We start from the raw sequence: 54838 nt of genomic DNA, 5'->3' as shown, positions 1-54838 counted from the left end.
GCTCCCCGTTCACCGAGATCGCTTCGGCTCCGAGTGCCCAGAGCGCGTTTACCACGCCCTGCAGGTCGGTGTCCTGCACCCGCCACAGCGTCGGCGCGCCAGGCGTCGGGTTCTTCGGTGTCGGGCCGTCGGCGACGCTGACGATCACGCCCGGCCCCGTCGCGGCGGCCAGGCCGGTCGTCAACTCGAGCTGTTTGAGCCGCGCGGCCACCGCGGCGCCCGTGTTGTCGGTGGACAGCCGGGAGCTGCGGTCCGCGCTGACCTGCTGGCGCAACGCCTGGGCCTGCCGGTCGAGCTGCTGGGTGGAGGCGGTGCCCTGGCGGATGTCGCTGAGCAGGCCCTGTCGCGTACGAGTCGTCTGCGGCGCGTTCGCCACCGTCTCGTTGTACGCGGTGACCAGCACCAACCCGACGACGATCGCGGCCAGCACGCTGGCCGCCCGGCGCCGGTTGAGCTGCGCACCAGTCGGTGGGCCTACCTCGGCGCGACGCCTCGCGGCCGCCGAATAGCCGCCGTCGAGGTGGTTGTTGAGCAGGTCGGTGAGCATCGCGGCGCCCGGCGAGAAACGCTCCCGCGTCCACGGCCACTTCCGCCGCGGGTTCCCGGTCGGCCCCGCCATCACCCGTGCACCCTCCTGGCCTGCCGGACCACCGTCACCGTCTGCACCACGTAGAGGCCGAAAGCCCAGTAGTAGAGGCACGCCCCCCAGATCGTGAACGCCCACGCTATCGGGCCGGCCACCGCGCCGGCGGCACCAGGCTGGGCGGACAACAGCAGCAGCGGGAAGCCGTACATCAGCACGAAGGTGGCGGCCTTGCCGAGGAAGTGCACCGGCAGCACGCCGTACCCATGGTGGCGCAGCACCGGCAGCAGCGGGAAGAGCAGTCCCTCCCGGGCCACCAGCAGGATCGCCAGCCAGAGCGGGATGATCTCCCGGTAGGTGAGCGCGAACACCGTGGAGATGATGTAGAGCGCGTCCGCCAGCGGATCGAGGAGCTGCCCGATCCGGCTGACCTGGTTCCACTTCCTGGCCAGATAGCCGTCCAGATAGTCCGAGATCCCGCTCGCCACCAGGACGCCAATAGCAATCAGGTCCGTCACCTGATGCTCGCTGGGAACCAGCACCAGATAGAGGAAAACGGGGATGCCGAGCAGCCGGATGAAACTAAGCAGGTTGGGCACGGTGAAGACCGAGTTGCCGACCACGTGCCCAGCCTACCGCCGGCACCGGCGCGGTCCCCGCCGCAGGGCGCCTACGGTGGGCGAATGCGCCTGACCGCCGCCGAGTCCCGGCACCGCTTCACCGCCGCGAGGGTCGCCAGGCTGGCCACTGTCGACGCCGGCGGGCGGCCGTTGGTCGTACCAGTGACGTTCGCGGTCTCCCCCACTGACCTCATTTATGTGACGGTCGATCACAAGCCCAAGTCGACTCGTTCGCTGCGCCGGCTGGCCAACATCGCCGCCAATGATCAGGTGTCTTTCCTGGTGGACGTGTACGAGGACGACTGGACTCGACTGTGGTGGGCGCGGGCCGACTGTCGTGCGGTCGTACGGGATGAGGTCGCCGCCGACGTCCTGGCGCTCCTGCAGGCGAAGTACGAGCAGTACGTGGAGCACCCGCCGGCCGGACCGCTGATCGCCGCTCAGGTGCGGACCTGGAGCGGTTGGTCGTACGCCCCGGCGTGAGGTGCGTAACCCTGCCGAAACGACCTGGTGATAGGACTGTTCAGTGCATTTGAGCCCGCAGGAGCGCGACAAGCTGCTCATTCACCTGGCCGCGGACGTGGCCAGGAAGCGGTACGAGCGTGGGCTGACGCTGAACTACCCGGAAGCCGTGGCGCTCATCACCGATCACGTGCTGGAGGGCGCCCGGGATGGCCGTACGGTCGTCGAGCTGGTGGAGTCCGGCCGGACCGTGCTGAGTAGGCGCGAGGTCATGGACGGGGTTCCGGAGATGATCGACGCGGTGCAGGTGGAGGCGACGTTCGTGGACGGGACGAAGCTGGTGACCGTGCACAACCCGATCCCGTGATCCCCGGCGAGGTCCTGACCGGCGAGGCGCCGGTCGAGCTGAACCCGGGCCGGCAGCGGGTGACGCTCGAGGTGGTGAACCGCGGCGACCGGCCGGTGCAGGTCGGGTCGCACTTTCACTTCGCGGTGACCAACAGCGCGCTGGATTTCGACCGTGAAGCGGCCTGGGGGCATCGGCTGGATGTGCCGGCCGGCACGTCCGTACGGTTCGAGCCGGGCATCGAACGTGAGGTACGGCTCGTACCGTTCACCGGTGCGCGTCAGGTGCCCGGGCTGCAAGTAAACGCGATAGCCGACCTGGACGAGGGCCGATGACGATCAGCCGGGACCGCTATGCCGAGCTGTTCGGGCCGACCACCGGAGACCGCATCCGGCTGGCCGACACGAACCTGCTGATCGAGGTCACCCGGGACGCGAGCCAGGGCCTGGCCGGGTCCGGCGACGAGGTGCTGTTCGGAGGCGGCAAGGTGATCCGCGAGTCGATGGGCCAGGGCCTGGCGACCCGCGCCGAGGGCGCGCCTGACCTGGTGATCACTGGTGCGGTCATCCTCGATCATTGGGGCGTGGTGAAGGCCGACATCGGGGTAAGGGACGGCCGGATCGTCGGGATCGGGAAGGCCGGGAACCCGGACATCATGGACGGCGTCGATCCGGCGTTGGTGATCGGTCCGAGCACCGAAGTGCTGGCTGGCAACGGAAAGATCCTCACCGCCGGCGGCATCGACTGCCACGTGCACTTCATTTGTCCGCAGCTGACCGACACCGCGCTGGCCGCCGGCCTGACGACGCTGATCGGCGGCGGCACCGGGCCGGCGGAGGGTACGAAGGCGACCACTGTCACGCCGGGCGCGTGGAACTTGCGCCGGATGCTGGCCGCGATGGACGACCAGCCGGTCAATGTCCTGTTGCTGGGCAAGGGAAACACCGTCCGCAAGGACGCTTTGCGGGAGCAGTTGCGGGCCGGTGCCGGCGGTTTCAAGCTGCACGAGGACTGGGGCACCACGCCGGCCGCGATCGACGCCTGTCTGACGGTGGCGGACGAGTCGGGCGTACAGGTCGCCATCCACACCGACACCTTGAACGAGGCCGGTTTCGTCGAGTCCACTGTGGACGCGATCGGCGGCCGGTCCATCAACGCGTACCACACCGAAGGCGCCGGCGGCGGGCACGCGCCGGACATCATTTCGGTGGTGTCACTGCCAAATATCCTGCCGTCGTCGACGAACCCGACCCGGCCGCACACGGTGAACACGATCGACGAACATCTGGACATGCTGATCGTCTGCCACCATCTGAACCCGTCGGTTCCAGAGGACCTGGCCTTCGCCGAGAGCCGGATCCGGCCGACCACCATCGCGGCCGAGGACATCCTGCACGACCTCGGCGCGATCTCCATGATCAGTTCGGATTCACAGGCGATGGGCCGGATCGGTGAGGTGATCATTCGTACGTGGCAGACCGCGCACGCGATGAAACGCCGTCGCGGGTCGTTGCCGGGCGATGGCGCGGCCGACAATCTGCGGGCTCGTCGCTATGTCGCCAAATACACCATCAACCCGGCGATCGCGCACGGCATCGACGCCGAGATCGGGTCCGTTGAGGTCGGCAAGCTCGCCGACCTCGTCCTGTGGGAGCCGAAGTTCTTTGGCATCCGGCCGCACGTGGTCCTCAAAGGCGGCTTCATCGCGTACGCGGCCATGGGCGACGCGAACGCCTCCATTCCGACTCCGCAGCCGGTCTTCGCTCGCCCGATGTACGGTGCTGCACCAAAAGTCGCGGCCGCGAGCAGCCTGCACTTCGTCGCGCCGGAGGCGGTCGAGGCGAAGGTGGCCGAGCGGTACGAACTCGCCAGCCCGGTGGTCGCGGTGGCGAACACCAGGGCCTGCGGCAAGGCGGACATGGTGCTCAACGACGCCCGCCCGGACGTACGCGTGGACCCGGACAGTTTCGCCGTCCACATCGACGGCGAGCTGGTGGAGCCGATGCCGGCCGACGAGCTGCCGATGGCGCAGCGCTACTTCCTGTTCTGAGTGTCCACAATGGACGTGACCGCGCTTGTGCTGGCCGACTCCCGCTTTCCGGGTGGCGGACACGTCCATTCCGGCGGCCTGGAAGAAGCGGCCGCCCGAGGATTGGTTCGTACGGTCGAAGACCTTGCCGGATTTCTGACCGGCCGGCTGGCCACCGCGGGTGCGCTGGCTGCGACTTTCGCCGCGGTGGCAACATCCGACGCCTTGTCCACAGTGGACAGATGGCTGGAACTCGACGGCGAGTACGATGCGCGTACGCCATCACCGGCCCAGCGGGCCGCTTCCAGAGCGCAGGGCCGTGCGACCGTACGCGCCGGCCGGGCCGGTTGGCCGTCGCCGATCCTGGAGGCACTGTTGGCCGCGACCCCCGAACCACATCACCCGATCGTGCTGGGCGCGCTGGCTGGGATCGCCGGCGCCGAGCCACAAGACGCCGCCCTCGCGGCCGCTTACCTGGCGGTCAGCGGGCCGGCCAGCGCGGCCGTACGACTGCTTGGCCTGGATCCGTTCGCGGTCAACGCGACGGTGGTCGCGCTTTCCCCACGCATCCAGGAAATCGCGGTGACTGCGGCCAAAAACCGGACCATGGCGCCCGGCGACCTGCCGGCTCCGGGCGGGCCCGGCCTCGACCTGCTGGCCGAGGCCCAGCACCGGCATCACCGCGCGGAGGTGCGTCTTTTTGCCAGCTGACCACACCCATCCGATCAACTTCGACCCCACGGTGGCCGATCACGACCATCACGACGCCAGCCCGACGGGAGGCCGCGCCTACCGGATCGGCATCGGCGGCCCGGTAGGCAGCGGCAAGACCGCGCTGGTGGCGGCGCTCTGCCGGGCGCTCGGCGACTCGGTGGAACTCGCCGTGGTGACGAACGACATCTACACGACTGAGGACGCGGATTTTCTGCGCCGGGCCGGCGTTCTGGAGGTGGACCGGATCGAGGCCGTGCAGACCGGCTGCTGTCCGCACACGGCGATCAGGGACGACATCACCGCGAACCTGGACGCGGTGGACCGGCTCGAGCGACATTTCCCGGGCCTGCGGCTGATCCTGATCGAGAGCGGCGGCGACAACCTGACGGCGGTGTTCAGCCGGGGGCTGGTGGACAGCCAGATCTTCGTCGTCGACGTGGCCGGCGGTGACAAGGTGCCACGCAAGGGTGGCCCGGGCGTGACCACCGCGGATCTGTTGGTCATCAACAAAACCGACCTCGCGCCGCTGGTCGGAGCGGACCTGGACGTGATGACTTCGGACGCCCATCGGATGCGCGGCGAGCTCCCGGTGATCGCGCAGTCGCTCGTACGCACCCCTGGGGCCGACGACGTGTATGCATGGGTCAGCGGGCAACTGGCGGTCCGAAGAGGGTGAAGGCCGAGGCGTACGTGCACGCGGAGCTGGATGCTTCCGGTCGTACGATCCTGCGCACCCTGCGGTCGGCCGCCCCGATCACGCTGCTCCCCCGCCGCCGGCCGGAATCTGGAGCGGCCGTCGTCCATCTGGTCGGTTCCGGCGCCGCACCGCTGGGCGGCGACGACCTGACCGTGACTGTGCGGGTCGGGCCCGGCGCCCGGCTACGGATACGTGGGGTGGCGGCAAGCGTCGCGTTGCCTGGGCAGCACGCAGGGTGCAGCCGTACGAGGCTCCGCCTGCAGGTCGAAGCCGGCGGCGAGCTCGACTATCAGCCGGAACCGACCGTGGTGACGGCTCGGGCGCACCACCAGGCCGAGGTTGTCGCCGACCTGGCCGGGGACGCCCGGCTGCGGCTCGCGGACACGGTGGTGCTGGGCCGCGCCGGCGAGGCCTCCGGCCGCCTCGACACCAGCCTCCGGGTCCGTCGGGACGGCCAGCCGATGCTGCATCAGGAGATCGCGCTCGGCGATCCGGTCTTGGACGCGAGCGTGGCCGTCGTCGCCGGCCGCCGGGTGCTGGTCACCGAGTTTCGCTGTGGAGAAAACGATCCGGTCGAGGCGGTGTCTGGCGACTGGTGGTCGCTGGTACCCCTGGCGGCCGGCGGTTCGCTGCTCACTGTCCTCGCGCCGGACGCCATCACCGCCGCGCGCTGCGCGAATGAGGCTCGTCAGTCGACCTGAAAGACCTCGTACCCGGGCCGAAGGTGGGAAGGCCAGCTGACGACCACAGGTCATCGACGAGCGCGGCTCGCAGGTTGTCCGCCGCATCGGTGTCCATCACTCTGAGTTTAGGTGACGGGGTCGGTCCGGATGGCGGCTCATCCGTTGACAACGGCACTCGGGTTTCCATACGCTTAACACGTTGGTTAAGTGAAGGGGCTTGCGATGGCTGGCACCGATCAGCTCAGTGCGGTGTTCTCGGCGCTGTCCGACCCGACTCGACGGGCGATCATCGCCGAGTTGGCCGCACGCGACGCCACGGTCACCGAGCTCACCGCTCCTCTGTCGATCTCGATGCCGGCGGTGTCACGGCACCTGAAAGTGCTCGAGCGCGCCGCGCTCATCTCGCGTTCGCGGTCGGGCAAGTGGCGCGCGAGCCGCCTCGAGGCTGCCCCGCTACGCGAGGCGGCCGACTGGATCGAGCGCTACCGGCGGTTCTGGGACTCGTCCCTCACCCGCCTCGATGCCCACCTCGCTGCGGTGCAGGCCGCCGCACGGGCAACGGACCGGCTGGTCGACGACCCCAGGGAGCACGAATGAAACGGAAACTCCGCAGCTCGTCATCTCGCGTGTGTTCGACGCGCCGCGGGAACTCGTCTACCGAGCCTTCACCGACCCCGACCACTTGGCGGCGTGGTGGGGCCCGATCGGCAACTCACTGCCGCGCGACGAGATCGAGTTCGACGTACGCCCCGGTGGCTTCCAACGGTGGACGGAGGTCAACGCGGCCCAACCCGAGCTTCGCGTGCACATCCACGTCGACCTCACCGACGTCGCCGACGGCGAACTACTCGAAGGCGTCATGCACGTCAAGGGCCGGCTCCAGGAGGGCGTCGAGCCGTTCGAGACGAGACTGCGGGTCGAGTTCCACGACGAGGCAGACGGACGGACGCGACTGGAGATCCGCCAGTGGCTCCCCGAACATCTGGCGCGCCCCAGCGAGGAGGGCTGGCGCCAGGCGTTCACCAAGCTGGACGCCAGGCTGTTACTGCTAATCATCGAGAGGTAGAGGCATGGCAAAGCTGATTTACGCGACGAATGTGTCGCTTGACGGCTACATCGAGGACGAACGCGGCGCGTTCGACTGGTTCCCCATGGACGACGAGGTATTCGCGTTCCACACCGACCTCCTGCGGTCCGTGGGCACGTTTCTCTACGGGCGGCGCCTGTACGAGGCAATGGCCGTCTGGGAGACCGACGCCGCGCTGGCCGCGCAGTCCGACCTCATGGCCGACTTCTCGAGTGCCTGGCAGGCGGCGAGCAAGGTCGTGTTCTCCACGAGGCTCGCCGAGGTGTCAACAGCCGACACCCGAATCGAACGCCGTTTCGACCCCGCCGCGGTGGCTGAGCTGAAGGCCACGGCCAGCAGCGATCTCACCATCGGAGGTGCCGACCTCGCGACGCAGGCTTTCAAGGCCGGGCTGGTCGACGAGTGCCAGCTGTTCGTTTTGCCTGTTGTCGTCGGCGGCGGCAAGCCAGGGCTGCCGACCGGCATGCGCACCGACTTTGAGCTCCTCGATGAGCGCCGATTCCGAAACGGTGTCGTACACCTGCGCTACCGCACTCTCGGGCAGTGAACGACAGCCTCGTCCGATCGCCGGCGCTTGCATGACAGGCGGAGCGCTGAGGTCAGTGCGAATGGATCCGCGCATGAGCCTCTTCGAGAGAAGATCCCGCGAGGAGCGCCGCGACTCCGCCGGCGAAGTTGGCGCACTCGAGGACGTCCGTGTGCGGGCAGGCCAACCCGTGGGCGATCGCCGTACGGGCCACCTGAGCCTGGGCGATCCGTTGATCCAGCTCGCCGAGCTTGCGCTCGTACAGCTCCCGCCAACCCTCGCCGACCAGTGAGCGAGACGCGATGAACCCCTCGATTTCCCGCAAGGTGAAGCCGACATTGCGGAGCGCCAAAACCACCCTGACCAGCCCCACCGCCGATGACGGATAACGGCGTTGGCCCGAGACCCGGGCCGGCGCCGGCAACAGGCCCAGCTCCTCCCAATAGCGCAGAGCGGACGTGGCGACGCCGGTACGGCGCGCCAGCTCACCGATCGTCAGCTGGTCACTCATTGACTTCAAGCGTACTTGAAGTCCTTGACTGGCGATCATGCCAACCACAAGGACAGCTCTGAAGCAACGCGCGATCAGATATTTGGTACGCCAGGCCCATCATCCCCGGGGCATCGTCGGGTGGGCGAACGGCTGGATGTTCGCTCTTCGCCCCTCCAACCGGCGACGCAACCTCTGGGCGGTGTCGTTGCTGGACGTACGGCCGACCGACCGGGTCCTTGAAATCGGCTTCGGTCCCGGCATCGCCATCGCCGCGTTCGCCGGCCGCGCCACCGAAGGTCACGTTTTCGGCATCGACCACTCGCAAGCCATGGTTCGGCACGCCGGCCGGCGCAACTCCGCCGCCCTACGCGCCAACCGCGTACACCTCACGCAAGCCTCCGTGGAGCAGGTGCCGGCCTTCAGCGATCCGCTCGATGTCATCCTCGCCGTCAACTCCGTCGGATTCTGGCCCGACCCGGTGGAGCGACTTCGCGAGCTGCGCCGGCTGCTCCGACCGGGCGGACGGATCGCGCTCGTCAGCCAGCCTCGCTGTCCCGGCGCCACCCGCGACGCCACAGTCCGAGCCAGCCAGGAGCTTCAGAACCTGCTCACCCAGGCTGGTTTCACCCACCTCCGGGTCGAAACGCTTGACCTCAACCCGCCGGTCGCGTGCGTACTCGCCACCAACCCGGCTCCTTAAGATCATCGACGACGTTGCCGGACAGCCGAGTCGGCCTCCTCGAACGACAGGAGCAGTCGGCGAAGCATGTCGGCGAAGGCCGTCTGTTCGTCGTCCGTGAGCGCGGCAAGCATCCGCTTCTCGTTGGCCACATGCCTCGGCGCGACCTCATCCACCAGCGCTTTTCCGGCCGGGCTCAGTCGTACGAGCAGGCTGCGCAGGTCGGTCTCGCTGGCCACCCGCTCGATCAGCCCGTCGTACTCGAGCCGCTGCAGCGTGTGCGTCACCGCTCCGGACGTACGCATCAGGGCGGCGCTCAGTTCCGAGGGCGTCAGCTCGTACGGGCTGCCGGCCCGGCGGACGCAGGCCAGCACGTCCCATGCCTGTCGGGTGAGGCCGTGCTGGGCAAACAGCTCTTCCATGCCGCGGTCGAAAAACTCCCGCACCCGTCCGACTCGGGCGATCACCGCCACCGGGCTGGTGTCCAGCTCCGGCCACTGCCGCGCCCACTGGGCCAGCACCCGGTCGACGTGATCGCTCTGGGCGAACGCGTTTTCTTCGCCAAACTGATTTGCCTGCACGTTAAAGTACTTTACGGTGCGACGAAGCCAAGAAAGCGCAGGAGTGTCAGATGCCAGAGAAGTTGTCGATCGACATCGCGCGGGCCGCCCTCAGCCTGCTGCAATATCTTGAGAAACATCCCATCGAGGCCATTCCGGACGCGCCGGAGCGGCTCCGGACCCGGGTGATTCGTCCGCTGGGGGAAACCGATGCCACTGACGAAGTGACCTACACCAGTCCAGAGGCGGGCATGTGGGAACTCGCGCAGGCCGCTACCGCGGCGGCGGCTGAGCCGGGAGCGCCGACCGCGATCGTCGAGGCGGCCGCGGCCCTGCAGGCGATGGTGCCGCCAGAGCGGCTGCCGGAGCTCGCGGCCGCGCAGTCCGCTCGGCCAGCCGGCATCCAACTCGTCCACAAGGGACCATATTTGGTCAGTGCGGCCGAGAAAGTGGTGAACCATCTCGGCGAGCCGCTCCCGGTCCGCCCGCTGATGGCGCTGTGCCGGTGCGGCCAGTCGGCGGACAAGCCGTACTGCGACGGTACGCACGCCACCGTCGACTTCCAGGACACCAAGGATCCCAAGCGGGTGCCGAACCAGCGCGACACGTACGTCGGGCAGCAGGTCACGGTCTTCGACAATCGAGGAATCTGCGCGCATTCCGGGCTCTGCACCGATCGGCTTGCCGGAGTTTTTCATGCCGGCGGCGAACCTTTCGTGACCCCGAGCGGCGGCCGAATGGACGAGATCGTTCGGGCCGTACGAGACTGCCCGTCCGGCGCATTGAGCTTCGCCATCGACGGCCGGGAAGCTCGGGAACAGGTGGATCAGCCCCGAAAACCGGCGATCACGGTGACCGAGGACGGCCCGTACCGGATCGTCGGCGGCACACCCCTGGTCGACGACGAGGGCGTCGACGTACCGCGCAACACCGGAGTGTCCCGGGAGCACTACAGCCTCTGCCGTTGCGGCCATTCGCAGAACAAACCGTTCTGCTCGGGAATGCATTATTACGTCGGATTCCACGATCCGGTCATCGATCCAGCCGCCGAGGTCTCCCTTTTCCAGTGGGCCGGCGGATATCCGGCATTGCTGCGGATGACCCGGATCTTCTACGAGAAGTACGTGCCGTCCGATCCACTGGTGGGACCGATTTTCGCCAATATGGCGGCCGATCATCCGGAACGGGTCGCCGAATGGCTCGGTGAGGTCTTCGGCGGACCCAAGTTCTACAGCACCGAACACGGCGGCTATTCCCGGATGATTTCGCAGCATGTGGGGAAAAACCTGACCGCACCACAACGCGCCCGGTGGGTCCAGCTCATTTCGCAAAGCGCCGAGGATGCCGGCCTGCCGGCGGACGCGGAGTTCCGGGCCGCCTTCGTGGCGTACTTGGAATGGGGTTCCCGGATCGCTTTCGAGAACTCCCAGTCCGAGGCGCATCCACCACCCAACATGCCGATGCCGCGCTGGTGGTGGGTGTGCAACGCGGAGCCGCGGTTCCGTGCCTCAGCGCTCGCGCCCATCGAGGAGACTCCTGAGGTCGTACTGCCCGGCGATGACGAGACGGTCAGCTTCCAGACCCACATCAAACCGCTCTTCCGGTCCCGCGACCGGGAGTCGATGAGGTTCGCTTTCGACCTTTGGTCGTACGACGACGTCAAGGAGCACGGAGTGGCGATCCTGGATCAGTTGGGCCGTGGATCGATGCCCTGCGACGGAGCCTGGAGCAAGGAACAGGTGCAGGTCCTACGCCGCTGGACAGAGTCAGGCATGTCCGCCTGACGGCGACCACCCCGCGAATGTAACGAAACCGAGGCGTTTCGTTACATTCGCGGGGGCGCGAGGCCCTGGCGGGTGCCCGTACAGGCAGGCAGTTAGATGGGTCGGGTGGATCTGACCAAGGTTTTCCCCGCTGAAGTGCTCGCCCGTGCTCTGGAAGCATGGGCCTGGGTCGGAATAGGTGATCGCGAGCCGCTGTTCACGTCGCTGTTCGGGGACGTGTTCTTCCGGGCCGACGACGGCATCTGGGTGCTGGACATCCTCGAAGGCACGTTCTCCCTGGGGTGGGACAGCGCGGCCGCGCTCAAGGCCGAGGTGGACACTCCCGAAGGCGCCGACCGTTACCTGCTCGCGGGTCTCGCGATGGCCGCGTACGAGGCCGGCATTGTGCTGGGACACGACGAGGTCTACGGGTTCCGGGTCTCGCCGGTGCTGGGCGGCGGGTTCGACGTCGACAACCTGGAGGCGGTCTCCCTGGAGGTCCTGCTGGACTTCCTCGGCCAGATCCACGAGCAGTTGCACGACCTGCCGCCCGGCACCCGGATCTCCGGCATCACCATCAAGCCGTGACGGTCAGCCAGTCAACCTGATGCCGAGCAGAGCGTCGACGGCGGTGGCGACCGCGGCTGGCGCGGCCGGGTCATCGCCGGCGGCGGTCAGCGACTCGTCCGCCCAGCGGTCGAGGGCGGCCAGGGCGGCCGGGGTGTCGAGGTCGTCGGACAGCCGCTCGCGGAGCCGCTCGATCACCGGTCCGGCGGGCGCGCCGGCGTCCCGCGCCACCGCCGTACGCCAGCGAGCCAGCCGGCGTTCGGCCTGCTGGAGGGTGTCCGCGGTCCACGAGCGGTCCGTCCGGTAGTGATCGGAGATCAGGCCCAGCCGGATGGCCATCGGGTCGACCCCATCGCCCCGCAGCCGTGACACGAAGACCAGGTTGCCCTTCGACTTGGACATCTTCTCGCCGTCCAGGCCGATCATCCCGGCGTGCACGTAGTGCCGCGCGAAAGGCCATTGGCCGGTCAACACCTCGGCGTGCGCGGCGGACATCTCGTGGTGCGGGAACCGCAGATCCGAGCCGCCGCCCTGTACGTCGATCGCGGGACCGCCCAGGTAGCGCAGTGCGATGGCGGCGCATTCGATGTGCCAACCGGGCCGGCCGTCACCCAGCTGGGACGGCCAGTGTGGCTCATTGTCCCGGGCGCCCCGCCAGAGCAGCGGGTCGAGCTCGTTGCGCTTGCCAACCCGGCCCGGGTCTCCCCCGCGCTCGCCGAAATATCGCAGCATGGTGGCCCGGTCATAGCGGGACTCCGACCCGAACCGGGGCGCCCTGGTGACGTCGAAATACACGTCGCCGGTGCCGTCGGTCAGCGTGTACGCGGCACCGTCGGCCAGCAGTTTCTCCACCGACTCAGCGATCTCCGGGATCGCCTCGACGGCCCCGACGAAATGGTCCGGCGGCAGCACCCGGAGCATCTCCATGTCCTCGCGGAACAGCGCGGTCTGCGCCATCGCGAGCACCACCCAGTCGGTGCCGTCCCGCTGCGCCCGCTCCAGCAGCGGGTCGTCGACGTCGGTGACGTTCTGCACGTACGCGACCGGGTGGCCGGCGTCCCGCCAGAGCCGGTTGACGAGGTCGAAGGTCAGGTAGGTCGCCGCGTGCCCGAGGTGGGTCGCGTCGTACGGCGTGATGCCGCAGACATACATCCGGGCGGCCCCATTCGGGGCGGTGGGGCGCACCCCGTCGCTCGCCGTGTCATAGAGCCGCAGCGGCCGCCCAGATCCGGGCACGGTGGGAACGGCGATCGCCGACCAAGAATCCATGCACTGAGGTTAACTTGTCGCCGCGGCGCATCCACGAGCCTCGTCGTACCGTTTCCAGACCAGCCGGGCCACTGCCGGATGCGCGCCCAGGGGTGCTGAGCAGGGCAAACCCTCGCTGGCCGCGATCACCTGGTCCGCGAAGAACCCGGGCGCGAGCAGATACGTGGCGACCGCCACTGGCCGGCGGCCGTACCCGCGCACCGCCTCGGTGATGGTGGGCTCCGCGGCCGAGACAAAGCTGGTCGTCACGTCCGTGCCCAGCGCATCGGACACGAGTTGGCCCATCGCGACGCTGTCTGCGACCGCTCGCTGGTCTCTGGAGCCCGCGGCCGCCAGCACCACCGCGTCGCCCGGCCGCCAGCCGGCTTCGGCGAGCCGGTCCACCAGTGCCTCCACGAGCAGCTGATCCGGCCCGAGCGCGGTGCCCAATCGGTGCTCGCGAGCAGTGGCGGGGAGATCGACATGCACGTGGTAGCCGCCGGAGAGCAACAGCGGGACCACCACCGCCGGCTCGGTCAGGTGGCTGAGGACTTCGCCGAGCAACGGCTCGGCCAGCTCCAGGAACGCGTGCCGTACGTCGGCGGCCGGACGCTGCGCTCGTACCTCCCGGATCAGCGCCGCGGTGCTTTCGGCGGCCCGCGGATCGCGGCTGCCATGCGCGACCGCGACCAGTGTCACGCGAAGTGCTCTTCGAGGGTGCGTACGAGAGCACCGAGACGACCGCGCTCTGGCTGCACAGTCGGCACTCCCAGCGCCGTCAACGGAGCCGCGGTGATCGGTCCCACGCAGGCCGCCACCACCCGTTCGTGGAAGGCCTTCACCAGGTCGTCCCGCCGCTCGCCGGCCGCTTCCAGCAAGTAGGCCGCGGCCGGTGCGCTGGTGAACGTCACGACGTCCACCTCACCGGCGACGATCCGGTCCACCAGGCCATCGACCGCCGCGAGGTCGGTCGGCGGATGCCACTGGTACACCGGCACCTCGACGATCGAGGCGCCCGCTTCGGCCAGTCTCGCGGTAAAGGTGGGCATCCGGTCGCCATGGAGCTGGACGCCGATCCGGCGGTCGTCCAGTGGCTCCGCCAGCAGGTGCGTGAGCAGCTCCTCGGAGGCTTCCGAGGAGGCCGCGTACGTCTCATGCAGGCCAGCGCCGCGAATGGCGCCCTTCGCCTTCGGGCCGCGGGCGAGGATGCGCACCGACCCGAGCGCCGCGATCAGCCGCTCTCGCAGGTCCCAGCCAGCCGCCGCGTCCAGCCAGCCACGAAACCCGATGCCGGTCATCACCACCAGATCGTCCAGCTCACCGGCCACGCAGCGCTCGGTGGCCGCCCGCAGCTCACCATCATCGGCCAAGCTCGTGGTGTGGATCGTTGGGGTGACGGACACGATGGCACCGCGCCGCTCCAGCAGCCCGGCGAGTTCCTCGCGGCGCCGCTCAGCGGTCACCACCACGCGCCGGCCGGTCAGAGACATGACCCCATTCTGCCGGGCCGCTGTCGCCGGCCGCGGTTCAGGCACTGGCGTCGTAGATGACCTCGCCCCCGACGACGGTCGCGCCGACGCCGAGGTCCCGGATCCGGGTGGCCGGCACCGCCAGCAGGTCGTCGGACAGGACGACGAAGTCGGCCAACTTACCGCGGCTCAACGTGCCCTTGACCCGCTCCTCATGGACCGCGTACGCCGAGCCGTGTGTGTAAGCGCGCAGGGCCTGTTCGGCGGTCAGCGCCTCCGCTGGTACGAACGGGACGCCGCTGTCGGTCCGCCGGTTCACCATGTCGTGGATGCCGCGCAGCGGCGAACCGTCCACGACCGGGCTGTCGGAGCTACCCGGCAACGTGATGCCGGCGTCCAGGAACGACCGCAGCCGGTAGCAGTGCCGGGCGCGGGCCGGCCCGAGAGCCGCGAGCATGCCGTCGCCAATCTCGCCCACGAACCGGCCTTGCGGGACCGGGATCACCCCGAGCGCGACCATCCGGGCCAGGTCCTCGTCGGTGGTGACGCCGGCGTGCTCGATCCGGTGCCGGGCGTCCGGGCGCGGCAGCAGCGCCTGGGCTTGCTCGTACGTGTCCAGGACGAACCCGACCGCCCGGTCGCCGATCGCGTGGGTAGCGACCTGCCAGCCGTACGAGTGCGCTGCGAGAATGAATTCCCGCAGGTCGTCCTGTGCATCCTGGAAGAATCCAACATTGCCGGGTTCGCTCTCGAACGGCTCGTGCATCGCGGCCGTACGGCCAAGCAGCGAGCCGTCCGAGAACACCTTCACCGGTCCCAGCCGGAGCCACTCGTCGCCGAAGCCGGACCGCAGACCGAGATCGAGGCCGAACCAGTCGTGGCCTGGCTCGAAGGCGCCGGCCGGGTGCAGCGCACCGGAGACCGGCATCAGGGTGGCGCGCTGGCGCAGCAGCCCCCGCTGGCGGGCCACCTGGAAGGCTGCCACGTCGGCCGTACCGTTGCCGGCCACCCGGCCCAAACCGACGCCGGGCTCGGTGAAGCTGGTGACGCCCTCCGCGGCGGCTACCCTGCTGCCGGCGCCGATCGCCGCCACGAAATCCTCGAAGGGAGCTGGCCGGAGCACCGCGTAGACCAGCCCCTGGGCCTGCTCGGTCAGGAGTCCAGTGGAAAGCCCCTGGTCATCGCGTACGACAGTGCCGCCAGCGACATCGGGCACCGATCCCGGCTCGAAGCCCATCGCGGCCAAACCGGCGGTGTTCACCACGCCCATGTGCGCGGAGGTGTGCGCCAGCCAGACCGGATGCCCGGCGGCCACCGCGTCCAGGGCGGACCGGGTCGGGTGCGCGCCGATCTTGTTCTGGTCGTAGCCGGAGCCGCGGATCCAGGCGCCGGCGGGCAGCGTGGCGGCCCGCTCGGCCACCTTCGCGTAGAGCGCGTCCAGACTGCCGGTCACGGTGTCCCGAAGGTCCAGCTCGGTGAGCCGCGCGCCGCGCATCGACAGGTGCTGATGGGCGTCGTTGAAGCCGGGCACCACCGGCGCGCCGGCCAAGTCGACGACGGTGGCCGGTACGACGCCGTCCAGCTCTTCGTCGAACCCGAGGACCCGGCCCGCGACCACCCCCAGCCTGGTCGCCGTCGGGCGGGACGGGTCGAGCGTACGGAATCTGCCGTTCGTGAAGAGCGTGTCGATGCGCACCCTGTCTCCTTACACGGTGAGCGCGCACCCGGCCAGACCGCGTCGCATCAGCCCTGCTAGGAGGCACTTGGGCCAGTCCGGCTTGCTCGCCCCTGTCGAGCATCCGGCTGGGGACGGGAGACCGGAGGTTGGCAGCGGCGAACGTGAAGCCCACAATGGGCAACGCGGTGCATACCGGGGTGTCTGTCACCGCCGCAAAGGTGCCAAACATGGGATGTTTGGCGGGAGAGGATGCGACTGTGCCTTTGGCCACTACCCGCCGGACCGGCTTGGTGGACCAGGTCATCGAGCAGATGCGGCAGGCGATCGTCTCCGGCGGCTGGCCGGTGGACGAGCGGATCCCGCCGGAGCCGGAGCTGGTCGCCGCGCTCGGAGTCGGCCGCAACACCATCCGGGAGGCCGTCCGCGCGCTCTCCCATGCCGGCCTGCTGGACGTGCGCCAGGGCAACGGCACGTTCGTACGCGCCACCAGCGAGATCTCCGGGGCGCTGCGCCGCCTCTACGGCACGCAACTGCGAGAGGTCGTCCAGGTCCGTCGGATCCTGGAGGTGGAGGGCGCTCGACTGGCCGCGACGCAGCGTACTGACGCCGAGGCGACCGAGCTGGCGACCCTGCTGGACAGCCGGGACGCGGCGATGAGCGATCGACGCTGGGAGGACGCCACCGAGTCGGACACCCAGTTCCACCTCGCGGTCGTCCGCTGCTCGCACAACTCGCTGCTCTCCGAGCTGCACCTAGGCCTCACCGACGTCATCCGCGCGAGCGTGGCGACCGCCCTGGAGTCGAATCTCGACATCGAGTATGTGCACCATGCGGCGCTCGTCGCCGCCATCAAGGACAGCGACCCCGACCTCGCGGTGCTGGAGTCCAACGAGATTCTCGACGACATGCTGCACCGCGTTCAGCTGGATCCTGACGACGCTGAGACCTCGGCCGGCGCCGGGAGATAGCTGCGCGCGTACGCCAGCAGGGCGCGGGCAGCTGGACTGGTCGGACCGTCGGCCGTCCACGCCAGCACGATCCGGCCGCGCATCGTCGGCCGCGTCACTTTCAGGGTGTGCAACTCGTCCGGCCGGGAAACGGCCGCGGACGCCGGCAGCAGGGCCACCCCGAGCCCGTGCGCGGCCAACTGCGCAAGCACCGGCGGAATGCTGGCCTCGAAGGCGACATGTGGGCGGAACCCGGCGGTCGCGCACGCCTCCTCGATGATCGTACGTACGCCCGTGCCGCGCGGAAGGCAGATCAGCGCCCGGTCCCGCAGACCGGCCAGCGGCACGCTGGCCCGGCCGGCCAGCGGGTCGCCGTGCCGGACCGCCGCGACAATCTCCTCGTCCACCACGTCGTGGGCCGCGAGTCCGGGCGGAGTCGCGTCGCCCATCGCGATGAAGGCCAGGTCGATCTGCCCGGTTCGCAGCTCATCGATCAGCTGGACCGCGTTCGCTTCGGACAGGCTGATCTCCACGTCCGGATGCTGCCGATAAAACCCGGCCAGCAGCCCTGGCAGATCCAGCACCGGCGCCACCAGCGGCGCGACCGTGCCGACGGTCACCCGGCCGCGTACCAGCCCGGTCAGCTCATCGACGGCCAGCCGTACGCCGGCGACCGCGGCCAGGGCGGCACGTGCGTACGGCAGCACCGCGGCGCCGACCGCGGTCGGTCGCACCTGGCGACCGGACCGGTCCAGCAGCGGCTCGCCGAGTTCTCGTTCGAGCTGCTTGATCTGTGCGCTCACCCCCGGTTGGGCCACATGCAGGCGGGCCGCCGCTCGGGTGAAGTTCGCCTCCTCGACCACTGCCACGAGATATTCCAGCTGCCGGAGTTCCATAACCAAACATGATAGTTGGCAGACGAACTAGCTCTTGGACGTATGACTGGAGTGGCGCCAGGCTGGAACACGTAACCGATCCGAAAGGACAGTCTCGTGAATACCTTGTCAGTGCTGGTCGAAGGCCCGGTCTTCGTCCCCGGCGACGCCGGCTACGACACCGAGCGTTCCGGTTTCCAGCTCGCCGGCCAGCACCGGCCGGCCGTGATCGTGGGAGCGACCAGCGCCTCGGACGTACGCACCGCCATTCGTTTCGCCGCCGCGAGAGACCTGCCGATCGCCGTCCAAGCGACCGGGCACGGCCTGACCGCCCCCGCCCAGGACGCGCTTCTCATCACCACCCACCGGATGTCCGGCTTCCGGATCGACCCGGCGGCCGGGACCGCGTGGATCGAGGCCGGGGTGCGGTGGAAGGCCGTGGTGGACGCGGCCGCCGAGCACGGGCTGGCCCCGCTGTCCGGCAGTTCGCCGAGCGTCGGTGCGGTGTCGTACACGCTGGGCGGCGGCATTGGCGTGCTGGTCCGCTCGTACGGTCTCGCCGCCGATCACGTACGCACCCTCGAGGTGGTCACGGCCGATGGCGAGATGCGTCAGGTCAGCGCCGGGAGCGACCTCTTCTGGGCGCTGCTCGGTGGCGGCAACAATTTCGGTGTGGTGACGGGGATGGAGATCGAGCTGGTGCCGGTCAGTCACCTTTTCGGTGGCACGCTCTCGTTCGACGCCAGCATCGCGACCGAGGTCTTCCAGGCGTACGACCAATGGACGAGCACCGTCCCCAACGAGATCACGTCGTCGGCCGCAGTGGTGCCTTTTCCTGACCTGCCGATGATTCCCGAGCCGGTCCGTGGTCGCGAGGTGGCCCAGATCCGGATTGCCTCGATCGCGGACAAGGCCACCACCGAGCGGCTGGTCGCTCCGCTGCGGGAGATCGGGCCGATGCTGATGGACACCCTCGACGCCCTGCCCTTTACCCAGGCCAGCAGCATTTTCACCGACCCGCCACAACCTCACGAATATTACGGCACCGGGATTTTCCTCAATGGCCTGAACAAGTCAGCGATGCAGGCACTCCTGGAGCTGGCTGGCAAGGCGTCGGCCGTCGTGCAGCTGAACCATCTCGGTGGCGCGATCGCCGGCTCCGCGCCCAACGCCATTGGTCACCGCGACGCCAGGTACGTCCTGCGGCTCGTGTCCGATCCCGGCAGCCGCGCCCTGCTCGACGGTGTTTTCGCTGCTCTGGCACCGTTTGCCAGCGGTCATGCGATGAACTTCATGTTCGGCCCGACCGGCGCGGACCAGGTGCGGTCCGCTTTCGCGGCCGACACGTACAAAAGATTGAGCGCACTCAAGGCAACTTACGACCCAGCCAATCTCTTCCGGTTCAACAACAACATTATCCCGTAAAACACAGTGTGATTTTCCCGCTACCGCGGCCATCTGGCCTCACCTGGCCTTTAGTTTTAGCCGGATTTCGGCCGATTCGGTCCGTGCGGTAGCCGCAGTCTGCCCGTACGGCCGATGGGCGGCGGCCGGATTTCTGGCGATTTTCAACCGACAGAACACCTCATCCGAGAAAAATGAGGACATGCATGTCGGGCGAGAATCCCGTGGACTCCTCCGCTGGCCGGCGCGGCCGGCTGACCCGTCGCCAGTTCGGCGCCTTGAGCGCCGGGCTGGGCGGGGTGGCCCTGAGTGCCGGCCTGGCCGGCCCGGCCGCCGCCGCCGAGCCGACGGTCGGCGCCTGCCAACCGTCGGTAGGAGCACCGAAATACCAGCTGCGTGGACTGTGGATCGCCAGCGTGGTGAACATCGACTGGCCGTCCACACCGGGTTTGTCAGCTGACCAACAAAAGGCCGAGCTGTTGGCCTGGTACGACCTGGCCGTCCATCGTGGACTGAACGCGGTGATGCTGCAGATCCGGCCAACCGCGGACGCTTTCTGGCCATCGCCTTTGGAGCCCTGGTCGCAATACCTCACCGGCCAGCAGGGCGGTGACCCCGGCTACGATCCACTGGCCTTCGCGGTTTCCGAGGCGCACAAACGCAATCTCGAGCTGCACGGCTGGTTCAACCCGTACCGGGTGAGCATGCAGACCGACCCGAACCAACTGCTGCCGACCCACCCGGCCCGGCAGCACCCCGACTGGGTTTTCCCGTACGGGCCCAAGCTTTACTACAACCCGGGAATCCCGGCAGTCCGTGCGTTCGTGCAGGACGCGATCATGGACGCGGTCACCCGCTACGACCTCGACGGCGTGCATTTCGACGACTATTTCTACCCGTACCCGATCGCCGGCCAGACCGTGCCGGACGCACAGACTTTCGCCACGTACGGAAAAGGCTTCGCCAGCATTGACGACTGGCGGCGGGACAACATCAACCGACTGGTCCAGGAAATGGGCGATCGCATCCACCGGGTCAAACCGTGGGTGAAGTTCGGTATCAGCCCGTTCGGGATCTGGCGCAATGCCAGCACCGATCCGCGCGGCTCGGACACCAACGGCCTGCAGTCGTACGACGCGATCGGCGCGGACACCCGACTGTGGGTGAAAAACGAGTGGCTGGACTACATCAACCCGCAGATCTACTGGAATCAGGGACTCGCGGTCGCCGACTACAGCAAGCTCGTTCCGTGGTGGGCAAGCGTGGCGGCCGGCACCACCTGTCAGCTCTACATCGGTGAGGCCACGTACAAAGTCGGCACCTCGGGAGCCTGGTTGGACCCGGCCGAGCTGTCCCGGCACCTGACCTTCGACCAGGGATACCCGCAGGTGCAGGGAAATGTCTATTTCTCCGCCGTCGACGTACGGGCTGACAAACTGGGTGCCACCAGCATGCTGACCGCCGACCACTACAGCCATCCGGCACTTACCCCGCCGATGCCCCACCTTCGACGCGGCCGACCAGCACCGGTTCCGCCGATCGTGTCCGCACATCGCGCAAACGGTGGCGCCACACTCGTACTTCGGGCCCCTGGCTGGGATGCCGGCCTGCGGCCACGGTCGTACGCGATCTACCGGTTCGACGGCATCGCCGGCCACAGCCGCTGCGATTTCGCCGACGCCACCCATCTGGTCGCGGTCGTACCGGTCGCCGGCCGCACCCAGTCCTATGTAGACACAAGTGCGGCCGTCGGCCGTACCTACACGTATTTCGCGAGTGCGGTCGACCGTCTCTCCGCCGAAAGCCAACCGATCCCAGCGATCCTGCTCTAACCCGGCGGATTAGAAGGGTGGCCAGGGAATGGCGCGGCTGTCGCGTTTGGGAGACGGGAAGCGGCCGGTACGCAGCAGTCGGCCGGCCCGGCGGCGGGCGGCCAGCACCTCTTCGACGGTGACGTACTCGCAGAGCTGTTCGCCGAGGTCGCCGTCCAACTCGCGTTCGAGCCGTTCGAGCACCTCGTGTGCCTCTTCCGGGATCCGATCGCCGGCCCAGCCCCACAGGACGGTGCGGAGTTTGTTGTCGGTGTGCCAGCAAATGCCGTGGTCGACGCCGTACAGTCGATCGTCCGCGGAAATGAGCAGATGCCCGCCCTTGCGGTCGGCGTTGTTGGAGACCACGTCCAGCACCGCCAGCCGGCGCAGCCGTTCGTCATCGGCGTGGGCAACGACAACTTCGTCGCCATCGGGGGAATAACCTTCGAAAACTCGTCGCCAACCTGTTGGCACGGCATTAGCCGGCACGATGTCCAGTAGTGACGAAACGTCGGCGGAGTCGATCCAGAGCTGGCACATTCCCGGGCCGAACGGTCCGTCCCGGAACACCGTCGGCGGCACCAGCGACCAGCCCGAAGCCTCGGACAGCAGGTACGTGGCGACCTCGCGGCCGGCGAGCGTGCCGTCTGGGAAGTCCCACAGTGGCCGCTCCCCGCGGATCGGCTTGTAGACGCAGTCCGAGCTCACCCCGTCGAGGCTGACCTTTCCGAACAGGGTGGCGTTGCTCGCCTCCATCAACCGGCCGGAGATCTCGATCCCACCAGTGGTCAGCAGCACCTCGGCGTCAGCGTTCATCGCTAGCAAGTATTCATCGCGCCGCGGCAGGAGGCGAGGTGCTTTCGGTGCGTCAGCGCCGGTATCCGTTGTGTCGCGGGCAGATGTGCCCCTCTGGGTCCAACGGCAGCCCACACAGCGGGCACGCCGGGCGGCCGGCGGCCACCACTCGCTCCGCGCGGCTGATGAACGCGCGGGCCGCGGCCGGTGAGATCCGTACGCGCAACACGTCCCGGGTGTCGTCGATGTCCTTGTCGGGGTCGTTCACGTCGTCCTCAGGGTCGACCTCGACCAGCTCCTCCTCGGCCTCGGCCTCGGTCTCTGGTAGGTCACCCTCGGCGGTCGCCTCGATCACCACCGTCGACGAGTCGCCCTCCCAGGCCAGCCCCAATGTGCCGACCCGGAACTCCTCCTCGATCGGAGTGTCCAGCGGCGCCGAGTCTTCCAGCTCCGGGGCGCCGTCGGGCACCTGCGCGCCGAGCCGCCGGCGGGCTTCGTCGAGCAGCTCGGCGAGCCGCTCCGCCAACAGCGCCACCTGGACTTTTTCCAGCGCCACACTGACAGTGCGGCCACCGCCGCTGGCCTGGAGGTAGAACGTACGATCCCCCGGCTCGCCGACGGTTCCGGCAATGAACCGCTCCGGCGGCTCGAAGGAATAGACCTGACGGGGCATGCGCAAACCCTACTGTCCGGCCGGCCGCGGTGTCGCCTCAGCACCGGCGCCGCCGCCGACCACCGCGTCCGACTCGTGGGCGCGCGTCTTGCGCCGACGCTTTTTGGGCGGCAACAAGGCGCTGACATCGCCGCCGGTGTCGTTCATCCGTACCACGAAAGGCCTGGTCTCGGTGTAGCGTACGACGCTCACCGAACACGGGTCGACGACGATCCGCTGGAACAGGTCCAGGTGCTGGCCAAGGGCGTCGGCCAGCACGGACTTGATCACGTCACCGTGGCTGCACGCCATCCACACCGCGTCCGGCCCATGCTCCTCGCGCACCCGCACGTCCCACTCGCGGATGGCGGCCACCGCCCTGGCCTGCGTCGCGGCCAGCGCTTCGCCTTCCAGGCCGGGAAAAACCACCGCCGATGGGTGCTGCTGGACGACCTTCCAAAGCGGGTCTTTGGCTAGCTCCTTGATTGGCCGACCGGTCCAGTCGCCGTACCGGCACTCACCCAACCGGTCGTCGGTGTGAATCTTCAGCTCGCCAGCCTGGTCGCCGACCACGGCCTGCGCGGTCTGCTGGCACCGCTCCAGCGGGCTCGCCACCACCGCGGACAACGGCACCACCGACAGCCGCTCGGCCAGCTTGGCGGCCTGCGCCTGGCCGGTCTCGTCCAGCGTCACGCCGGGAGTCCAGCCGGCCAGCACGGCGGTCGCGTTGGCGATCGTACGACCATGTCGGACCAGCAGCACCGTTGTCATCGCAGCCCAGCCTACGTCGGGAAAAGGTGCCGGTCAGACGGCCGCGACGAGGCCGGTGGCGACCAGCAGGATGACCGCGACGCCGACCACGATCCGGTACGGCACGAAGACGCTGATCGGGTGCTTGGCGACCAGTCGCAGCAGCCAGGCGATCGAGGCGTACCCGACGATGAAGGACACCACGATCCCGACGATCGTCGGTCCCCAGCCGACGGTCACGGAGATGTCCTTGCGGGCTTGCACGGCCTCCAGCAGGCCGGCCGCGCTGAGCGCCGGGATGGCCAGGAAGAACGACAGGCGGGTGGCCGCGACCCGGTCCAGGTGCCGGAACAGGCCGATCGAGATCGTCGCACCGGACCGGGACACTCCCGGCACCAGTGCGATGCACTGCGCGAGGCCGATGAGCAGCGCGTCCATGATGGTGACCTGGTCCTCATGGCGGACACCGCTGTCGTCCGGCCCGTGCCGACCCAGCGGTTCCGCGGTCAATCGGTTGTGATACCACTCGGCCGCGACCATCACCGCGGACCACAGGATCAGGCCGGCGGCCACGAACCAGAGACTGCGCAGGGCACCGGTGACGATGTCCTTCGCGAGCAGGCCGACGACGGCGATCGGAATCGATCCGACGATGATCGCCCAGCCGAACCGCCACTCCAACTGCTGGCGGGCGTCGGCGGAGAAGATGCCTTTGACGAAGCCAACGACGATCCGGACGATGTCCTTGATGAAGTAGAGGACCGCCGCGAGGATCGCACCGACCTGGATGATCGCGGTGAACGCGGTGACACCCTTGTTGTCGATGGTCAGGCCCATGATCTTCTCGACCACCGTGAGGTGGCCGGTGGAAGAAACCGGAAGGAACTCGGTGACCCCCTCGACGATGCCGAGGATGACCGCCTGGATGTAGTTCAGCTGGTTGGCCGGGTCGCCGGTCACCGCATCCGCGAGAATCATCATTCGCCCACTCCCGCCAGGTCCAGTGCCTCAACCGCGGTCCGCAGCGCGGCGATCCGCTGGTCCATGTCCGCGCCCGAGGGCGAGATGCTGAGCGTTGTGACGCCCAGCTCGGCGTACGCCTGCATCTTCTCGGCTATCCGTTCTTTCGGGCCGATCAACGACGTCGAGTCGACGAACTCGGCCGGCACTGCGGCGGCCGCCTCACGATATTTGCGGTCCAGGAACAGGTTCTGCACCTTGGCGGCGGCGTCCGCGTAGCCCATTCGTACGGCGAGTTGGTTGTAGAAGTTCTTCTCCCGGCTGCCCATGCCGCCGATGTAGAGCGCTGCGTTGGGCCGGAGCGGCTCGGCGCAGGCGGCCAGGTCGTCGCCCACCACCAGGCCCATCGACGGCACCACGTCGAAGCCCTCCATGGTCTTTCCGACCTTTTCCCGGCCGGCCTTCACATAGGCCAGCGACTCGGGCGCGTAGTCCGGCGCGAAGAAGATCGCCAGCCAGCCGTCCGCGATCTCGCCGGTCAACTCCAGGTTCTTCGGGCCGACCGACGCGATGTATACCGGCAGGTCCTGGCGGGCGCCGTGCACGGTGAGCTGCAGCGCCTTGCCGGGGCCGTCGGGTAAGGGCAGCTGGTAGTGCTTGCCGTCGTATCGGACCTTCTTGCGGCTCAACGCCATCCGGACGATGTCGACATACTCCCGCGTACGGCCGAGCGGGTGGTCGAAGCGGACGCCGTGCCAGCCCTCGGAAACCTGCGGGCCGGACACGCCGAGGCCGAGTCGGAACCGGCCGCCCGACAGCGTGTCGAGGGTGGCCGCGGTCATCGCGGTGGCCGCTGGCGTACGAGCCGGGATCTGCATGACGGCGGCGCCGATGTCGATCTGGTTGGTCTGCGCGGCGATCCAGGAGAGCACGGTGGGCACATCCGACCCGTACGCCTCGGCCGCCCAGACCACCGAATAGCCGAGTTTGTCGGCTTCCCGAGCGAGGGCCAGGTTGCCCGCGTCGTTCCCGGCTCCCCAGTAACCGAGGTTCACCGCCAGCCGCACGCTTGTCTCCTTCATGCCGATCTTCGGCCGCGAAACCCGTCCCCGGAACAGGACGCGGGGTAACGCCGTGCAGCCTATGGCGGGTCGGTGCACAGTGATCCACCAGGGCGGCGGTAGCGTCCGCGAGCATGGAACTGCGCAGCCTCGGCCGCACCGGCCTGATGGTGTCCCGGTTGGCGCTGGGCACGATGACCTGGGGTTCCGACACCGGGGCCGATGACGCGGGGGCTCAGCTCAAGGTCTTCACCGAGGCCGGTGGGACCTTGATCGACACCGCGAACGTCTACGGCGGTGGTGCGGCCGAGCGGATTCTCGGCCAGCTGCTGACCGAGTCGATCGATCGCGCCGAGCTGGTGCTGGCCAGCAAGGCGGTGGCGCGCCCGGACCATCCGCGTCGGTTCGACGCCTCCCGCGGGCACCTGTTGTCGGCGTTGGACGCCTCGCTGGCCCGGCTGGGCACGGACTATCTCGATCTCTGGCAGTTGCACGCCTGGGATGACCGTACGCCGTTGGAGGAGACCCTCGCGGCCGTCGATATCGCGGTCTCCTCCGGACGCGTCCGCTATGTCGGAGTGTCGAACTACAGCGGCTGGCAGACCGCCAAGGCGGCCACTTGGCAGGCCGCCTGGCCGGGCCGTACGCCGCTGGCCTCGGCCCAGGTCGAGTACTCGCTGCTGGCTCGCGGGGCCGAGACCGAGGTGCTGCCGGCCTGCGGGGACGCCGGCATCGGGGTGCTGCCGTGGTCACCGCTCGGCCGTGGCGTCCTCACCGGCAAATACCGCGGCGGCGTACCAGCCGACTCCCGGGCTGCCTCATCCCGTTTCGACCGTTTCGTCGGCCGCTTCCTGGACGACCATTCGGCCGGCATCGTGGAAGCGGTCGCGACCGCGTCGGACGGATTGGGTGTGTCGCCGCTCGCGGTCTCGCTGGCCTGGGTAAGGGACCGGCCTGGGGTGGTGGCGCCGGTGGTCGGCGCTCGTACGGCTGGACAGCTCGTGGTGTCCCTCGACACCGAGGAACTCACGTTGCCGGCCGAGATCACGGCGGCCCTCGACGACGTTTCCTCACCCGTACGCGCTGGTTGACGGTTGGGCGCCGAAAATGCCGCCCCCGAATTCGAGTCTTCGCGGCCGGTGGGACATTTTCGCGCCGCTCCCCTGGAGCGATGAAATGTCCGATTCCGCGGCGACGGCGGATCGCTGGATGGGCTCTCTTGACCGAAAAACTGCCGGTGTCGGGGAGACGATCGGGCGGTTAACAGGCAGGATGGAAGCGTGCCTCCACCCGACTACGAGTACGCCCCGCTGCGGATTCCGCCTCATACGGACACCGCGACGGCGCAGACCCAGTTGGCGATCCAGGCCGAGTTCTCCGGCTGGGAGCTGGCGCGGTTGCGGTTGTTCGCGGACGGGACCCGCCAGGTCCTGCTCCGGCGGCGGCGTACGAGCCCGTTGCAACCCGGACTGTCCACCTGACAGCCTGAGGTTGAGGTCGCTGCCCACGCCGACAGCGGCCGGTCTTTTGATGTCCACGCGAGCGGTCACGCGCCGTCGTCGTCGAACGGGTCCCGCTGTTCCGGATCGGCCGGCTGGACCTGCTCGTCGATGCGCATGAGTACGGCCGTACGGCGGCCCAGCAGGAACGGAAGGTCCTCCTGGTCGTCGTCTTCTGTCAGGTCCAATGGCCGCGGCACCGCGTTGACCATGATCAGGCCGGCGCCGGCCCACAGCTCTGGGATGTCCAGCCCGGCCAGCGAGCCGTCGGCGGCCTGCAGCAGCTCGTAAATCGCCTCGCCCACGTCCGAGATGTCCGCGTCCAGGTCGGACCAGTGCACGTCCGCACCGCCGGCCGAGAAGGTGTCGTTGCGAATGTCGGTGGCGGCGGCGAGCAGGTCATCCACGTTCGGGACCGTGTAGTCGCGGCGCTTGCGAACCGAGACGGTCATGCCGTCGTGCACCAGCGTCGCCGGGTCGGGCTTGCGCCGGGAGGCGCGTACGGGCCGCCAGGGAGTCACCTCGCCGGTGGCGGACCGCAGCCGGGCGCCGTAGACCTCCGACGCGGCGGCGAGCTCGCTGAAAGCCTCCGCGATCGCCGGCTCGTGGCCGGACCGCACAGCGTCCAGGTGCACCTTCGACGCGTGGATGACGCGCTCCAGTGCCACATCGAGATCATCGCTGAATTCGCTCACTCCGAGGCCCTTCCTGCCGGGTTGCGGGGGAACCTGCGACCCTATCGCGATGGAACGGATTGTCGTGGTCGACGGAGCGAACGTGGTGGGGTCGCGGCCGGACGGCTGGTGGAAGGACCGGGTGGGCGCGGCCCGCCGCCTGCGCGATCACCTGGAGGACTGGATCGCCGACCAACCCGAGGGAGTCAGCGGTGTGATCTTGGTCGTCGAAGGCGCCGCCCGCCCGGTCGCCGAGGACGACCGCGGCGACGTGTACGTGCTCGCCGCGCCCGGTTCTGGCGACGACACCATCGTCGAGCGCGCGGAAGCGTCCGCCAGCGTCGGCCCGACCGTGGTCGTCACCGCCGACCGGGCACTGCGAGAGCGGGTCCACGCGGTGGGCGCCGAGACCGAGTCCCCCAGCTGGCTGTGGTCGCAGCTGGACGCTGTGTAAAGGATTACTTGCCCATCTCAACAAATGCTTCAACGTTCCGTTTACAACGTGAGAACGTGCGCAGGTGACCACTGTCCTCACCCGGCCGCGCATGCGCGATGTCCTGGGCAATAGAGAATTCCGCGCGCTCTGGCTGGCAGAGTCGCAGTCCACCGCCGGCGACCAGCTCGCCAAGGTCGCCCTGATGGTGCTCGTCTACTCGCGGACCGGCTCGGCCCTGTGGGCGGCCGGGGTCTTCGCACTGACCTTCCTACCAGCGCTCGCCGGCGGCCTCGGACTGTCCCAGATCGCCGACCGGTTCCCCCGCCGTACGGTCCTCGTGGTCAGCTCGTGCGGCCAAGCCGTCTGCGTGGGGCTGATGGCGGTCCCGGGCATGCCGCTGGTGGTGCTGTGTGTCCTGGTCGTGTTGACCCAGTTCCTGCTGGCGCCGGCCAACGCCGCCCAGAACGCGCTGGCCCGGGAGGTCATCGAGGGCGACGAGACGTACGTCCGATCGCAGGATCTCCGGCAGATCAGCAACAACACGATCCAGCTCGTCGGACTGGCCGGCGGCGGTCTGCTGATCGCCGCCATCGGTACGTCCCCCGCGCTCGCGATCGATGCGGCGACCTGCGTACTCGCCGCCCTGACGGTGTGGTTCCTGCTCTCCCCGCGACCTTCGCCAGGCGGCCAGTTCACCAGCTGGTTCGCCTCCAGCGGCTGGGTCTTCAAGCAGCCGCGGATGCGGGTGATGTTCATCCTGTCGTGGCTGGTGGGGCTGGCGGTGATCGCCGAGGGCCTGGCCGCGCCACTGGCCGACGAACTGCACGCCGGCAGGGCCGCGGTCGGCTGGCTGCTCGCCGCCGACCCGCTCGGGTTCATTCTCGGTGCGTACGTGCTGTCCAGGTTCTTTCACGCTCAGACGCGGCTGCGGATGGTCGGGATCCTGTGTACGGCGTCGCTCACGACCCTGGTGCTCTTCTTCATCAGGCCAAGCCTGCCGGTCGCACTGATCCTGCTCGTGGTGGCCGGCGCCACCGGCGCGTACCACATCTCGGTGATCTCCGCGGTCAGCACGTGGACGCCACCGGAGTTCCGGGGCGGCACCAACGGCGTTTTCCGTACCGGCCTGCGGGTGTCGCAGGGCCTGGGCATCGCGGCCGGCGGTGCCGTCGCTCAGCTGATCGGCTCCAGCGCGATCACGATCGCCGCGCTGGCCTTCGCGGGGCTCTTCATCTCGGTCCCCGCCACCCTCGCCTGGGCGCGCCTGAAGCCGACCATCGAGGCCACCTGAGCAGTCCTCAGGAGTTCTCGACCAGCCGGCGCAGAACCCGTACGCCGAACTTCAGCGCCTCGGTGGGTACGCGCTCATCGACGGCGTGGAACAGTGACGCGAAGTCCAGGTCCGCGGGCAGTTTCAGCGGCGCGAAGCCGTACGAGCGAATGCCGAGGCGGTGCAGCGCCTTGCCGTCGGTGCCACCGGAGAGCATGTACGGGACGGGCCGCGCGCCAGGGTCCTCGGCGATCAGCGCCGCGCCCATCGCGTCGACCAGCGCGCCCTCGAACGGGAACTCCAGCGCCTGCTGGCAGCTGATCCACTCGCGGGTCACGTCCGGGCCGGCGAGTTCGTCGATGATCCGCTCGAACTCCTCCTGCGTGCCGGGCAGGAAGCGGCCGTCGACGACCGCTTCGGCCTTGCCGGGGATGACGTTTGCCTTGTAACCGGCCGAAAGCATCGTCGGGTTCGCGGTGTTGCGCAGGGTGGCGCCGACGATCCTGCTGATGGGGCCGAGCTTGTCCACGGTCAGCTCGGGATTGTCCAGGTCCACCTCGATGCCCAGCTCCGCCGCGGCGGCCCGGAGAAATGCCTCGACGGTGTCCGTTATCTGCAGCGGGAACCGGTGCCGGCCGATCCGGGCCACCGCTTCGGCGAGCGTGGTGACCGCGTTGTCCTCGTGCAGGAACGAGCCGTGCCCGGCCCGGCCGGTGGCCGTCAGCTTCATCCAGCCGATGCCTTTTTCGGCGCCCTGGATGGGATAGAGCCGCCGGTCGGAGTCCAGGCTGACGCTGAAACCGCCGACCTCGCTGATCGCTTCGGTGACTCCGTCGAAGAGTTCGGGCCGCGTGTCGACCAAGTGGTGGGCGCCGTACGTGCTGCCAGCCTCCTCGTCGGCGAAGAAAGCGATCACGATGTCCCGCGGCGGGGTCCAGCCGTCCCGGCGCCACTGGCGTACCAGCGCCAGGATCATCGCGTCCATGTCCTTCATGTCCACCGCGCCACGGCCCCACAGGTAGCCGTCGTCGGTGATCTCGCCGGCGAACGGCGGCTGCCGCCAGTCGGCGGCCTGCGCTGGTACAACGTCGAGGTGGCCGTGCAGCAACAGCGCTGGTCTCGAGGAATCCGCGCCGGTCAGCCGGGTCACCACGCTCGCCCGAGTCGGTTCACTTTCGCTGAGGGTGACCTCCAGGCCCACCTCGGAGAGCTTCTCCGCCACGTACTCGGCGGCGACCCGCTCCCCCGCGCTGGTGGCGGTGTCCCCGGTGTTGCTGGTGTCTATCCGGATCAGGTCGCGACACAGGTCGACAACCTCGTCCTCGGCGGTGACGGTGTTCGGCATGCCCTCGATCCTGGCATGCCGGACCTGCGACCATGTCGGCATGTCGATCACCCTGGACGTGTCCCGCTCCACGGCCGCCTCGCTGGTCAGGGTGGGCGGCCGTTTCATGACCGGCGATCAGCTGGCAACCGCGGCGCGGGCGCAGCTGATTCCGACCACCGGGCTCTACTTCCGCGGCCGGATCGGGGCGGTCGGGGAGGTGCCCTCGCCGGTGGCGACCAGCCTGCTCGGGATTTTCCCGCACTGGCTGGTCGAGCGGATCTGGGCGGAGACCGCGGCCTTTCCGGCGGCTGCCGCGGTGTCCGCGTACGCCGGTGCTTGTACGTCCTGGGGTGCCGAGGCGCTGAGCGGGCTGGAGCGCGCCGACCAGGTGGTGGAGGTGGCCGAGAAGGTCATCGACCGGGCCGAGAGCACCGCGCTGCCGCTGTTCGCCGGCTGGCGGGCCGCCCACCGGCCGGCGGCCGGCCCAGGACGCGCCGGATACGCGTTGATGCTGCTCAGGGAGCTGCGCGGCGGCCTGCACTTCGCGGCGCTGCGGGCCGCGGGTCTGGACATACCGATCGCCGTTATCGGTGACCCGACCGGCGGGCTGCCGCGGCTGCGGCAAACGGACTGGCGGCCGGAAGAAATCGAGCAGCTGCAGCGCCGGGCCAGCACCGTACCGGACTTCCAGCGACGCTGGAACGCGGCTGAGGAGACCACCAGCGTCGCGTTCGCCGGCTGCCTGGCCGTCCTCACCGAAACCGAGCTCACCGAGCTGGCAGAGCTGATCATCGAGGCGGACCGCATCTCGGTGAACACGTAGCTCAGCTAGACTTTCTCATCTTTCACTCTAGCCACAGAAGGCTTATATCGGACATACTCCCCCAAGTCACTCTGAGAGTTCTGGGGGATCAGATGAAACGACGGAGCGTCTTATCGATGGCGGCGCTGGCGCCGTTCGCGGTGGCCGGCGCCGCCCGCCCGGCCGCGGCCAGCCCGCCGCCCACGCCCGCGACCAGCGCTCACGAGGTCGAGTTCGGCCACCTGGACCGGCCGGCAGCCGGCCTGACGGCCAGCACCGGAGTGCCCGCCGGCGTACCGACGGCCGGCGAGGCGCCGAAGATGCGGCTCATGCGGTCCGCCGCCGAGGTCCGGTCGGTACGGTACCGCTCCCAGGACATCCCGCCTTTCGCGTTGTTGGGGCTCACTTGGGCGGCGGAGAAGCCCACCGAGCTCTACGCCGGCGAGGTCTCCGTCGCCGCTCGTACGATCGACGCCGCCGGTCGCTGGTCCGGCTGGCAGGCCATCGGTGTCGACGACGCCTTCGACACCGCCGCCCGCGAGCGGACCGGCACCGAGCCGCTGTGGACCGGCAACGCCCGCGGCATCGAGGTCGTCGTCTCCGGCTCTGGCGCCCGCTCGCCGCGGGATATCCGGCTGGCCCTGGTCAACCCGGCCCGGCTGGCCTCCGATCACCAGGTCAGCCAGCGACCGCACCTGATGGACAAGGCCACTCGCCCGGACGTACTCAGCCGGGCGACCTGGAAGGCCGACGAGACGCAGATGCACTGGAAACCGGAGTATTCGGACACCCTCCAGGCCACCTGCCTGCACCACACCGAGACGTCCAACGACTACACGGCCGACGACGTACCAGCCATCCTGCGGTCCATTTATCACTTCCACTCGATCACCAGAGGGTGGGGCGATATCGGCTACAACGCCCTCGTCGACAAGTTCGGCCGGCTCTGGGAGGGCCGCTACGGCGGCATCGACCGGCCGGTCATCGGCGCGCATGCCGGCGGCTTCAACTACCGGTCCGGCGGCATCTCCATGCTCGGCAGCTTCGTCAAGGACGACGTACCGCAGATCATGCGCGACACCGCGGCCACCTGGCTCGGCTGGAAACTCGGCATGTACGACCGGGACGCCCACGGCTCCATCAGCATGACCGGCGGCCCGAACACCATGTACCGCCACGAAGTGACCGTCGTCCTGCCGTCCGTCTGGCCGCACCGGCAGACCAGCAACACCGACTGCCCCGGCGACGGCGGCATGCGGGCCATCCAGAACATCCGAGACCTCGCCTCCCGCGCCATCCAGGGGATCTGAGCTTCACCGACAAGGCGCCGTTCGGCCGCCGTACGAGGCCGCCGGAGGGTCCCAACACTGCGCCAAACCTGGGTTGAGGCGACCGAAACGGGTAAAGTTCGCGCCCAGTCAAGCGAAACCGGGAGCGAGCCGATGGGGAGTCGCCGCCATGTCCTCGCAGCGCTGGGAATCGGTGCCTTGGTAGCCGGATTCGATCCGGGCGCGCGTGCTTGGGCCAGCGATGGCCCCGGAGTGCAGGCGCTGCCGCCACTTGACGGCACTGTCCACCTCGACGATCCGACGCGGCGGCAGGACTCGCAGGACGCCGGTCGCTATCTGACCCAGCTGCCGCACGCGGTGCTGCGGCCGGGCTCAGTCACTGACGTACAGAAGATGATCCGGTTCTGCCGGCGGCACCGGATCCCAGTCGCCGCTCGTGGGCTGGCGAACACGACGAACGGCCAGGGCCTGGTAAACGGCCTGCTGATCGAGAGCCGATCGCTGGCCGGCATCCGGACGATCGGCGCCGACCACGCCGTCGTCGGCGCCGGCACGACCTGGCTCGAACTGACCAGGGCAGCGCACCCACGTAGCCTGACACCGCCGGCGTTGACCGGTTATATCGGACTCACGATGGGTGGCACGCTGTCGCTCGGCGGCATCCCACCGGCGTACCAGACCGGCGCACAGGTCGACAGTGTGCTGGAGCTCGAGGTCGTCACCGGCACCGGGGAACTGGTCCGGTGCTCGGCCAGCCATCGCCGCGAGCTTTTCGAGGCGGTGCTGGGCGGACTCGGTCAGTTCGGCATCATCACCGAAGCGACCGTACGACTGGTCGCCGCGCCCACGAACGTACGGGGACACGAGCTGTCCTACACCGATCCGTCGGCTTTCTTCGAGGACGTCCGGACATTGGTACGCCGTGGGGAAATCACCGAGATCTATGGCGACTGGTGGCGTCCCGGTGAGCACGGGGAGACCTACCACCTCAACGCGTTCACCTTCTACGACACGGATAATCCACCGGACGACGCCCATTTGCTGCGCGGCCTGACGCAGCTACCGGACCGCGCCGTGGTGACCGAGAACGATTATCTCTCGCACGTCACCCGCATCGACGTCGCCGTCGACCAGCTGCGCGAGGCGCTCGACTGGGACAACCGGATCAAGCCGTGGGTGACGTTGTGGCTGCCGGAGTCGACCATTGAGGCGTACGTACGAGATGTCGTGCCGTCCTTGCGGCCACCCGATGTCGGGGACGCTGGATTCGTGCTGATGTACGTCCACCGGCGCTCGAAGCTGACCCGGCCGTCGCTGCGGCTGGCCGACGAAGATGGCAGCGACTGGGTTTATCTCTTCACCTTGATGACCTCCGGCGCGGTCGGCGACGTGGCGTTCGGTCACGAGATGGTCCGGCGGAACAGGCACCTTTACGACAAGGCGCGTGCGCTGGGAGGCCGGCGCTATCCGATCGAGTCGGTTGATTTTGATCGAACCGACTGGACCCGCCATTACGGCGATCGCTGGCCGGAGTTGGTGGCGTTGAAGGAAAAGTCGGACCCTGCTGGATTGCTGACACCTGGTCCTGGAGTGTTCGGCCAAGACCTGCCGTTTTAGCGGAACATCGGTGAAGCGGATCTGAAGCGGCATTGTACGACGGTTCGGTGCGACTGGGGCATCCATCTCCCCAGTCGCACCTTTCCAGGTCCACGAGCGAAAGGATACGACCTATGCGCACAGCCCTGAACGCCGTCGCCGATCGCCTTGTCAGCTTCGTCGCTCCCCGTACCGGCGCCTGCGACGGCGAGATCGTCTACCGATGCAACGGCAAGGAACGAGCTTCGGCTCCCGGCGCGGTGGCTATTTCGACGGCAACGCAGTCCTTGGTGTCGTCGTACGCACAATGCAATCGTCATAGCCGCCCTCAAATACCGGCGCGGGACCTGAATCGGGGATGGCTGAGGCCAGTACTCGCTCTAGTACGGCCAGGGAGCGGGTCCGGTGCTGGATGTCCGATACCAGCCGCTCACGGACAACAAGCAGGTTCTTCACCAGCGCGGGGGCGGCATCGTCGGTAGCGCCGGTCATGCACGGCAGGGCTTCGATAACGCAACTGCTCCTCATGCCGGTCGAAAAAAGCAGCTGAATGGTCGCCACCCGTGACACGTCCGAGGCGGCGAAACAACGGTAGCCGTTCGCGTCGCGGGTGGGCGCCAGCAGGCCCTGCTCCTGGTAATAGCGCAACGCCCGAACGCTGACACCGGTGCGGCGAGCCAGTTCGCCGATCTTCATGTCGCCGTCCTCACAACGCTTGACCATCACGTCAACGTGACCCTTTAGCGTTCGCAACATGACCGACACCACCACCTATTCCCCGACCAATCCCCTGCTGCGCCCGTACGACTCGGCCGCGTTACATTTGCCGAACCGCATCGTGATGGCCCCGATGACCCGCGGACGCGCCGATGCGGCAGGCGTACCGCACCCACTCGCCGCCGCCTACTACGCGCAGCGCGCCAGCGCCGGCCTGATCGTCACCGAAGGAATCTGGCCGATCTCGACCGGCATCGGTGGGCCGGGATTGCCTGGCCTGGCCACCGCCGCCCAGGTGGCCGGATGGCGGACCGTCACCACGGCCGTACACGCCGCAGGCGGTCGGATTTTCGCGCAGTTGTGGCACGTCGGGCGGGTCAGCCACCCGTCCGTCCAGCCCGGCAGGGCGGCGCCGCTCGCGCCGTCGGCGGTCCGGCCGCCGGGACAATTGCACGTACCAGGCGGGAAGGCCGACTACGTGACACCCCGGGCGATGGCGCTCGCTGAGATCGCCGAAACCGTGCGGTCGTACGCGGACGCTGCCCGGAACGCACTGGCCGCCGGGTTCGACGGCGTCGAAGTCCACGCGGCGAACGGCTACCTGCTCCAGCAATTCCTCGGAGACAACACAAATCTGCGCTCGGACGCGTACGCCGACGGCCGCCGGTTCGTGATCGAGGTGGTCGACGCGGTGACCGGCGCGATCGGGGCCGCCCGGGTCGGGCTTCGACTGTCGCCCGGAAACACCGAGAACGACGTGCACGAATCTGATCCCGGAGCGCTCTACGCACCGCTGGTGTCCACATTGGACTCGCGCGGCCTGGCGTACCTTCATCTGTCGGAAAAAGGCCGTTATCCAGCGATCACTGAGTTACGCCAAGTCTGGTCAGGAACGCTGATCGGCAACTACGATCCGCCGGAGCCGACCAACCCCGCGACCGGTGAACTGTTGCTGGCCTCCGGAGCGGCCGATCTGGTCGCGTTCGGGCGGCTGTTCCTTGCCAACCCCGACTTGCCGATCCGGATAGCGGTCGGTGCACCGCTTGCCGAAGCCGCGGAAGCCACCCACTACACCCCTGGCCCCAGCGGCTACGCCGACTACCCGGCGATCGACCTGGTCGACGCGTACGACCCGATCAACGGTATGTGACTGCGCCGCATTCATCACTGACCCTGAGGTGCCGATGCCCGTACCCAAAGGTCAACTTAGCCCAGTGTTAGCCCAGTGTTAGCGCACCCGGGAAAACTCGGCTTCCGTCCATCTACGACGGGAGACACCGTGACCAAAACCCTCGGCCTCGTGAGCGACCGGCTGCTGACTCTGTTCGTACCGAAAACCACCGCAAGCGCGTGTGCCTGCAACGACTATTACTGCACGAGGTACGGCTGTCCGGCCGGCTACATCCGCGACTGTCGCGACAACTGCGACTGCAGCAAGACCGTTTGTGGCGTCTGCTACCGCGGTTACTGCTGAGAAAACCCATTATCACCACCGGTTCTCCCCCAGTGGCCGGTTGGTCACTGGGGACCTTTTCGCAGGCGCACCAGTACTCAGGAGCACCAAATGTCCGCAGTTGTCGCCGCGGTCGCCGTTGTCGGCGCTCTCAGCGTGGTCAACCTCTTGTTATGTATCGGAATCGTACGCAGGCTTCGCGAGCACACCGAAATCCTCAACACCCAACTCGGTGACAGTGGCCAGAACCGCCGCCCCGCGCCGATGTACGCCACGGGCCAGCGCATCGCGGAGTTCACCGCCACCACCGTCGACGGCGCGGACCTCAGCCGCGCCCTGATGACCGGCACCACGATGGTTGGCTTTTTCACCCCGGGGTGCTCGCCGTGCAAGGAGCGAATGCCGCTGTTCATCGAGCAGGCCGCGAACCATGACCGCGATCAGGTCCTCGCGGTTGTTGCCGGCACGCCGGATGCCTCAGCCGAGTACGTCGCGAAGCTCGCGCCAGTCGCTCGGGTCGTACGCGAGAACGACAACGGCCCGGTCGCCGCGGCGTTCGGCGTAGACGGTTTCCCGTCCTTCGCGCTCGTTGACGCTGACGGGCTCGTACTCGCCAGCGGCAGCAAGCTTGGTGCGCTGGCGATCCCCGTCCCAGCATGATCGGGCTCAGCGTTGCCCAGTTCGGCTTTGTCCTGCTCGGCCTGGTTCTGCTCGGCGTCGTCGGTGCCGTCCTGGTCGTACGGGCGCGGCTCGTCGCGGTCACGGTCGTGGGCGAAAGCATGGCGCCGACGCTGAGTCCAGGCGACCGCGTACTCGTGGTCAAAGTACCGCTTCGTTGGATACGCCGCCGGCAGCTCGTCGTTTTCGCGCCACCAGCGGAGTTGGCCGATGACGATCCGCCGTGGCTGATCAAACGCGCGGTCGCGCTCCCCGGAGACGTGGTGCCGGCGGAGGTTCCGCACCTCGCCGGCGCACGCGTACCAGCCGACCGTTTTGTGGTGCTCGGCGACAACTCGGCGCGCAGCTACGACTCACGGCGGGTCGGCTATCTGCATGCCGACACATTGCTTGGTGTTGTCGTACGCCGTTTGCAAGCATAGCGGCCAAAGATTTGTCCTGTAACCCCGAGGAAAGTGGAGGATTCCATGTCCATCACGAAACTGTCCGATGCCATGGTCCGGTGGCTGGTGCCACAAACGACCGCGGCCGCGTGTATTCAACCCGATGGTTGTGACGCCTGTCGTCCCAATCCCCGGGTCTGCTACAACCACCGCTGGACAGTCTTCTACTACCAGCACCTGGCCTACAACTGCCTCGGTCAATGCGTCTTGCACAGAACGACCGAATGCAAGGCGCCGGTGGTCGGCGGGACCTGCTGACAACGGCACGGATTTGTCGAATTATCCCAACGGAAGGGGAAAGAATGTCCATCACAAAACTGTCCGACGCGGTGGTTCGGTGGCTGGTGCCACAGACGACCGCGGCCGCATGTATTCCGCCTGAGCCGTGCGACAACTGCGTTCCTGGCTTTGTGTGCGATGCGAACCGCAGGCGCTACGAGGCGCTCATCTCGCACAAGGTGAACAACTGCAACGGCCAGTGCACGATCGGCAAGACGACGGTTTGTTCGGTAGGAAAATTTGTCGGAGCCTGCCTGTAAAAGAAACAGGTGACTGCTAGCAACACAGGTGAGCACGTCCGGACCGGACGTGCTCACCTTTACTATTGCACTGTTGCCGGCTGATATCCCTGTCCCTGAAGCGTAAACAGCCGTGCATAGACGCCGCCGCACGCCATCAGGTCGTCGTGGTCGCCTCGCTCGGTGATCCGTCCGCCGTCGAGTACCACGATGTGGTCGGCATTGCGCAAGGTGCCGAGTCGATGCGAAATGAGGATGGACGTACGGCCGCTGCGAAATTCCGTGAGCGTCTGGTGAATGTGATGCTCGGCCTCGGCATCCAGCCCCGAGCTCGGCTCGTCGAGGATGAGCAGGCTGGCACGGTCACGCATCAATGACCGCGCGAGTGCCAGGCGTTGCCATTGGCCGCCAGAAAAACTGACACCGGCTTCCTGCTCGTCTTCGTCGTCTTCGGCGAAGAAAATCCGACTGAGCATCGTGTCGTAGCCGCGCGGCATCGCTGCGATCGCGTTATCAATATCCGCGCGTACCGCAGCAGCACGAATCGCATTCATGTCGTCGTACCGAGACAGGTCACCCAGACCGATGTTGTCGCGGGCCGGCAGGTCGTACGACATGAAGTCCTGAAACGTGGCGGCGAGCCGCAGTCGCAGCGATTCTGGTGAGATCTGCTGCAGATCGATGCCGTCCCACAGGATTCGGCCCCGTTCGGGTTCGTAGAACCGGCACAGCAGTTTGATAAGCGTACTTTTGCCAGCACCGTTGACGCCGACGATCGCAAGGGAACTGCCGGCGGCGATCTCGAAGCTGACGCCGCGCAGGATCCACGGACCGTCCGGATGGTAACGGAACCAGACGTCGTCGAACCGTACGCAGGTGCTCAGGTCTGGAGCGACCAGCTCGCCGCTGGCTGAGTCCGCCGGCAGCGCCATCACCTCCAGATAGCGTTGGAAAGACTTGAGCGACTCGACCACGGACCCGATCCGCCCGACCAGATCCGACAGCGCGGCTTGTACGCTCCCGACGGCCGCCATGAACAGCAGCACATCGCCAGGCGTCAGCTCACCGCGTACGACCCGCAGCGCGACGATCGCCACTGCGACGCCGGAGATCACCGCGCCGAGCAGGCTCAGGCCGGACTGCACGACCGTTGTCCGACCGGCCAGCCCGAGCGTGACCTCCTGCGAGCGGCGCAGCGCATCGAGTTGGAGGCCGCGGAAATGGTCGCCGAGGCCAAACAGCCGCACTTCCTTCGCGGCCTGTTCGCTGGTCAGCAGCATCCGGTAGAAAAATCGCCGCCGTTGCAGCGGCGAGATCGCCAGGCTGGCCACCACTTGGCGGTTGGCCAGCATGATCTCCGCCACCAGACCAGGAACCGCTGCAACCAGCAACACGACCGCAAGTGCGGGCCACACGACCGCGACAATGCCGAGAAAGCTGAGGATCGAGATGACCGCGCGAGTGCTGCCTTCGGCGAAGTCGTTGATGCTGCTGGGGCCGTGTGACGCTGCGCTCTCGGCGACCATGAGGTTGTCCTGGAAGCCAGGGTCCTCGAGGTAGCGCAGGCCGACGAATCCGCAGACCTTCTCGAAGAGGTCGCTCTCGGTGCGCAAGGTGATGGCGGCGTTGTGCCTGCCGAGAAGGTACGTTGTCAGCTGTTGACCGAGCAGTCCGACGGCCGCTGCGATCGCGGCCGCGACGGCGTAGAACACCACATGAGCGGCCTGGCCGGACCGTCCCAGCGCCAACTCATCAACGAGCAGCTTGCCGTACCAGGCGGCGACTGGCGCGCTGGCCGCGATGACCAGGGTCAGGGCGAGCCGGCCGATCGAGCAGCGGGCCGATGCTCGCCAACCCAGCACGAGAGCAGACCAGCCTGCCGCGAGAAGAGCGGCAGGGCTGGTCGGGAGGTTGTTGCGCTTCACGCTGGTACGTGGTCAGGCAGTACGTCGGCATATTTGATCGACGATGCGACGACCACTCCGTCCTTGATTCGCGCAGCAGTCGGATAGCCGCGGCTGCCGAACGCGTCCTCGACGCCGGCCGTGCCGTCGAAGGCCGCGATCGTCCCGATCCCGGCAAGCTTCGTGAGCATTGTGTCGAGCTCCGGCTCGTCCGGCTCGGCCCGCAGCAGGATGAACGTACGCTCCGGTAGGTCGGCACGGTCCTTCTCGAGCTTGGCCGCGGTTTCCTTGCAGGGCTGGCAGCTCGGCGACATCATCAGCACCAGCGACTCGCCGCTGCTGAGGTCCGCCTCGGTGACGGCCGTCCCGTCGACGGAGGTGACGGCGAAGGCGCCGACCGTCGCGCCGACCGCAGGTAGCTCAGGCTGTGCCTCGTTTTCTTTGTCTGATGCCATCGTACGGAGGCGGCGGACGACACCGAGCAGGATGAACAGATTGAGCAGGGTGAGGACGGCGAGCAGGCCCACCGCGACAGCCATAGCAGCCATGAGGAATCCAATCAGCGAGGCGAAAGCAGGAACGCGAAGTCGTCTAACCGGGTCATGACAATGGCAAGTACGGCACCGACGGCGACGGCGACCGCGGCGGTCACCAGGTCAGCTGGGACATCCGGTCCTAGACTCGCGGCGACGGCAGCGCCAAGCAGCAACAACCCGTTTCGTACCGCGTGGATCGGCGCGATCGTCGTACTCGACGAGCCAAAACACGCGCAGGTGACCTTCAACCGGCGGCGCAGGATGAGCACTGTTCCGGCGGTGAGTACGGCCATAAGGACGGTCGCCAGCCCGGCGCCGACGACCACCGTCCATGGGAGCAGCAAGAGCACGGCCGAGGTGGCCTCGCCGACGATCAACAGACCACCGACCCAACCGGCCTGCCGGCCGATGCCAAGCTGCGTAAGCATGTCGCTGAGGCCGCGCCGGCCGCTGGGCGTCAGCTTGCTGACCGAGCTCCAGCCGAGAACAACAGCCAGCAGCACCCGCAGGGTCAGCGCCGCTGTCGACATTCATTCCTCCACGCCGCAGGGGCCCATCGGCCCAGGATCACCGGCAGGAATATGCGCAGGAGCCGCTAACTTTTCGCTAACAACCAGCTATCCGCAGCACCAGCGCGGTCGCCAGGTCTGCCGCAGTGCTCATCGGTTTCACCACCGAACACGATCTCGTGACGGGCGGCGACAACGGCGTCCAACGCTGCCGGCGGATGCACGATGAGATGGGAAAGTCCGGTTCGACGATGAGCAGCAGCTGACGTAGGACTCGACTATTGCCAACAGAATCATGGCGCGCGTCATTCAGCGCAACACCATCACCATCTCTACCGTCTCGCGCAACTTGTCGCGCGCCGTCATTGTTGTTTGGGTGTGGTGTATAGCTCGTACCCGAGCTTTCCGTCGTCGACACGTGTCACAGTGTCACTCACCAGGACATTCTGGTCAGTGTCCCGACTGAACACGTAGCCGACATCCCAGATCCCGCCGTAGTTGCAGACCTGCCCTCCCGGGCAGAACTTGATCAGGATCCTGATCGTGATACTCCGGCCGTTCTCGTCTATCGGACCGTTGATCCGCTGGGTCAGCACCTCATGCCGAGCCGTCAAGCCGACGGCGTTGGTGATCGGGAACGCATCCACCAGCCAGGAACTCACCCAGGCGTTCTTGCATGCCGTGATGGCGATGCTCACGTCGCCGTACCGCACCTGCCCCGTCTTTATTCCGGGATAGAAGTTCATCTGCGAGGGAGTGGCACAGTATCCTTGCGAACTTCCGGACGATGGTGCGGATCGCAGGACAGTGACCGTCGCGAAGACCAGCAACAGGGCCGCGCACGCCGCAGCCACCATAAACGGACCCGAGTACTTTCTCAGCAATGGCATTCCTCAGAAGTCGTCGCGAGCAGCTGGTAACAGATATCTCGGCTGTCCAGCGCAGAAGAAATGACGAAGATTCACAGTTGGCGATCGACGGCGCCAGTCACGATCGATAACCCACCCTCCAGTTCCTATACCGCGAACTGAACAAGCTACCTGCCTTGGCCGATGTTCGACCTCCCAGTTCTGGCGAGTCGAACAGCCGCGACCACATTCGAGGGTCTTTGATGGCGATTGCCGCGCAGTACGTTCCAATCTCGACCACATACAGTAACTTGACCGTCCGGAAGCTGGGATCCTTTTACTGGCCGCAAAACACCATGCCCCGAATATCCACGACAACGTGGTGGCGGTGTTCAGAAAACCGGGATACTGGTCGTGCCGTTAACGAAACCGAGAGTGGTGGGCCACGGATCGCCGACGGCGGGTGGCCGGGTTTCGCCGAAGGGCGTATACCAGCGACGGGGTGACGGTTCGCTTCGGGCGAGGGTGAGTTTCGTCGACGGGGTCAGCGAGACAGTCCAGCCAGCCTGGACGTCGCTTCGCTCCTTCGATCCGCCCAACAGGGATCAGGAAGTCGACGATGAACTGGGACGCGGGGTACTGCGTCCCAGTTCGTCTCGTGAGTCGTCGTTCAGCACCGTGTGCATATCAGGTGACGGACGCTCAGCGGTGGCTGAGCCTGTCGGTCAGTCGATGCCTTCGATGATGCGGAAGTCGCGCTGGAAGCCGTCGGGAAGGGCCACCAGCGCGTCCTGGTAAGCCTCGCTCTCGTACGCCGCGACGGCCTGTTCGAAGCTGTCGAACTCGATCAGAACGACGCGTTGCGTGATTCCGGCTTCGTGGGCGACGACTCGGCCGTCACGGGCCAGGACCCGTCCGCCCCCAGCTTGGACGGCCGGACGAGCCAACTTGTTGTAGGCAATCAGCGTCTCAGGGTCGGAAATAGCGGGGTAGACACTGACCCAGTAGCCCTTGGCCATGGAAACCTCCTGTGTTCGGCCGGACACGTCCGACTTCGAATTCACGCTCAGATCGCTCGATCCCGGCGACGGATCCCCTCCCGCGCCGAGTGCGGGGCTGAGGCGCGGTGTTCGGGACGAGAGATACATAAAGCATTCATATAAATATTGTATGCTTCACCTATGAGCCGTCAAGACGCTACTCGTAGCGCTTCCGCTGCAATCGGATCGACCCTCTATGGGCTGGCCACCAGGGCTGTGAGACGCCTTCCGCGCGATATGAGCATCACGTCCGCCGCCACCCTGGCCACCCTGGACAGGTCCGGCCCGCGACGCATCACCGATCTGGCCGTGATCGAGGGTGTCACCCAGCCCGCGATGACCGTCCTGGTCCGGGTGATGGAGGAGTCCGGACTGGTCGAGCGGAGGGGCGACGCGTCCGACAAGCGGGTCACGCTGGTGTGTCTGACCAAAGCCGGCACGTCGTACGTTCAGACACGGCATCAGACGGGCGTCGATGCATTCGCGCGGCTGATCGACGAACTCACCGACGACGAGGTCGAGGCCCTGGTGGCGGCGCTTCCGGCGCTGGCGCACCTGGCAGAGCTCGAAAGCCAGGACCAAGAAGGGTCGAAGCGGTGACGGAGCGCACCCTGGAGCGCTCCGAGGCGCGGCTGCTGGTCCCCGCCCTGATCTTGATCGCCCTGGTCGTGGCGGCGGTCGCCAGCCTCGGGGCGCCGCTGATCACCAGTGTGGCGACCACGTTCCACGTCTCGCTCGACAGCGCGCAGTGGACGCTGACCGTCCCACTGCTGAGCGGCGCCGTCGCCACGCCCGTCCTGGGCCGGCTCGGAGCCGGCCCGTACCGACGGGCCACGATCCTCGCCACGCTGGCGATCGTCGTCGCCGGCAGTACGCTCACCGTGCTGCCGCTGCCGTTCGCCTGGCTGCTGATCGGCAGGGCGACCCAAGGCGTCGGGCTCGGTCTGACGGCGCTGATGATGGGCGTGGCCCGGGACCATCTTCCCGAGGACCGCGGCACGGCGACGATCGCCCTGATCTCGGTGGTCTCGATCATCGGCGCCGGCGTCGGCTACCCGCTCACCGCGCTGTTCGCCGAGATCGGCGGCGTGCGGGCCGCCTACGGCTTCGGTCTGTTCGTCACCGCTGTCGCCTTCCTGACCGCTTGGCGTTCGATACCCGCGGCTCCCGAAGGCCGGTCCGCTCACGTGAACGTGGCGGGCACGCTCGCCCTGGCGGGCGGACTGTTCCTCGTCCTGTTCCTGGCCGGCCAGAGGAGCCTGTGGAGCCGTCACCTCGCCGTGGCGGTGGTTCTCGCCGTAGCCGCCGTGCCCCTGCTGTGCGTCTGGACCACCTCCGAGCTGCGCAGCAAGACGCCACTTGTCGATGTCCGTGCGGTACGGCACCCGGCGGTCGCCGGAGCGAACATCGCCATGTTCGTCGGCGGGAGCGGCATGTACCTCCTGCTCACGCTCATCACGCGGTACGCGCAGACGCCGCACAGCGCCGGCTACGGCTTCGGACTGACAACCTTCGTCGCCGGGCTGGTCCTCGTCCCGTTCTCGGTGCTGGGGTTCGTCGCCGGCAAACTCACGCCGCGGGTTCGGACGCTGATCGACGCACCCGTGCTTCTGGCCGGCAGCGCGGTCATCGTCGGCGGCGGGTTCGTCCTCTTCGCCACGGCCCGGTCAAACCTGGCCGAACTGCTCGTCGCGATGGGTGTGCTGGGCCTGGGCGTCGGCAGCTTCTCCGCCGCAATGCCCGGCGTCATCCTGGCCGTCACACCCAAGAGCGAGACGTCGAGCGCGATGAGCTTCAACTACGTCGTCCGCAGCGTCGGGTACTCCCTCGGCAGCGCGATAGGCGGCCTGGTCCTGGCCACCGGCACCGACACCGGTCATCTCTTCCCGAACGACCACGCCTACACCACCGCAGCGCTGGTCGGCATCGCCGCGATGGCGGTCACGACGCTGGCCGGCCTCGCTCTCGCCCGCCAACGCCCGCCCGAGATCAACCCCACCGCGGTCGCGAGCTGGGGCAGACCCGCCTCCGGCGGGCAGACGACTGTGACGCAACGAGGGCACGGTCAGCGGCGCCACTACGGCGCTGCCGCTCACGGCGACCACCTCGCACCGCGAAGCACCCGAAACGGGCGGAGTTGATAGTTTCGGGTGTCCAAGTGTGCTTGAACACCACACGTCGTTTGTGGCAGATATGCCAAACCTGTGTGTCCGAGGGGGGACTCGAATACGTATCCATGTGGATAATCGCAGTGCCTCACGTGTCAATGCGCCGTACTGGTGGTCAACGTCTCCCCTGCGAATTCTGAACGCATGGCAACTCCGCGGTCCCCTCCCCGCTTGCCAATGCGACAGTCAGAAGCGGCCGACGTGCCTGACGTGGCAACGTTGGCAACTGCGCGCGAAAATTCGCAGCACCTATCTGTCGACCACATGTGGAATCGACTGATGATTGATCCTGGTGGACAAATGATGTCGGTCTTGTCTTTTTCGGAGGCTCGTTCTGTTGGTCTGCCCAGCATCTCGGAGCTATCGACTTCCTGCGTTACGGACGAGGTCGATCGCTGAGCCGGTGATCGCTCGCTCGCCGGTGATAAGACTGGCGACGGCTCCGACAAACAGTGTGGTTTGGATTGTGGCAAACCCTTGAGCCTGTAGGGATATACCGGGAAGGAACGGAAGCGCGAACGCGAGCCCAGCGAGCGCAACTGCACCACCGATCCTGTTCCAGGCCTTTGTCAGCGCCGCTAACCGGGGACTCCGCACGTCCGTTTCTTGCCGATCAGGCCATCGCCCTTGCGCAAGCAGGATCACATCTGCACAAACCACATTGAGCAGAACACGGAAGTCGCGGTAGGACGCAGCTGCGAGCATTGACCGCTCATACCCCTTCATCCTTTCTTCGACAGCGACCGCAGCTCTTCGGAACCACCGCCGATCCTCGGCGTTGCCGCCCAAGGACCTGACACTTCGGGAGACCTGACGTACCAACTGTAGCCTGACAAAACGCATACTTCGGACCACAACGCGTCGCTGTCTGGGCCTCATCCAGACGCGCCGACACTCATCGAGTTGCTCCAGAGCTTGCAGACACACGATGAGGGCATCGAATCGCGGCGAGAGCGCGCGTCGCCTCCGGTCATGTAGGACTTCGCTGATCCATGCCCACAGCGGCGAAAGCGTCAGCGACGACGTGAAGAAAATTGTCAGAAACACTAACACTGCCCACGACGCAGGCTGAACAAATCGGTCCAAGTCGGCTAACCGCGGATCGATGGATCGATAGAAAATGCGAAAGGATTCTGAGGCTGATGATTTTGACAACCAGAACTGGCATGAACACAGCACAGCGATACTCACGCTGCGAGGACGGGGAAGGAACTGCAGCATCTCAGTCAGCTGCCCAATCACCATCCAGGAAAGCCAGAGTTCGAAAACCGCCGCGACACTCATCCAGAAGACTGCGCCGCTGCCCATGCGATTGACCTGCTCGATAGCAAAGATCACCCATACGGCCGCGACGAAGGTCAGGACTGTCGCTAATCCGGCTGATATGACGAAAAATTCGTAGCCGGACCAGTCCCAGCGGGCCGACTCTCGCACGGCTGCACGGCGGACTGCATGCCGGATGGATGGCTCCTCGACATGAGGATCGAGGCGATAAGTGCGAACCAGGTGGATCCAACTCGAATATCTCGATCGTGCCCTTTCCAGAAGATCCACGTCCATGTTTGCTCACCCACCTTTCGGCGTGGTACGGAGGCGCGAATGCGGCAACCCCGACACCGACACACCGGGCATCGCAGCCACCCACGCGACTCCTGACTGCGTCGTCAGGCAGGAAGGTCAGACTGCGGCTCGAATGAACATCCGGGGCGGACCCCGAGCATTGGTCGGGACAAACATCGGCTCCTTGCCCACACCGAACAGACGCATCAGGTCCCGCTCGGCAACACCACTCACATGCGACTCCTGCAGCACTCCACCACGTGATTGTCGCATCGCCAAGCGCTACAATTCGTACAATTCCGAAAACTCGATAGGTCATCCGTAGATCAAACACAACATGCTGGTCAGGGCGATCTCGCCGGCAGACTAGATAGAGGGTCGCATGACCACTGCTCCCGTCGATGCCTACCGCGTCGACACCAGCCGCCGATCACCCAACTGATGGTCGGCCGCTGTGTGCTTGCTCGCCGTCTATTTTCTGCTCCCCCACTCGTGTGTACGGGTACTAAGTAGTTGTGGGTAGGGCCAGATACGTGAACGTCACGCCCGAGCGGTACACGTGCTGCTGGATCCAGGTGGCGCTCATGTGAGGCTGTCCTGCCATGCCGTGTGCAGGTCGGCGAATGGTCCGTGCTCGTTGAGGAGTTCGCCGGGCGTGCCGTCCTCGACGATCCGCCCGTCGGCCATCATCAGCACCCGGTCCGCGATGTGCACAGTGGACAGGCGGTGGGCAATGACCAGAGCCGTGCGTCCATGCAGCACCGTGTTCATCGCATGCTGGACCAGTCGTTCGCTGGGCATGTCTAGGGAGGGTGTGGCCTCGTCGAGGATCACTACGGCGGGGTCGGCTAACAGCGCCCGGGCCAGCGCCACCAACTGCCGCTGTCCGGCGGAGACCCGGTGTCCACCGGCCTGGATGTCCGTGTCGTACCCGTCAGGCAGGGCGCAGATGAACTCGTGCGCACCGATGGTCCCGGCCACCTGTTCGATTTCCTCGCTGTTGGCGTCGGGTCGGCCCAGTGCGATGTTCTCGGCGATGGTGCCGGAGAAGATGAAGGCTTCCTGGGTCAGCATCACTACGGCACGACGCAGCTCGGCCGTGGTGAGGTAGCGCAGGTCAACTCCGTCGAGCAGAACACGACCGTGGGTAGGGTCGTAGAAGCGGGCCAGCAATTTGGCCAGGGTGGTCTTGCCCGCACCGGTGGCTCCAACAACGGCCACAGTCTGCCCGGGGACGAGGGTCAGGTCGAATCGTGGCAGCACCTCGCTCCCCGTGTGGTAGGCGAAGGCGACCGACTCGAAGACAACGCCACGGCCCCGTTGCCTGGAGGAGGTGCTCGGCGAGAGCGTCTGGGGCGATGCCGGCTCAGGTACGGAGGCTCGCTGGGCCAGCAAGGCCGCAATCTTCTCGAGAGACGCGACGGCTGACTGGTAGGCGTCCAGGACGCCACCCAGTTTGAGCGGGTCGTCGTACAGACGGCGCAGGTAGAGCACGATGGCGGCGAAGGCACCCAGATCCAGGTCATGCCCGGCTACCCGGAAAGCACACCACATGACCAGGACAGCGATCCCAATGTTGGCCACCAACCGGGACGAGGTCACATAGCGTCCCATCACAAGCGCGGAGTCACCGTTGATGCGGGCGTGCCGACGGTTGATCCGCATGAAGGACCGGTCGTTGGAGGTCTCCAGCCGAAAGGTCTGCACAGGGTGGATGTTGGTGAACGTCTCCGCGTATTTTGCTGTGACAGCGGCGGTCGCGGTCGACCGCTCGCGGTAGACCTGGTACGCCCGGCGCCGGAAGTCGCGGACGGTCAGGTATAGCGGGCCGCCCACCGCGATGGCCGCCAGACCCAGCGGCCAGTCCAGGTAGAGCAGGGTGACAGAGACGTAGATGGTCGTCAGGACTGCACCGACGATGTCCTCGAGGCCGCCTGTGAGCAGGTTGCGCAACGCCTGCACGTCGCTGGTGGCCCGGGAGGTCAGCCGACCGGAGGTGTAGCGCTGGTGGAAGTCGATACTTAGCGCTTGCGCGTGGGTGAAGATCCGGCTGAGCAGGTCGGCGATTAGATCCTGACCAACCCGGGCTTCGGCCCGTACGAAGGCATATTGGAAAACTGCCGAGGCTACCGCAGACAGCAGGTATCCGAAGCAGACCGCCAGTAGCGGGCCGTATTGGTGGGCGCGAACCGCCGGAATCACGTGGTCGATCGCATACGCGACTAGCAGCGGGCCCAACTGGGAGATCGCGCGCTGGACAATCAGCAGCAGGCCGGCCAGCACCACGCGGCGACGATGCGGGCGCAGCAAGGACGCCAACAGCGCGCGCGACGCGTCCTCAGGTGCGGGCAGCAGATCCTGCGTGAAGAGGTCGAGGGCAGCACGCGCGGATGCATTCGGTGCCTGCGTCTCGCTGACACGGTCGGCGCCCGCCGCGGCGAGAGGGTTCGGAAGCGTCATGACGTTTTCGCCCCCTTGCCTGTGCCGCCGCCCAGTGTCAGAGGCTCGATCCCCGACATGAGGAGGGCATAGTCGGGGTTGGTCTTAAGCAGCTCCCTGTGGGTGCCTACGGCGGCGACAACTCCATCGCTGAGCAGGGCGACCCGGTCGGCCAACAGTGCCGTCGAGGGCCGATGGGCCACGATCAGGGCCGTTGTGGTGGCCAGTACCTGCCGCAAGGCCCTTTCGACCGCGGCCTCGGTGTGGATGTCCAGCGCCGACAACGGATCGTCCAGGATCAGTACTCGCGGTCGGCCGACAACGGCCCGGGCCAGAGCGAGCCGCTGGCGTTCGCCACCGGAAAGCGTCAGCCCCTGCTCGCCCACCTGCGTGTGCGGGCCTGAGGGCAGAAGGTGGACGAAGCCGTCGGCCTGCGCGACCCGCAAGGCCCAGGCACCATCGGTCTCGGTGGCCGCCTCGCCGCCCATCAACACGTTCTCCATGACTGACGCGGAGAAGAGCGCTGGGTCTTCGAAGGCGACGGCGACCATGGTCCGCAGCTGCGAGCGCGGCAGGTCGGCGATGTCCTGGCCGTCGAGCGTGATGCGTCCGGCCGTCGGCTCGTACAGCCGCGGCACCAGACCGACGAGGGTGGTCTTGCCGCTGCCCGTCGAACCGACCAGCGCCATCGTCTCACCGGGTTCGATCCGCAAGTCAACACCGCGGAGCACCCCCGGAGCGTCCATCGAAGCGTTCGGATACTGAAAGTGCACATTCTCGAAAGCGAGAGCGGCCGGCCGCGGCGGTGCTGACAGCCCCACGTCGGGCAGGTGGTCCTGCGTAGGCAGCGGCTCGTCCATGATTTCGCAGTAGCGGTCGACCGCGGTCGCAGCCTGGTTACACATCGCCAGCAGCGGTCCGGTCGATTCCACCACCGGGCGCAGCACTAGAACAGTTGCCAGGAATGCCACTAAAGTCCCAGCAGCGAGTGTCCCGTCGGCCACTTGGACCACGCCCAGCGCCAGTGTTGTCCCCATGGCGATTTCCGGGAGCAGGACGAACATCCCTGACAGACTCGCGAGAAGGCGTGCTCTGTGTAACTCGACGCCGCGGACTTCGAACACCATCTTCTCAAAAGCCCGGGCCTGACTGCGATGACGGCCAAATCCCTTGATCACCCGGATGCCCCGGATCGACTCCTCGACCAGCGTGGTCAGGTCCCCCTCCAGGTCCTGCGCACGGCGCGATGCGAGCACATGCCGAGCCTGGAACCACGAGCACAGCACGGTCAGCGGCACGACCGGCACTAGCAACACCAGCCCTAACACCCACTGCTGCTCCAGCAAGATGACGCAACCCGCTACAAACGTCACAGCGTTGACCACCAGGAACGTGAGAGGCTGAGCCAGGAACGCATGCACCTGGCCGAGATCCGCGGTGCCCCGTGAGAGCAGCTGACCCGAGGACCACCGATCGTGAAAGGCACTCGGCAGCCGCTGAAGTCGGCCGTACAGCGATTCCCGCATCGACGCCTCGACGTCGGCCAGCGGCCGTGCCGTCAGCCAGCGGCGCACACCGAAGATCCCAGCCTCAGTGGCACCCAGCAACACCAGGACCAGCCCGCCCAGCCAAATCCCGGAAAGATCACCACTGGTCAGAGGGCCGTCCACTAACCACTTCAGCACGAGTGGCATGACCAACCCCAGACAGGAGGCAATGGTCGCCAAGAGGCAAGCCAAGAACAGCCGCACGCGCACCTGCCGCACATAAGGCCACAACCGCAGGAGTGAACGCACAGCAGAACGCGGCCCAGCATCGGAACGCATTTGCACTGTTAGGTTACTCATCAGAGGCGGAGGATATAGTGAGCATGCGAAGCGGGCTCAGGCGAGTCATCCGCCCGGGCAATGCAGCCGGCCACCCGCTCCCCAGTACACACACCCGGCCACGTCTCAGGCCCAACCGATGGCGAGTTGACTGCTTCACTCCATCGTCGCCAAAGCTTGGTCGAATGCACTTGCGGTGTGGTCCAGCTCTTCTTCTGAAGCAGGCACGTCAAGAACGAATATTCGGTTGCCTTGCTTGATGTACCGCGCGATCTCCAGGCCAACCTCGGTGTAGCTACCGACTAAATACGGGCAAAACGACTGGGAATTACGAAGGGGGCCGGTCCAATGGGGGGCTGATTCCACTGGCACGTCCCGTCACGCAGAGTCGCCAGGCGACGGAACCAGCGCGAGTCAGACGACTTTACTGTGAGAGCATATGTGAATTGCCCCTTGCGGTTCTCCGGAAAGCGCGCACGAGCGACCCGTCACGCTGCCGCGGAGCTATTACGCGCAATAACCCCGACGCGCACACCTCGGCTCCCGCCAGCAATTTCCATCTCCGTCTGTTCGGCCGGGGGCCGAGGGTAGCCGACGACTGTCGCGCCGATCGCCTTGGCCGCCGCTAAGCTTGCTGTCGACGAGCCCGATGTGAACATTTTTGCAGTGCGGCCTGGAGCAGGCGCCGGCGTGAGCTTCAGACACTTGAGCGTGTAGTAGGCGCCGTCAAACGTAATCGGCGATTTACCAGACAGCAACTGCTTGACGATGAATGCGTACTCAGCCACCCGGTCATAGCGTTGGTCATGTGCTGTCTGATCCCTCAATGCGATGAGGTCGTCTCGAAATCCCCTGCGACCATGTTCAGATATGTCTCGCACCCATAAAGCCAGCCGAACATACTGGCCGCCTTAGCGGTTACGAACGGACGCATGCACAGCGGTTGAACTGCAACAAGAGGAACCAGGAAACGAGTACTCTTCACGATTATCTCTGAAACAAGCCATGGATCAGCCTGTCGATTATCGGCATATGCCGAATCCGACTTCGGGAACAGTTCCTCTGGCGATGAGTATTTCGACCAATACCACGGAGCGACAGAACCAGGTGCAGCTTCAGTCCGGCAGAACGGAATTGATCTCTCCGTCGGGCGCCCGGATCCCGACTTCGGGCCAGGCCTTACACAACAACCTCGCTTAAACAAGCGATGAGTTGGATGGCAGCGAAGTCCAATCCGGCCGTGCTTCATTTCAGAGCCCCGATAAGTGCGTTGCGACAAATGAATGGCGTGTCCTCACTAGCGCCGATGAATCCTATCAGAACTTGGTTCGTCTTGGACGTAGCCAAGGACCCATGCATGGCTATGATGGGGTCGAAGGCCCGCTGTTGCTGAAGCCGCAGCGCTTCTTGGCGGGCGACCCGGCACTGACAGGAGGACCCCAGATATCCTTCCACATGTCTGATGCCCTGGCGCTACTCGAAAGGTTCCTGGAGCCCGAGCGATGAGCAAGATCAACATACCTGTGACGCCAAGAGCTGAAGCCCTCCTCGGCGAAGTTGTCGTCTCGATGTCCAACTTGTTCGCGATCAGTCACGAGGAAGCCATAGGGCGAGTCAACGTACACTGGAGCGGTCATGCCATCTCGACCGAAGATAGTGAGATCATGTTTCTTCACGAGACGTCAGACTACTGGGCGAAGGAAATTTTCTATCTTCCAAAACTAAATGGTGGATACCTGGCCAGGAACCCAAACCCAGGCCGTATCATTGAGTAGACCTGACAACAAGTATTAGGTGATGGTGATTTGTGCTTGTCGAACTCGCAGTAGGAGATGCTTACGGAGCCGGGTTCGAGTACGCCGATCCGGACTTCGTTGCATCGAATAATACACTCAATCGCTATGTGCAACATCCGAAGCATAGTGGAATTCGCCCAGGTCAATATACTGACGATACCCAGATGACTCTGGCCGTAGCCGAACTCCTTGTGTCAAACGAGCCGTGGACCGAGGGCTCTGTGGCGGACAAGTTCGTTGAAGTATTCCGCCGAGACCCGAGAGAGGGATATGCAGGCGGATTCTACAATGTTCTGAGCCATGTGCGCAGTGGAAGTGAACTACAAGACCGCATCACACCCCACAGCGACAAGAGTGGCGCCGCTATGCGGGCAGGCGCAATTGGATTATGTTCAGATGTAGACCAAGTTATTCGGTACGCCGACATACAGGCTCGCGTGACGCATGCAACCCCCCTCGGCATCGAGTCAGCACAGGCCGCAGCCCTGGCGGTACATTACTGCCGTTACAATATCGGCCCCGTCAGCAATATCGGCGCATGGATAGATGCGGAAATTCAGGAATATGGCGGTCTTGGTGGATGGGCAAGAGTATGGAATGGCCCTGTAGGAAGTCGCGGATGGATGAGTGTTCTCGCGGCACTCACAGCCCTGTCTGCCGCATCCAGCCTTAGCGACCTGCTAACGCGATGCGTCAACTACACAGGGGATGTTGACACAGTCGCAACCATCGCTCTCGCCGCGGCATCGTGCACAACGGAGCTAGTTGCAGACCTACCTCATGCGTTGCTCCGGGATTTGGAGAATGGGCCTTATGGCCATGACTACCTGACGGAACTTGACAAAGTTCTTTTCCGTGTAATTCAATAGATAGTCACAGAAGAGTTGTTAGGGGCAAACGGAATTCCCAAATCCATCCCAGTAGCTGTGGTTGGACACCAATGGGATACCGGGTACCCTGCGATTGGCCTGGCCGTGAGGTCTCAAACACGCCAACAGGGTGATCCATCGTAGCCAATGACGCGTGGGGCGCAGAGCGTGATCGATCGCAAGTTGCCCCGTATACGTGGCGAGTCCACTTATATGGGAAAATATATGGGATTCGGACAAAGACCGTGAGACCGTCACTGCGCATGAAATCAATCAACTGGAGAAGACATGGTACAGATGGGACGGGTGGAACCTCCTGCCTCCTGATGGGGGAGCATGAGTCGCATGACATTTGATCCAGGAGCTCCTCACCAGCGACGCTTCGCACACTACGGACCGGCTCCGATTCCGGCCGCCCGAGATACCGAGATGGATGAGTTCATCGACGCCGTCTGGCGCGGGGGAGAGACAGCTGTCTACACCGCACTGGCCGCGGTGGCGGAACCTGGTCGCCGAGTGCTGTGTACATATGCCGAACGCCTAGCAGCTCGGGCTGTGAGGAACGAGACCCCTGAGGATCTCATGCGGGCCCTGATCGCGCTCGTAATTGGCGGCCTTGACCAGAACACGCCTGAAACGCTGATGTGTATGGCTCTTGTTGAGGATGCTGCGCGACGTTTGAACTATGACCTGGCTGAATTGTTCGAAGAGACGTCCGGTGTGGTCGGGCACCCAGGAACTGTTCATCTGGTGCAATGGCTTAGCCGTCGTCCTGAGGATCGCACACTGACCTGCATGGGCTTTGAAGCTAGGAACGACGGATCCGGATTTCGCTACTACTGGGTTGCCTGACGCTGGTGAGCGCGGGCGATCGCCGTGTATTCGACGATGAGCCTCGCTCAGGTTCGCGCCGTGTGGCTGCTTACGCGGCGCCTCGTGATCGGCAGCAGCCACCCACCGACGATGGTCGCGTATGGATCGCCCGGCGGCAAGCCCGGATTTTGGCTCGCTGACACGTGTGCGCTATTCACCAAGAAACCACGTCGCGATGGAATGTTGGACAGTGACATCAAGGCACAACGCCGAGAACGCACCTTGGGTAGCCGATCATCGGCGGACACCTAGTAGTACTTTGTTAGGTTGTTTCGGCGTGTCGAGTCGGAGTTTTTGTTGTTATTCGGG

At 66.5% G+C, this 54838-nt stretch carries 59 protein-coding genes (1 of these 59 cut by a window edge); 33 read left to right on the top strand and 26 right to left on the bottom strand.

Features of this window, described 5'->3' with window-relative positions; all coding sequences use genetic code 11:
- Together ABD301_RS24345 and clsA are read right to left on the bottom strand one after the other, a co-directional pair.
- Positions 1-619, bottom strand: the 5' portion of a protein-coding gene (locus ABD301_RS24345) for a DUF881 domain-containing protein (protein ID WP_344312796.1). The gene continues 392 nt to the left of window position 1, outside the view; only the first 619 of its 1011 coding nucleotides appear in the window; it begins with the start codon at positions 617-619; its stop codon lies beyond the left edge, outside the window.
- Positions 619-1206 carry a cardiolipin synthase ClsA gene (clsA, locus tag ABD301_RS24340; protein ID WP_344312794.1) on the bottom strand — a complete coding sequence of 196 codons (588 nt, stop codon included), beginning with the start codon at positions 1204-1206 and terminating at the stop codon, positions 619-621. The genes ABD301_RS24345 and clsA overlap by 1 nt, the downstream gene beginning before the upstream one ends.
- A gap of 60 nt (positions 1207-1266) precedes the next feature.
- On the opposite strand from clsA, the gene ABD301_RS24335 reads away from it, so the two are divergent.
- The 10 genes from ABD301_RS24335 (at position 1267) to ABD301_RS24290 (ending at position 7768) form a co-directional block, all read left to right on the top strand.
- Complete coding sequence (locus ABD301_RS24335; protein ID WP_344312793.1) at positions 1267-1686, top strand: TIGR03668 family PPOX class F420-dependent oxidoreductase; 420 nt, start codon at positions 1267-1269, stop codon at positions 1684-1686.
- 43 nt (positions 1687-1729) lie between these two features.
- Entirely contained in the window at positions 1730-2032 is a 303-nt protein-coding gene (locus tag ABD301_RS24330) for an urease subunit gamma (protein ID WP_344312792.1), read from the top strand.
- Positions 2029-2346, top strand: a complete 318-nt coding sequence (locus ABD301_RS24325) for an urease subunit beta (RefSeq protein WP_344312791.1) — start codon at positions 2029-2031, stop codon at positions 2344-2346. The genes ABD301_RS24330 and ABD301_RS24325 overlap by 4 nt, the downstream gene beginning before the upstream one ends.
- The gene (locus tag ABD301_RS24320; RefSeq protein ID WP_344312790.1) at positions 2343-4061 is read left to right on the top strand and encodes an urease subunit alpha; all 1719 of its coding nucleotides are present in this window, start codon (positions 2343-2345) and stop codon (positions 4059-4061) included. The genes ABD301_RS24325 and ABD301_RS24320 overlap by 4 nt, the downstream gene beginning before the upstream one ends.
- A 15-nt stretch (positions 4062-4076) precedes the next feature.
- Positions 4077-4751, top strand: a complete 675-nt coding sequence (locus tag ABD301_RS24315) for an urease accessory protein UreF (RefSeq protein ID WP_344312789.1) — start codon at positions 4077-4079, stop codon at positions 4749-4751.
- The gene (gene ureG / locus ABD301_RS24310; RefSeq protein WP_163572876.1) at positions 4741-5430 is read left to right on the top strand and encodes an urease accessory protein UreG; all 690 of its coding nucleotides are present in this window, start codon (positions 4741-4743) and stop codon (positions 5428-5430) included. The genes ABD301_RS24315 and ureG overlap by 11 nt, the downstream gene beginning before the upstream one ends.
- Positions 5394-6152 carry an urease accessory protein UreD gene (locus ABD301_RS24305; RefSeq protein ID WP_344312788.1) on the top strand — a complete coding sequence of 253 codons (759 nt, stop codon included), beginning with the start codon at positions 5394-5396 and terminating at the stop codon, positions 6150-6152. The genes ureG and ABD301_RS24305 overlap by 37 nt, the downstream gene beginning before the upstream one ends.
- A gap of 204 nt (positions 6153-6356) precedes the next feature.
- Complete coding sequence (locus ABD301_RS24300) at positions 6357-6731, top strand: ArsR/SmtB family transcription factor (RefSeq protein WP_344312787.1); 375 nt, start codon at positions 6357-6359, stop codon at positions 6729-6731.
- Positions 6732-6762: 31 nt separating this feature from the next.
- Entirely contained in the window at positions 6763-7200 is a 438-nt protein-coding gene (locus ABD301_RS24295; protein WP_344312785.1) for an SRPBCC family protein, read from the top strand.
- Positions 7201-7204: 4 nt separating this feature from the next.
- Positions 7205-7768, top strand: a complete 564-nt coding sequence (locus tag ABD301_RS24290) for a dihydrofolate reductase family protein (protein WP_163572874.1) — start codon at positions 7205-7207, stop codon at positions 7766-7768.
- 52 nt (positions 7769-7820) lie between these two features.
- Here the strand turns inward: ABD301_RS24290 and ABD301_RS24285 are convergent, their stop codons facing one another.
- Positions 7821-8258, bottom strand: coding sequence for a MerR family transcriptional regulator (locus ABD301_RS24285; RefSeq protein ID WP_344312784.1), 438 nt, complete (start codon positions 8256-8258; stop codon positions 7821-7823).
- A gap of 37 nt (positions 8259-8295) precedes the next feature.
- Between ABD301_RS24285 and ABD301_RS24280 the strand changes: the two genes are divergently transcribed.
- Entirely contained in the window at positions 8296-8940 is a 645-nt protein-coding gene (locus ABD301_RS24280) for a class I SAM-dependent methyltransferase (protein WP_163572872.1), read from the top strand.
- A gap of 2 nt (positions 8941-8942) precedes the next feature.
- Here the strand turns inward: ABD301_RS24280 and ABD301_RS24275 are convergent, their stop codons facing one another.
- A complete protein-coding gene (locus tag ABD301_RS24275) occupies positions 8943-9500 on the bottom strand; it encodes a MarR family winged helix-turn-helix transcriptional regulator (RefSeq protein WP_163572871.1) in 558 nt (185 codons plus the stop codon).
- A 50-nt stretch (positions 9501-9550) separates the two neighbouring features.
- Between ABD301_RS24275 and ABD301_RS24270 the strand changes: the two genes are divergently transcribed.
- On the top strand, positions 9551-11263 hold the full coding sequence (locus tag ABD301_RS24270; RefSeq protein WP_344312783.1) for a CDGSH iron-sulfur domain-containing protein: 1713 nt from the start codon (positions 9551-9553) through the stop codon (positions 11261-11263).
- A 96-nt stretch (positions 11264-11359) separates the two neighbouring features.
- Complete coding sequence (locus ABD301_RS24265) at positions 11360-11830, top strand: T6SS immunity protein Tdi1 domain-containing protein (protein WP_344312781.1); 471 nt, start codon at positions 11360-11362, stop codon at positions 11828-11830.
- A gap of 3 nt (positions 11831-11833) precedes the next feature.
- Here the strand turns inward: ABD301_RS24265 and mshC are convergent, their stop codons facing one another.
- Genes mshC through ABD301_RS24245 form a run of 4 tightly spaced genes read right to left on the bottom strand, consistent with a single transcriptional unit; the run spans position 11834 to position 16222 of the window.
- Positions 11834-13078, bottom strand: coding sequence for a cysteine--1-D-myo-inosityl 2-amino-2-deoxy-alpha-D-glucopyranoside ligase (mshC, locus tag ABD301_RS24260; RefSeq protein WP_344312780.1), 1245 nt, complete (start codon positions 13076-13078; stop codon positions 11834-11836).
- Between the two features lie 9 nt (positions 13079-13087).
- The gene (locus ABD301_RS24255) at positions 13088-13756 is read right to left on the bottom strand and encodes a sirohydrochlorin chelatase (protein WP_163572869.1); all 669 of its coding nucleotides are present in this window, start codon (positions 13754-13756) and stop codon (positions 13088-13090) included.
- Positions 13753-14547 carry a uroporphyrinogen-III synthase gene (locus tag ABD301_RS24250; protein WP_344312779.1) on the bottom strand — a complete coding sequence of 265 codons (795 nt, stop codon included), beginning with the start codon at positions 14545-14547 and terminating at the stop codon, positions 13753-13755. Before ABD301_RS24250 ends, ABD301_RS24255 begins: the two co-directional genes overlap by 4 nt.
- A 37-nt stretch (positions 14548-14584) precedes the next feature.
- The gene (locus tag ABD301_RS24245) at positions 14585-16222 is read right to left on the bottom strand and encodes an amidohydrolase (protein ID WP_344312777.1); all 1638 of its coding nucleotides are present in this window, start codon (positions 16220-16222) and stop codon (positions 14585-14587) included.
- A gap of 239 nt (positions 16223-16461) precedes the next feature.
- Here ABD301_RS24245 and ABD301_RS24240 point away from each other — a divergent pair, with 239 nt between their 5' ends.
- The gene (locus ABD301_RS24240) at positions 16462-17172 is read left to right on the top strand and encodes a FadR/GntR family transcriptional regulator (RefSeq protein WP_344312776.1); all 711 of its coding nucleotides are present in this window, start codon (positions 16462-16464) and stop codon (positions 17170-17172) included.
- Here ABD301_RS24240 and ABD301_RS24235 read toward each other — a convergent pair.
- Entirely contained in the window at positions 17124-18047 is a 924-nt protein-coding gene (locus ABD301_RS24235; RefSeq protein ID WP_163572868.1) for a LysR family transcriptional regulator, read from the bottom strand. The two genes, ABD301_RS24240 and ABD301_RS24235, sit on opposite strands and share 49 nt — an antisense overlap.
- A gap of 96 nt (positions 18048-18143) precedes the next feature.
- On the opposite strand from ABD301_RS24235, the gene ABD301_RS24230 reads away from it, so the two are divergent.
- The gene (locus ABD301_RS24230; protein WP_344312774.1) at positions 18144-19451 is read left to right on the top strand and encodes an FAD-binding oxidoreductase; all 1308 of its coding nucleotides are present in this window, start codon (positions 18144-18146) and stop codon (positions 19449-19451) included.
- A gap of 185 nt (positions 19452-19636) precedes the next feature.
- A complete protein-coding gene (locus ABD301_RS24225) occupies positions 19637-21262 on the top strand; it encodes a glycoside hydrolase family 10-like protein (RefSeq protein WP_344312773.1) in 1626 nt (541 codons plus the stop codon).
- A 9-nt stretch (positions 21263-21271) separates the two neighbouring features.
- On the opposite strand, the gene ABD301_RS24220 is transcribed toward ABD301_RS24225, so the two are convergent.
- The 5 genes from ABD301_RS24220 to ABD301_RS24200 are packed head-to-tail and all read right to left on the bottom strand — an operon-like array spanning position 21272 to position 25465.
- Positions 21272-22057, bottom strand: coding sequence for an SCO1664 family protein (locus ABD301_RS24220; RefSeq protein ID WP_344312771.1), 786 nt, complete (start codon positions 22055-22057; stop codon positions 21272-21274).
- Positions 22058-22109: 52 nt separating this feature from the next.
- The gene (locus tag ABD301_RS24215) at positions 22110-22709 is read right to left on the bottom strand and encodes a DUF3090 domain-containing protein (protein ID WP_344312770.1); all 600 of its coding nucleotides are present in this window, start codon (positions 22707-22709) and stop codon (positions 22110-22112) included.
- A 9-nt stretch (positions 22710-22718) separates the two neighbouring features.
- The gene (locus ABD301_RS24210; protein WP_344312768.1) at positions 22719-23459 is read right to left on the bottom strand and encodes a histidine phosphatase family protein; all 741 of its coding nucleotides are present in this window, start codon (positions 23457-23459) and stop codon (positions 22719-22721) included.
- A 33-nt stretch (positions 23460-23492) separates the two neighbouring features.
- Complete coding sequence (locus ABD301_RS24205; protein ID WP_344312767.1) at positions 23493-24419, bottom strand: undecaprenyl-diphosphate phosphatase; 927 nt, start codon at positions 24417-24419, stop codon at positions 23493-23495.
- The gene (locus ABD301_RS24200) at positions 24416-25465 is read right to left on the bottom strand and encodes an LLM class F420-dependent oxidoreductase (protein WP_344312766.1); all 1050 of its coding nucleotides are present in this window, start codon (positions 25463-25465) and stop codon (positions 24416-24418) included. Before ABD301_RS24200 ends, ABD301_RS24205 begins: the two co-directional genes overlap by 4 nt.
- A 128-nt stretch (positions 25466-25593) precedes the next feature.
- On the opposite strand from ABD301_RS24200, the gene ABD301_RS24195 reads away from it, so the two are divergent.
- Together ABD301_RS24195 and ABD301_RS24190 are read left to right on the top strand one after the other, a co-directional pair.
- Positions 25594-26550, top strand: a complete 957-nt coding sequence (locus tag ABD301_RS24195; RefSeq protein WP_344312765.1) for an aldo/keto reductase — start codon at positions 25594-25596, stop codon at positions 26548-26550.
- A gap of 189 nt (positions 26551-26739) precedes the next feature.
- Entirely contained in the window at positions 26740-26940 is a 201-nt protein-coding gene (locus tag ABD301_RS24190; protein ID WP_163569593.1) for a DUF5703 family protein, read from the top strand.
- A 65-nt stretch (positions 26941-27005) separates the two neighbouring features.
- Here ABD301_RS24190 and ABD301_RS24185 read toward each other — a convergent pair whose 3' ends face one another.
- Positions 27006-27653 carry a hypothetical protein gene (locus ABD301_RS24185; protein ID WP_344312764.1) on the bottom strand — a complete coding sequence of 216 codons (648 nt, stop codon included), beginning with the start codon at positions 27651-27653 and terminating at the stop codon, positions 27006-27008.
- A 49-nt stretch (positions 27654-27702) separates the two neighbouring features.
- Here ABD301_RS24185 and ABD301_RS24180 point away from each other — a divergent pair, with 49 nt between their 5' ends.
- Both ABD301_RS24180 and ABD301_RS24175 read left to right on the top strand, forming a co-directional pair.
- Positions 27703-28086, top strand: a complete 384-nt coding sequence (locus ABD301_RS24180) for a PIN domain-containing protein (protein WP_344312763.1) — start codon at positions 27703-27705, stop codon at positions 28084-28086.
- A gap of 64 nt (positions 28087-28150) precedes the next feature.
- On the top strand, positions 28151-29359 hold the full coding sequence (locus ABD301_RS24175; protein WP_344312762.1) for an MFS transporter: 1209 nt from the start codon (positions 28151-28153) through the stop codon (positions 29357-29359).
- A gap of 7 nt (positions 29360-29366) precedes the next feature.
- On the opposite strand, the gene ABD301_RS24170 is transcribed toward ABD301_RS24175, so the two are convergent.
- A complete protein-coding gene (locus ABD301_RS24170) occupies positions 29367-30725 on the bottom strand; it encodes a M20/M25/M40 family metallo-hydrolase (protein WP_344312761.1) in 1359 nt (452 codons plus the stop codon).
- Here ABD301_RS24170 and ABD301_RS24165 point away from each other — a divergent pair.
- The 3 genes from ABD301_RS24165 (at position 30724) to ABD301_RS24155 (ending at position 34373) form a co-directional block, all read left to right on the top strand.
- The gene (locus ABD301_RS24165; RefSeq protein ID WP_344312759.1) at positions 30724-31488 is read left to right on the top strand and encodes a helix-turn-helix domain-containing protein; all 765 of its coding nucleotides are present in this window, start codon (positions 30724-30726) and stop codon (positions 31486-31488) included. The genes ABD301_RS24170 and ABD301_RS24165 overlap by 2 nt on opposite strands.
- A 116-nt stretch (positions 31489-31604) precedes the next feature.
- Entirely contained in the window at positions 31605-32777 is a 1173-nt protein-coding gene (locus ABD301_RS24160) for an N-acetylmuramoyl-L-alanine amidase (protein ID WP_163569596.1), read from the top strand.
- Between the two features lie 132 nt (positions 32778-32909).
- The gene (locus tag ABD301_RS24155; protein ID WP_344312758.1) at positions 32910-34373 is read left to right on the top strand and encodes an FAD-binding protein; all 1464 of its coding nucleotides are present in this window, start codon (positions 32910-32912) and stop codon (positions 34371-34373) included.
- 243 nt (positions 34374-34616) lie between these two features.
- Here the strand turns inward: ABD301_RS24155 and ABD301_RS24150 are convergent, their stop codons facing one another.
- Positions 34617-35048, bottom strand: coding sequence for a MerR family DNA-binding transcriptional regulator (locus tag ABD301_RS24150; RefSeq protein WP_163569681.1), 432 nt, complete (start codon positions 35046-35048; stop codon positions 34617-34619).
- Positions 35049-35106: 58 nt separating this feature from the next.
- Here ABD301_RS24150 and ABD301_RS24145 point away from each other — a divergent pair, with 58 nt between their 5' ends.
- The 5 genes from ABD301_RS24145 (at position 35107) to ABD301_RS24125 (ending at position 38182) form a co-directional block, all read left to right on the top strand.
- Positions 35107-36219 (top strand): alkene reductase, encoded by a 1113-nt coding sequence (locus tag ABD301_RS24145; RefSeq protein ID WP_163569598.1) that lies wholly within the window; start codon positions 35107-35109, stop codon positions 36217-36219.
- Between the two features lie 129 nt (positions 36220-36348).
- Complete coding sequence (locus tag ABD301_RS24140) at positions 36349-36543, top strand: hypothetical protein (protein WP_163569599.1); 195 nt, start codon at positions 36349-36351, stop codon at positions 36541-36543.
- Between the two features lie 90 nt (positions 36544-36633).
- Positions 36634-37182: a TlpA family protein disulfide reductase gene (locus ABD301_RS24135; protein ID WP_344312757.1), complete on the top strand. Its 549-nt coding sequence runs from the start codon at positions 36634-36636 to the stop codon at positions 37180-37182.
- Positions 37179-37622 (top strand): S26 family signal peptidase, encoded by a 444-nt coding sequence (locus tag ABD301_RS24130; RefSeq protein ID WP_344312756.1) that lies wholly within the window; start codon positions 37179-37181, stop codon positions 37620-37622. Before ABD301_RS24135 ends, ABD301_RS24130 begins: the two co-directional genes overlap by 4 nt.
- Positions 37623-37945: 323 nt before the next feature.
- Positions 37946-38182, top strand: a complete 237-nt coding sequence (locus ABD301_RS24125) for a hypothetical protein (RefSeq protein WP_163569603.1) — start codon at positions 37946-37948, stop codon at positions 38180-38182.
- A gap of 62 nt (positions 38183-38244) precedes the next feature.
- On the opposite strand, the gene ABD301_RS24120 is transcribed toward ABD301_RS24125, so the two are convergent.
- From ABD301_RS24120 to ABD301_RS24100, 5 genes are all read right to left on the bottom strand, one after another.
- Positions 38245-40086 carry an ABC transporter ATP-binding protein gene (locus ABD301_RS24120; RefSeq protein ID WP_344312755.1) on the bottom strand — a complete coding sequence of 614 codons (1842 nt, stop codon included), beginning with the start codon at positions 40084-40086 and terminating at the stop codon, positions 38245-38247.
- Positions 40083-40613: a TlpA family protein disulfide reductase gene (locus ABD301_RS24115; protein ID WP_163569604.1), complete on the bottom strand. Its 531-nt coding sequence runs from the start codon at positions 40611-40613 to the stop codon at positions 40083-40085. Before ABD301_RS24115 ends, ABD301_RS24120 begins: the two co-directional genes overlap by 4 nt.
- Before the next feature lie 11 nt (positions 40614-40624).
- Complete coding sequence (locus ABD301_RS24110; protein WP_163569605.1) at positions 40625-41131, bottom strand: MauE/DoxX family redox-associated membrane protein; 507 nt, start codon at positions 41129-41131, stop codon at positions 40625-40627.
- Between the two features lie 341 nt (positions 41132-41472).
- Positions 41473-41967 (bottom strand): hypothetical protein, encoded by a 495-nt coding sequence (locus tag ABD301_RS24105; RefSeq protein WP_344312753.1) that lies wholly within the window; start codon positions 41965-41967, stop codon positions 41473-41475.
- Between the two features lie 716 nt (positions 41968-42683).
- Complete coding sequence (locus ABD301_RS24100) at positions 42684-42977, bottom strand: DUF1330 domain-containing protein (RefSeq protein WP_344312751.1); 294 nt, start codon at positions 42975-42977, stop codon at positions 42684-42686.
- A gap of 162 nt (positions 42978-43139) precedes the next feature.
- On the opposite strand from ABD301_RS24100, the gene ABD301_RS24095 reads away from it, so the two are divergent.
- On the top strand, positions 43140-43598 hold the full coding sequence (locus ABD301_RS24095; RefSeq protein WP_344312749.1) for a MarR family winged helix-turn-helix transcriptional regulator: 459 nt from the start codon (positions 43140-43142) through the stop codon (positions 43596-43598).
- Positions 43595-45139 (top strand): MFS transporter, encoded by a 1545-nt coding sequence (locus ABD301_RS24090; RefSeq protein ID WP_344312747.1) that lies wholly within the window; start codon positions 43595-43597, stop codon positions 45137-45139. The genes ABD301_RS24095 and ABD301_RS24090 overlap by 4 nt, the downstream gene beginning before the upstream one ends.
- Before the next feature lie 387 nt (positions 45140-45526).
- Here ABD301_RS24090 and ABD301_RS24085 read toward each other — a convergent pair whose 3' ends face one another.
- The 4 genes from ABD301_RS24085 to ABD301_RS24070 all read right to left on the bottom strand — a co-directional run bounded on the left by ABD301_RS24085 (position 45527) and on the right by ABD301_RS24070 (position 51872).
- Positions 45527-46726, bottom strand: a complete 1200-nt coding sequence (locus ABD301_RS24085; RefSeq protein ID WP_344312746.1) for a hypothetical protein — start codon at positions 46724-46726, stop codon at positions 45527-45529.
- Between the two features lie 582 nt (positions 46727-47308).
- On the bottom strand, positions 47309-49186 hold the full coding sequence (locus tag ABD301_RS24080; RefSeq protein WP_344312744.1) for an ABC transporter ATP-binding protein: 1878 nt from the start codon (positions 49184-49186) through the stop codon (positions 47309-47311).
- Positions 49183-50991, bottom strand: coding sequence for an ABC transporter ATP-binding protein (locus ABD301_RS24075; protein ID WP_344313242.1), 1809 nt, complete (start codon positions 50989-50991; stop codon positions 49183-49185). Before ABD301_RS24075 ends, ABD301_RS24080 begins: the two co-directional genes overlap by 4 nt.
- Positions 50992-51479: 488 nt before the next feature.
- Positions 51480-51872 (bottom strand): LLM class flavin-dependent oxidoreductase, encoded by a 393-nt coding sequence (locus tag ABD301_RS24070; RefSeq protein ID WP_279581192.1) that lies wholly within the window; start codon positions 51870-51872, stop codon positions 51480-51482.
- A 621-nt stretch (positions 51873-52493) separates the two neighbouring features.
- Between ABD301_RS24070 and ABD301_RS24065 the strand changes: the two genes are divergently transcribed.
- The 3 genes from ABD301_RS24065 to ABD301_RS24055 all read left to right on the top strand — a co-directional run bounded on the left by ABD301_RS24065 (position 52494) and on the right by ABD301_RS24055 (position 54508).
- A complete protein-coding gene (locus ABD301_RS24065; RefSeq protein ID WP_163569611.1) occupies positions 52494-52766 on the top strand; it encodes a hypothetical protein in 273 nt (90 codons plus the stop codon).
- A 32-nt stretch (positions 52767-52798) separates the two neighbouring features.
- On the top strand, positions 52799-53656 hold the full coding sequence (locus tag ABD301_RS24060) for an ADP-ribosylglycohydrolase family protein (protein ID WP_344312743.1): 858 nt from the start codon (positions 52799-52801) through the stop codon (positions 53654-53656).
- 429 nt (positions 53657-54085) lie between these two features.
- Positions 54086-54508: a hypothetical protein gene (locus ABD301_RS24055; protein WP_163569612.1), complete on the top strand. Its 423-nt coding sequence runs from the start codon at positions 54086-54088 to the stop codon at positions 54506-54508.
- Positions 54509-54838: the final 330 nt, after the last annotated feature.

The sequence above is a fragment of the Fodinicola feengrottensis genome, from assembly GCF_039530045.1.
Lineage (GTDB): Bacteria > Actinomycetota > Actinomycetes > Mycobacteriales > HKI-0501 > Fodinicola > Fodinicola feengrottensis.
The sequence above is the reverse complement of the archived record's forward strand: the minus strand, read 5'-3'. Positions and strand labels throughout refer to the sequence as shown.

What these genes read in the sequence shown, in the direction of transcription:
- ABD301_RS24335 (WP_344312793.1), top strand. Translation starts at nt 1,267, where the DNA reads ATGCGCCTGACCGCCGCCGAGTCCCGGCACCGCTTCACCGCCGCGAGG.
- ABD301_RS24320 (WP_344312790.1), top strand. Translation starts at nt 2,343, where the DNA reads ATGACGATCAGCCGGGACCGCTATGCCGAGCTGTTCGGGCCGACCACC.
- ABD301_RS24305 (WP_344312788.1), top strand. Translation starts at nt 5,394, where the DNA reads ATGGGTCAGCGGGCAACTGGCGGTCCGAAGAGGGTGAAGGCCGAGGCG.
- ABD301_RS24300 (WP_344312787.1), top strand. Translation starts at nt 6,357, where the DNA reads ATGGCTGGCACCGATCAGCTCAGTGCGGTGTTCTCGGCGCTGTCCGAC.
- ABD301_RS24290 (WP_163572874.1), top strand. Translation starts at nt 7,205, where the DNA reads ATGGCAAAGCTGATTTACGCGACGAATGTGTCGCTTGACGGCTACATC.
- ABD301_RS24285 (WP_344312784.1), bottom strand. Translation starts at nt 8,258, where the DNA reads ATGAGTGACCAGCTGACGATCGGTGAGCTGGCGCGCCGTACCGGCGTC.
- ABD301_RS24280 (WP_163572872.1), top strand. Translation starts at nt 8,296, where the DNA reads ATGCCAACCACAAGGACAGCTCTGAAGCAACGCGCGATCAGATATTTG.
- ABD301_RS24270 (WP_344312783.1), top strand. Translation starts at nt 9,551, where the DNA reads ATGCCAGAGAAGTTGTCGATCGACATCGCGCGGGCCGCCCTCAGCCTG.
- ABD301_RS24265 (WP_344312781.1), top strand. Translation starts at nt 11,360, where the DNA reads ATGGGTCGGGTGGATCTGACCAAGGTTTTCCCCGCTGAAGTGCTCGCC.
- mshC (WP_344312780.1), bottom strand. Translation starts at nt 13,078, where the DNA reads ATGGATTCTTGGTCGGCGATCGCCGTTCCCACCGTGCCCGGATCTGGG.
- ABD301_RS24250 (WP_344312779.1), bottom strand. Translation starts at nt 14,547, where the DNA reads ATGTCTCTGACCGGCCGGCGCGTGGTGGTGACCGCTGAGCGGCGCCGC.
- ABD301_RS24235 (WP_163572868.1), bottom strand. Translation starts at nt 18,047, where the DNA reads ATGGAACTCCGGCAGCTGGAATATCTCGTGGCAGTGGTCGAGGAGGCG.
- ABD301_RS24225 (WP_344312773.1), top strand. Translation starts at nt 19,637, where the DNA reads ATGTCGGGCGAGAATCCCGTGGACTCCTCCGCTGGCCGGCGCGGCCGG.
- ABD301_RS24220 (WP_344312771.1), bottom strand. Translation starts at nt 22,057, where the DNA reads ATGAACGCTGACGCCGAGGTGCTGCTGACCACTGGTGGGATCGAGATC.
- ABD301_RS24215 (WP_344312770.1), bottom strand. Translation starts at nt 22,709, where the DNA reads ATGCCCCGTCAGGTCTATTCCTTCGAGCCGCCGGAGCGGTTCATTGCC.
- ABD301_RS24210 (WP_344312768.1), bottom strand. Translation starts at nt 23,459, where the DNA reads ATGACAACGGTGCTGCTGGTCCGACATGGTCGTACGATCGCCAACGCG.
- ABD301_RS24205 (WP_344312767.1), bottom strand. Translation starts at nt 24,419, where the DNA reads ATGATGATTCTCGCGGATGCGGTGACCGGCGACCCGGCCAACCAGCTG.
- ABD301_RS24195 (WP_344312765.1), top strand. Translation starts at nt 25,594, where the DNA reads ATGGAACTGCGCAGCCTCGGCCGCACCGGCCTGATGGTGTCCCGGTTG.
- ABD301_RS24180 (WP_344312763.1), top strand. Translation starts at nt 27,703, where the DNA reads ATGGAACGGATTGTCGTGGTCGACGGAGCGAACGTGGTGGGGTCGCGG.
- ABD301_RS24165 (WP_344312759.1), top strand. Translation starts at nt 30,724, where the DNA reads ATGTCGATCACCCTGGACGTGTCCCGCTCCACGGCCGCCTCGCTGGTC.
- ABD301_RS24170 (WP_344312761.1), bottom strand. Translation starts at nt 30,725, where the DNA reads ATGCCGACATGGTCGCAGGTCCGGCATGCCAGGATCGAGGGCATGCCG.
- ABD301_RS24160 (WP_163569596.1), top strand. Translation starts at nt 31,605, where the DNA reads ATGGCGGCGCTGGCGCCGTTCGCGGTGGCCGGCGCCGCCCGCCCGGCC.
- ABD301_RS24155 (WP_344312758.1), top strand. Translation starts at nt 32,910, where the DNA reads ATGGGGAGTCGCCGCCATGTCCTCGCAGCGCTGGGAATCGGTGCCTTG.
- ABD301_RS24150 (WP_163569681.1), bottom strand. Translation starts at nt 35,048, where the DNA reads ATGAAGATCGGCGAACTGGCTCGCCGCACCGGTGTCAGCGTTCGGGCG.
- ABD301_RS24145 (WP_163569598.1), top strand. Translation starts at nt 35,107, where the DNA reads ATGACCGACACCACCACCTATTCCCCGACCAATCCCCTGCTGCGCCCG.
- ABD301_RS24135 (WP_344312757.1), top strand. Translation starts at nt 36,634, where the DNA reads ATGTCCGCAGTTGTCGCCGCGGTCGCCGTTGTCGGCGCTCTCAGCGTG.
- ABD301_RS24130 (WP_344312756.1), top strand. Translation starts at nt 37,179, where the DNA reads ATGATCGGGCTCAGCGTTGCCCAGTTCGGCTTTGTCCTGCTCGGCCTG.
- ABD301_RS24125 (WP_163569603.1), top strand. Translation starts at nt 37,946, where the DNA reads ATGTCCATCACAAAACTGTCCGACGCGGTGGTTCGGTGGCTGGTGCCA.
- ABD301_RS24115 (WP_163569604.1), bottom strand. Translation starts at nt 40,613, where the DNA reads ATGGCTGCTATGGCTGTCGCGGTGGGCCTGCTCGCCGTCCTCACCCTG.
- ABD301_RS24110 (WP_163569605.1), bottom strand. Translation starts at nt 41,131, where the DNA reads ATGTCGACAGCGGCGCTGACCCTGCGGGTGCTGCTGGCTGTTGTTCTC.
- ABD301_RS24105 (WP_344312753.1), bottom strand. Translation starts at nt 41,967, where the DNA reads ATGGTGGCTGCGGCGTGCGCGGCCCTGTTGCTGGTCTTCGCGACGGTC.
- ABD301_RS24100 (WP_344312751.1), bottom strand. Translation starts at nt 42,977, where the DNA reads ATGGCCAAGGGCTACTGGGTCAGTGTCTACCCCGCTATTTCCGACCCT.
- ABD301_RS24095 (WP_344312749.1), top strand. Translation starts at nt 43,140, where the DNA reads ATGAGCCGTCAAGACGCTACTCGTAGCGCTTCCGCTGCAATCGGATCG.
- ABD301_RS24085 (WP_344312746.1), bottom strand. Translation starts at nt 46,726, where the DNA reads ATGGACGTGGATCTTCTGGAAAGGGCACGATCGAGATATTCGAGTTGG.
- ABD301_RS24080 (WP_344312744.1), bottom strand. Translation starts at nt 49,186, where the DNA reads ATGACGCTTCCGAACCCTCTCGCCGCGGCGGGCGCCGACCGTGTCAGC.
- ABD301_RS24075 (WP_344313242.1), bottom strand. Translation starts at nt 50,991, where the DNA reads ATGCGTTCCGATGCTGGGCCGCGTTCTGCTGTGCGTTCACTCCTGCGG.
- ABD301_RS24065 (WP_163569611.1), top strand. Translation starts at nt 52,494, where the DNA reads ATGAGCAAGATCAACATACCTGTGACGCCAAGAGCTGAAGCCCTCCTC.
- ABD301_RS24055 (WP_163569612.1), top strand. Translation starts at nt 54,086, where the DNA reads ATGGATGAGTTCATCGACGCCGTCTGGCGCGGGGGAGAGACAGCTGTC.